This window comes from Vibrio sp. 1641, assembly GCF_033339995.1.
Taxonomy (GTDB): domain Bacteria; phylum Pseudomonadota; class Gammaproteobacteria; order Enterobacterales; family Vibrionaceae; genus Vibrio; species Vibrio alginolyticus.
Genome location: NZ_JAWOVP010000002.1, coordinates 287,020 through 344,690, shown reverse-complemented (window position 1 = coordinate 344,690; position 57,671 = coordinate 287,020). Strand labels below are relative to the sequence as shown.

Here is a 57,671-nt window from a genome sequence, read left to right as displayed (position 1 = left end):
TCCGAAAAGAAGTGTTGAAACATAGTCTTACTCCTATATTCGGAAAAAACAACGCCGCCCAAATCTAGGGGCGGCGAGAATCGGACAAATTACGCTGGAGTAACAGTCTTTAGATTTTCCGAAGTCATTTTCTCAACGTCTTCTTTGAACTCTTTTGCAATCGCTTGAAGCTTGTTGCTGTCATCCATCATTTGTTGAGAAAGTTTAGTAAGTACGCTTAGTTGCTGACTGTTGAAAGCAGTCAATGACGTTACGTCTTTGATTTCTGTCGCTGCTTTCATCTGGTTTAGACCCACTTCACTGTATGTGCGAATGGCGTTCAATTGAAGCTCGGTCAACACTTCTACGTTTTTTGTCACTAGCTTGTTGAACTTCAAGTAAGGTTCTAGATTTTTTTCAGTTTGATCGCTAAATGTTTTGAAGAAATCTGTGTACATGGTTTGTCTCCTAGAGAAAGAATTAAAAATGTCCGTTTAAATAATTACTTAACTGTCTTTACAACCACAGCCGTGCCCATGCCGCCGCCCACACAAAGTGAAGCAACGCCATATTGACCATTTTGCTTATGAAGCTCGTGAACCAGCGTGACTAAGATTCGGTTGCCAGAAGCACCAAGCGGGTGTCCTAGCGCGATAGCACCACCGTTAAAGTTCGCTTTGTCTTGAATCGCGTTAACTGGAACTTGGTTTGTTTCCGCCAACTGATGAATCACGCCAAGTGCTTGCGCTGCAAATGCTTCGTTTAACTCGTAAACGTCGATGTCGTGTACACTGAGTTCCGCTTTTGCGAGTGCTTTATTGACCGACTCAACAGGACCTAGGCCCATGATCTTCGGATCAAGACCCGATTGCGCGTAGCTTACGATCTCAGCAAGCGGCGTTAATCCATGCGCTTTAACTGCGCTTTCAGACGCCACGATAATCGCACTCGCGCCATCGTTAATACCTGATGCATTACCCGCAGTCACAGTGCCTTCGCGGTCAAAAGCAGGACGTAGCTTGCTTAAGGCTTCCATTGTCGCGTTCGCTTTTGGGTATTCATCCGTATCAAACATCACGGTTTCACGGCGTTGCTTTACTTCCACTGGCACAATTTCGTCTTGAAATTTGCCAGCTTCGATAGCGGCTACCGCTTTCTGTTGGCTAGACAGCGCGTATTCGTCTTGCTGCTGGCGAGTTAAGCCGATTTGTTTTGCTACGTTTTCTGCCGTCACACCCATGTGATATTGGTTGTAAACATCGGTTAAACCGTCCGCTACGAGCAGATCTTTTAGCTCCAGATTGCCCATTTTGTTGCCATCACGAATGCTGCTTGGTGCGGCAAACGGAATCTGAGACATGACTTCAACACCCGCTGCAACAACGATCTCAGCATCGCCACTACGGATATGGGACACGGCATCCATGACCGTTTTCATGCCACTACCGCAAACCATGTTTACGCCATATGCAGGAACAGATTCAGGAATCCCCGCAAACAGTGCCGCTTGGCGGCCAACACCCATTCCTTGACCTGCACCAACAACGTTGCCAACAATCACTTCGTCAACCTTGTCGCCAGGCAACTTTGCCGCTTCCAACGCGCCTTTAATCGCTACTGCTGCCAGATCGCCAGCAGAAGTATTTTTCAGGCTGCCACCAAAAGCACCAATTGGAGTACGCTTCGCCGCTACGATAAATACTTTTTCCATCATCTTCTCTCCTTAGTGCATGTATAGGCCGCCGTTCACCGACAAAGTCTCTCCGGTGATGTAGGCGCCCGCATCGCTGACCAAGAAGCTCACTGATGCTGCAATTTCTTCTGGTGTCGCAAGACGTTTCATTGGAATTTGGCTCGTGATGGATTCCAGCACTTCTGGCTTCATTTGCTCAACCATTGGCGTACCCGTGTAACCCGGAGCGATAACATTAACTGTCACACCCGAGCGAGCACCTTCGTATGCTAAGGCTTTAGAGAAACCGATCATCCCAGCTTTCGCCGCCGAGTAGTTTGCTTGACCAAACTGCCCTTTAAGACCATTGACTGAAGAGATATTGATGACACGACCACCGCCTTTTTCGCACATTGCAGCAAAGAGGGGTTGCGTAACGTTGAATAAACTATTGAGGTTGGTATTGATGACATCATTCCAAGCTTGCGCAGTCATCTTTTTAAACACGCCATCACGTGTGATTCCTGCGTTGTTGACAACAACATCAATGGTTCCTTCCTCCCCAAGCAATTGCGCCAATTTCTCTGCACACTCTGTCGTGTTTGTTACATCCAACTCAAAAAGGCGAACCTGATCTTTGGTAAACCCTTTGCTGTTGAACCACTCCAGCGCACATTCGTAGTTACCTGTGAAATATGTAGCAATTACACGGTAACCGTCATTAACTAATTGAGAGGAAATAGCAGAACCAATTCCGCCTTTTGATCCAGTGATCAAAGCGACTTTCTTCATTGAAGACTCCATTCTTAACGGCATTTAAAAAGCAAACTTAATACACTGATGAAATAGTTCACCAACTGACGTGTTTATTTATTCTTTTGACAACCAATCCCGTGCTGCCTTTATTTTAAGTTAACCTAGAAATATTACATTTCAAATAAAAAACTCACCCAATTGCATAAGATTGATTTAGATCTCATTACCCGTGAAATGTTATAAAATGGTTAATTTTACATAAGTCATTGTTTTAAATCACACTTCCACAAAAGCCACACCAACAGAAATAGAAGCATAATTATTAAATATCATGCACTTACATACAGAATGGTAGACGTTACATTATGTCATGATTTAAGATCTGAATTTTAAGCCTATATGATTACAACAAACTTGAGATTAGAATAATAATTCAATTATCAGTAAAAATAATTATCAAACATATCATTTAATTACTGCATTTAATGATAATTTAGTTATCAATTCGATTATTTTAATACAGTGATGATTAATACCGATAAAATATAATAAATTAAATATATTTAATCTAAAAATGATATAAGAGCTTGTCTCATACTGGTGCAATACGCACTATTATGACGCATAGATTAAAATATAATTTCATTTTAAATTTATATATTCGAAGAACATCAACTAGCTACTAGTGAAAGTAATCGTTCGCTTTGTAGTAGCATCCTTTTCCACTTTGCACTATCTTTGTGGCTTCTCTTTAATCACTAAATCATCAACAGATATGAATCTTGCATTGCTCAGTATGTTCATCCCTACTTTCTTTTTTGTCTCAATCACGCCTGGTATGTGCATGACTCTCGCCCTAACGTTAGGTATGAGTATCGGTTATCGTCGCACGTTATGGATGATGATAGGAGAGCTTCTCGGTGTTGCGCTGGTGTCAGTCTCTGCGGTGTTAGGCATCGCTGCGATTATGCTCAATTATCCTTGGATGTTTATCGCGTTAAAGTTCATTGGTGGCGGTTATTTACTCTATCTTGGTGTTGAAATGTGGCGATCGCGAGGGAAACTTGCGATTAATGTCGACAACTTAGAAACACCAAAGAGTGACAATATCGCACTGATCATGCAAGGCTTCGTTACCGCAATCGCAAACCCAAAAGGCTGGGCATTTATGATTTCTCTTTTACCGCCTTTTATAGACCAAAACGCAGCGCTTGCACCGCAACTGATCATACTTGTCTCCATTATTTTACTGTTTGAGTTCATTTGCATGTCTCTGTACGCTACTGGTGGTAAAGGATTGAAACACGTATTAGGTCAGTCTAAGAATGTACGTCTAATGAACCGTATCGCAGGCACTTTAATGATGGGAGTTGGTGTCTGGTTGCTACTAAGCTAAGGCAAACTGGAAACAATGAAAAATATTCTGAATAAAATCGCTAAAGTCATGGGTGAAGTATTGGACTTTCAAGCCCGAGTTTGGGTTGTGAACGTCTATACCGGTGAGCATAAAGGCGAGTCTTATGTCGTTAATGAAGATGCTTTCTCTGTACCTCTTCAGTGGATGAAGAAGAAAGGCTACCAAGAGTCAATGTTGAATAAAGTCGAAGCAATGAAGCGCTCACAAGTCTTAGAGTTCGATTTGGGACTTGTGAAACATCGCTTGATGCGCGTGAAATAAGCACAAAAAAGCGCCACTCAAGATGAGTGGCGCAAGCACTTTTACCTTAAAAATAATGCTACGGCGCAGCGTCGATCTCAACTGGAAGATAATGTTTCGGCTCCAGTTTCAACCACTCAGGCAGCACAGTACCAATCGAAATCGAAGACCATGTACCCGACAGAACGCCAATAAACATGGCGGTTGAGAAACCAGCCAAAGGCGCTCCTCCCATAATCCATAATGCACCAACAGTGATCAATGTCGTACCAGATGTCACCATAGTGCGTGAAAACGTCGCGATAACAGCTTGGTCATTGATGTCTTCTGTTTTCCAACTCTGCTTCGCAATCAACAGCTCACGGATTCGGTCTGCAATGATGATCGAGTCATTCAATGAGTAACCTAAAATCGCCAGCACAGCAGCAAAAACGGTTAAGTTGAACTCCATTTGAGTAATTGCAAAGAAGCCAAGCACTAAGATCACATCATGGGCCAAAGCAAACAGTGAACCACTCGCTAAACGCCACTCAAAACGGAAACACAAGTAACCGAGAATACTCAACACACAAATCAACAATGCTAAGCCACCTTGCTCAAACAAGTCTTGGCCAACTTGAGCGCCAACTATACTGTTGCTGACAACATCAACTTGGTGAGAGATTGGCTTCAACACCTCTTCTACACTTGGCAACGTTTGCCCATCTTCCGGCGCAGAGTAACGAATCACCCAACGGCCATCTTCACCAGAGCGTGTCACTGACGCAGATTCACCAAGCTTTGGTTGCAGAACGTCAAGCAGATCATGGTTAGTTAGCTGCTTATCTACCTTTACTTCTGTCACCATACCGCCAGTGAAATCCAAACCTAGGTTCAACCCTTTAAAGCCTAGAGCGACGATGGCGATCACCGTTAAAATGATGGAAACTAGCGTAGTAAAGTAGCGAATTTTACGAATATTTTGTTTTAGCATTTCGACCATGATTAAACCCTCACATCACGACGGGCATCGCGGCCCCAAATTAAATTGATCATTGCTCGAGAGGCAAATACGCCTGTAAACATACTGGTTAACAAACCTAATCCGAGTGTTAAGGCAAAGCCTTGGATTGGGCCATTACCGATGGCGTACAAAATCACGGCGGTGATCATGGTAGTAATGTTGGCATCAAGGATGGTCGAGAATGCGCTGTCAAAGCCAAGATCAATCGCTTGAGCGAAGCTGCGGCCTTCACGCATTTTGTCCTTAATACGTTCGAAAATAATAACGTTGGTGTCCACTGCCATACCGACGGTTAACACTAAACCGGCAATACCCGGAAGCGTTAGAACCGCTCCTGGCAACAAGGCGATTAAGCCAAGCAAACAAAGCATGTTGGCACAAAGCGCCACGTTTGCTACCCAACCTAAGCGGCGGTACCAAAGTGCCATAAAGGTCAGTGTTAAACCCATACCTAAAGCCAGTGCTGCAAAACCGTTTTCAATGTTTTCTGAACCCAGAGAAGCACCGATTGTTCGCTCTTCCACAATAGTAACCGGCGCAGTTAGTGAACCCGCTCGAAGTAATAGCGCTAACTGCTGTGCATCGTCCATGCTACCTGCCCCAGTAATACGGAACTGGCTACCAAGTTGAGATTGAATAGTTGCGACGCTGATAACGCGCTCACTACGCTCAGTTACACCGCGATCGTTTGTTTTGTACTCTCGGTAAACGGTCGCCATTGGCTTGCCGATGTGAGTTGCTGAGAAGTCACTCATTTTCTTACCACCAGCGTGGTCAAGAGAAATATTTACCTCTGACATGCCCATTTTGTCGACACCAGCACGAGCGTTCACGATGTGCTCGCCCGTTAGAACTGGTCGTTTTGCCAAAATCACAGTACGACCGTCATTATCTTGAAGAACAAGATCTTGGCTGCTGTGTGCTTGGCTCGCATCTTTCACTTCATAAAACGCCAAGCTTGCTGTTGCACCAATAACGTTTTTCGCTTGAGCAGGATCTTGTACACCAGGGAGCTCAATTCGAATGCTCTCTTTACCTTGGCGTTGCACTAGTGCCTCTGTGATACCAAGTTCTTCAATACGACCACGCATGATCTTCAGGTTTTGTTGAAGAGTCGACGATTGAAATTCTTGGATATTTTGTTCACTCGGTTCAAGCACAAAGCCACGAGATGAACTTTTTGAAATCCAGCCCGGGTAGTTTTGACGCAAGAACTTGTTTACTTCCGACAATGCTTGCTCGCTGTCACTGTTTACCGTAATTCGGTTGCCGCTTTCTGCTCGAACTTGCACACCACGAACACGTTGATCACGCAGATTCGCTTTGATTTCATCAATCAACGCATCACGTTGCTCTTCAAACGCTTTATTCACATCAACATTCAACAAGAACTGAACGCCACCACGAAGATCAAGACCGAGTTTAATTGGGCTAAAGCCCATCTCATTCAACCATTCTGGCGCAACCGATACGTATGAGAAAGTGATGCTGTCGTCTTTATTTAGCTCTTTGTTTAACAACGCACGAGCTTTACTTTGCGCATCTTCACCATCGAATACAATGGTTGTTTTGCCGTCTTTTTCGATGATTTTGTCGGCTGAAATATGGTTGGTTTTTAGCAGTTGATTCAGATGAACAACCGATATTTCACTGTTGTTTTGATCCGCAAACGTCAACTGGATAGAAGGCTGTTCGCCAAACCAAGTTGGTATAGCACTTAGGGTTAAAATAATGACCGTCGTGATTAATACGACATATTTCCAAGCTGAGTAGTGATTCATCAGCTTTCTGTTCTTTTGCTGCTTTGGTGTTTTTTTCATGTAAACATCATCCCTTCACAATGAAGTGAAGCTTTTAATAACAAGGCTTAACACACGACAGATGCTCCCAGAATAAATTCAGGGTATGAAATGCTCAGAACGCTCACGTCCTGTCGAATACAATCGTCGTGTTAAGAGTGCACAATGGTGCAAATAAATGGTGTTTAGGCAGAAAACTGACTATTGAGTGCGACGTACATGGCATTGGTCTCTTTCCAACCAGAAATGCGATGATCGCTTGTGAAATGATAAAATGTGGACTGGTTGTGACGCCAGTTAATGTCCATCAAGCTGTATGCGTAACCCGCATCAGCGTAAAACGGAGTAGTGAGATCGCCGACAAAATCTACGTGCTCGTCATCAAGCCCTTCCCGTAAGTAAGACGTCCAGCGCTGAGAGTTAAACAAAGCAACGGAATCGAGACTTGCATGGCCTTCAGATACTGGAGATTGAGAGCTTTCTTCTGAAACTTCAGAAAAATCGACGGAAGAGTTTGGCGATACACTTACGGCTACAAAAGGTTGTAGCTTAGAAAAGTGCGGTACGTGAGCCTTGTGGTCGATTTGCGCAGCAGATACATGCACTGGTAGCAATACCATTGCAAATAGCAGCAAAATCAACTTTCTAAGGTAAATCCAAGGCATAGGAACTCACTAAAAACACAAAGAGCCAAGTTAGGTCACTTGACTCGTTGATAGTATTCCTATTGATTATGGTTCACAACTAAAAAGTTATAAATCTCTGATTTCAGGTTTGCATCGTTATTGCATTTATCAAAACGTCTTTAGAAAACTAGTGTAATTGGTGGTGAGTTATCGATAAAAAATATCGCCCTTATCAACATCTAAGTAGATCTTGTTCTCTTGCTCCAAACCGCCACAATAGATGAAGTAAACGTTGCGCTTTTTGAACGTCACAGAACGAACCCAGCCTCCGAGCTCCTCAAAATCACTCGGATCACAGGTTTCATCGTCTAACAATTGCTGTGTTTTCTTACGGAAAATATCCAAGTGAACTTTTAAATCATCCGACTTCTGTAGGTATTCATCCAATATCTCTAAGCGCTCTTGCTCTTTAATAACTGGCTCTGCATCCGATAACCCTTCAGCATTCAACCATTCGGCTTTTTCTTCTCCACCCTCTTCATAGACAAGATAGCCGGAGATTCGGTACCACCCATCTACTTTTTCTAACACCGATACTTTTTCTCCCTTATAGAGCGTATCGACAACTAAAGCATTAGGGTTAGGCTTGTTGTAAACATTGACACGACGCTCAATAACGTAGTACTCGGTAACTTCCGGGGGAACGGCTTCTAAATCCAGAATCGGTTTGGATGTTTCTTTTTGCAGTGACGATTGCTCGACTTGTGTAGCCTTTGGTGCTTCAGGTTCATCTTTCTGCATAAAGAAGAAATAGTATCCAGCCCCCGCTCCGCCGAGCAACAGCATGACAATCAATGCGACGAGAATTTTCTTCATGCCCTTTTCCTTTTCATTCTTTATTCTTATCCCACCAGCAGCACGCATGTCGTAGAAATTTGGGTATATACTCAAAAGAGCAAGTCAACTAACGCGAGCAATAATGATCAACAGACTCAATTGGATACTACTATTTCTTCTGTTCCCGATAACGGGGCACGCCAATATTCAATGTAACCCATCGTCGTGGAATGACAATCTTACCCAATTCAATCGTTTAGAGTCCAATTACAATCAGCATGTTGAGGTATTCAATACACTTTTGACCGAACATAAACAGCGTCAGTTATTGTCCGAAACCTTTTCACTGCATGAGCTCGTGCTACTTTGGCGTGCCAAGTCGAACCAAAATGTGTTCAAAGCGCAATTAAAAGCATCGATTCAATACAAAGAAGAGCTCACAACTAAAGCGAATCAGCTGCTTAAATTGAGCACACAATCCCAATGGTCAGCAAATGGGTGGGAGATACTGGCCCAGAAGTGCCGCGAGTCAAACAAAACAGCCAATCAAATAACTGCGGAATGGTATAACACCAACGCTTTGGAACTTGCTGAAGATTACAAGCGCCTCTCTTCACAATATCAAACTCTGTCACAAGTCTATGATAAAGAAGCCCGAGCGCTTCAATACGCTCAAGATGTTTCGAAGTAAAAACAGAGCCAGTTTTGAATAGACGATGTTGGTTTTTCACTCCAATATTGGACGTTATTCGTGCTTTTTATCTTTCCTTAGTCGTGAACGATATCAAATGTAAATAATGGGATTGTTCCCTTTGACAAACTTGACTAAACCATGACCAAGACAATCAATTTATAGAGACATACGTCACATTAATGCTTTACTTATGGACATTTTTTGGTTAGTTTAGCCATTAATAAAATTTAATAAAAAGTCACATTTGGCTGGAGATGATGCTACAAACATGGTTATCAATCGATTAAGTAACAGGGAATGTCCTAATGCTACCAAAGCCAAGTTTTTGTCAGTAGTTAGGCACGTAAAAGAGTTCGGTTCAATCAGTGATTTGGATCTTTGTAAAATCTTCGGAGAAACAATATGGAGTGATGGGAGGGAATACCATTCAGCCGCGTTCTCATTCAAGGTTGATAGATACACAGGTAACTGTGAAATCTCACAATACAAAAACCAATAAGGCTTAAGAATTTATTAAGCGGAGTCAGGAAACGGACTCCGCTTTTTTGATCATGGCAATCGTAAAGTCGTGCTCGGAGTATCCCTCAATCAATCGTGTATTCGGACACAGCAACCGACAATAGCGAAAGACACCTTCTTTATTGTGCGACGCTAACATTTTCATGCTGGGTAGTTTGGATTCATCCAACAAGTTAAACACACAACCTTTCTCTGTCGCTCGGTACATTTTATCAATCATTTCAATGGTATGATTTGGGTTGGTGGATTGATAGTTCAATGATCCGGAAGCAAAAACAAAGTCGCAACGAGGCAATACCAACGTTGAAAAGTCGCCACATATAAACTTACTTTGCGTACGAAAATCTCGTTTTCTGGCTTCAGAGATAAACTGTTTTTGCTGATCAATGCCAATATAGCTTTGAGGAAGCCCCCCCGTAAGTTCGATAAACGCTAACAAGTCTCCGTAGCCGCACCCAATATCTAAAATACTTGAACCGTCTAACGTTAACCCTCGGCACAACGCCTCAAAACGGCTGATCTGACTATACTTATCTGCCCATCCCAGAGTTCGGGCTCTGTCTTTACCAAACTGTCTATATCGCTTTCGATGATAGTGGGCAATCTTAAGTCTATCGAAAAATTTCATCTTTCTTATGCATAAATCGGCAAACTGCCATTTCCTTTCACTTGTCTAATCGCCAGGTGGGTATGAATATCTTTCACATTTTCTAATCGCTGTAACTTTCTAGTAAATGTTTCATAACCAGCGAGATCTTTACTGACCACCTCTAACAGGTAATCATAGGCCCCTGATACGACATGGCATGAGATCACTTCATCCATCTCAACAACGGCATGTTCAAACTCATCAATCGAAGAAGCTTGGTGGTTATTTAAACTCACTTCAACAAATACAGTCATCGCGATGCCTACAGTGTCTCTGGACACAATAGCTCGATAACCACTTATTACACCTTCCTGCTCCAAACGCTTAATGCGTCTTGCACAAGGTGATGCCGATAGCCCTACTTGGTCAGCAAGTTCTGCCGTTGTCAGAGTGGCATCCTTCTGCATTAGGTTGATAAGTTGCCTGTCAATTTTATCCATTTATTCTTCCATGCCTTTAATCACCAACAATTAACACTTATACGCAATTTATCACCAACATCAAGCCTAATTACGTCAAACTTTGCCTCCCTTTTGCAAGAGTTTTATTCAACAATTAACACATCATTTACAAATGGACATGTCGATAATGATCTTGGGATACGCAGCTATATTAACGACCTTACTGCTTTGGTCTGGTTTCTTTATTTCTTTAAAAGGGGGCGCAATTTCTGCCTTGCAGCCAGCCGATATCGCGTTAGTTCGCTTTCTAATCCCAAGTATAATTTTATTACCATTTGTGATTAAGCATAAACAGTCGCTGCGCGTAGTGCCTAAACGCTACCTGGTTGGTGTTGTGGTTGGAAGCGGCCTTCCCTATCTTCTGGTCGTCGGAACGGCTATGCATTTCGCTCCCGTGGCGCACGGCAGTGCATTAGTACCTGGCACTTTGCCATTGTTTGTTTCTGCTATCGCGGTACTTTGTTATCAACAGTCGCTGAGTGCTCACCGCTTAATCGGGCTTTCTACGGTGTTGTTAGGGATTTTCGTATTCCTTCTTTCTAATAGCGGCGCAGAGTACAACTGGTCTCAGTTGCAAGGGCATATCCTGTTTCTAACTGGCAGCATCATGTGGGCTGCTTTCACCATCAGCGCTCGTGTCGCTAATCTTAATGCACACGTCTGTGCAGGATTCGTTGCAATCGCGTCTTTGGCTCTACTCATCATCGCCGTTGGTTTCGGGTGGGTAGACAGTTATTTGGTGGTAACACCGTTCAGCCAGTGGCCATGGGAGGAGTTATTTGGCCACGCGATGCTACAAGGTGTTGGCGCAGGTTTAATCGCTTCTTTCACTTTCATTTATGCAATTAGGATCATCGGTGCCGAAGCCAGCGCTGCTTTTGGTTCATTAACTCCAGTCGTCGCGACACTTCTTGCCGTTCCAATTTTTGGTGAACAACCAGATTCTCTCACTTGGTTAGCGCTGATGTTGGTCACATGCGGCAGTATTGTGGCAAGCCAAATCTTTATGAAAGGTGGAATGAGCCAAACTTATCGCCCACCACTTCACAGATAGCGATGATTTTACAAAAACTTATGCCTTACTATCTTGAATAACAAAATGGCGTTTTGATAGCCTCAGCTTAACTAAAAATTAAAACGCCAATGTGATGCCAGCCACTCATACTAAAGATGAACTGCATAGGTTTCTCAAACCGGGAATGAAACTTTCTACTAATTTCGAATTTGGGCCTAAGGATCAATATACGTATTCCACCACTTATCTTGGGATGAAAGAAAATGCTTATTTGATTCTTGATATACCAATGCGTTTGCTTGAAGAGCAAGTGATGAGAAAACTCCCCAACGCCGATATCATCGTGCGTGGAGTATCAGATACGGAGTTAGGCCATGTCATTGCGTTTAAGTCCAGCGTGCTGACGACGACCGTTCGACCATCTCCCCTTTTGTTTATCCGCATTCCAGGAACATTTGCAACCAAACCAGTTCGGGAACATGAGCGTTACAAGTTGCAAATGGACTGTAACGTTATTCATGCAGGGAATGTCTACGACGGTAGCCTTATCGATTTTTCTCTAGCAGGTGTTGGTATATCAACCTTGATTGAGCCCGAATTCAACGTGGGTGAGAGTGTTACCATCGAATGCCCGTTAAGCCACTATATCGGAGAAGAAAATCGATGTGTCATTGCCAACATCAAGAAATTGGTGAAGGGATGGGTAGTTGGAATTAAGTTTGCTAGTTCCATTGAGATGACTCACGAACTAAAAACAGAGTTACTGGAGCAATCCTTTCTAACCAGTAACGTCTGAACTTACTGCTCGCTAAAGCGCGTCGCCTCAACGCTGTTGAGTATTCTGTGAACCGTATAGGTCACAAGCAGCGTCGCAACAATAGCAAACAAAATACTGCTCACGCGATACAGCGCACTGAACATTAAGTCACCATCTGGAGTAAGATATTGGCCGAACAAAATGCCTAATGTGGTTAAGCCGCCAAATCCGGCTCCCGAACCGCTAGACTCTTTCACGTGCATATAGCTGAACATCATCGCACCAATCCAAAGCAATGGGACGATAAACAATAAGGTATCCGACCAATCGTATAATACAAGTTGTCCGACAATACCAAAGGTCACCCCCATCAAGGTCCCCATTGCTCTTTTTCGCGCATACCCTAAAGCACCGTTCCAATGCATAGGAAACAATAAAAGTAAGGTTGTCGCCTGAGCAGACATAGAGTCACTGAGGTCAAATAGCTGGAATACAAGGAAAGACATTGTAGCGATACTCGCCCCCATAAGGGCTTCATGACGCATTCGATGACTCTGTTTAGGCTGCGACGGTTTCGCTGGTGGCTGACGAGGTTCCGCATCGGGAATCAAAAATGTCACCACATAAGCAACGATCACTGAAATAACATTCGCTTGCAGATTGCTAAATATTAGGTCATTTAAGTCAGTGGTTGGATAACTCGCAAAATGCAGCATGATGCTTAAGCTCAGTACGCTGTTCGCTCCAAATAAGAACAAGCTCCCTTTTGACATACAGGCGAATTTATACAGAAACAACCCGAATGCAATGATTGTCATCATGCCAGGGTGCCCACCAAATAACCCACCAAGAACACCAACTTCTAATCCACACACAACCGCTGAAAAAATCAGTTGTCGTGCGGCATGTAGACTCATGACTGGCACCATTCCAAGTAACAGCATCGGGGTTACAGTAAAGAATACGCCATAGTTCCAACCAAATACTTTACATAAAGTGAAACCAATGGTCGCACCAGTTGCAATGCGCAAACACTGACGGAAGTCGTTTTCCGACATGGGGTGGTCCCATAACTTCATATCGCCTCCTCGTTAATAAATATAATGAAGAAGACTCAAGAATTGGATCTGGCACCTCGCTAACCAGCCAGATAATGCGTTTTCTGGCAACAACTGCACGGTTGCTCGTGCCCCTGCTGGAAATGCGCGCTGCTGAGGTTCATCGATAGCTAAATGTAAACGTAAGCGCTGCGCGTCTCTCACCCAACGGTTTGAGTCAGTTGGTGTTGCTAAGCGACCATCCGCATCGAATTGACCCGAGCTGACCCCGGCATCCACACTCGTAATACGAGCTTCAAATACATCACCAGGCAAGCTATCAAAAGCCACTAACGCACGGCTGTTCTGATTAAAGTGTCGTAAACTCTTTTCACGAAAGTCGGCAATGATATCCACGTCATCGGAGACTAAAGCGACAAGAGGTGTACCAGCTGCCGCATAGGCCCCCGTCTCCAGCTGCAAGTTAGCGACAACGCCATCATGTTCCGCCGAGACTTGAGTGTAAGACAGATTAAGTTCCGCTTGTTTTAGCTGGTTTTGCGCTACGCGGATATTCACATTCGTCGCGCCTAAATCACCGCGGTTTACTTCCAACTCTTTTAAACGAGCACGTGCGGCCAGTAAGTTCGCTTTAGCTGCCGTTGCACTGCTCTGTGCGTCATCACGCTGTTGTTGCGAAGTACCATTACGGTGAAACAGGGTATTAAGACGTTTTGCTTCGCGAACTTTTTGTTCCGCCACGATTTTGCTCGCTTCAACGTCTGCTTTTGCCGCAGCAATAGAAGCATCAAGTTGTTCGTTGTTTTGAATCACACGCTCGAGGTTAAGTTGAGCCTTTTCTACGGCGAGCTGATAAGGCTGGGAATCAATCTGAAATAGTAGATCGCCTTGGCTTATTTCTTGGTTGTTGGCAACATAAAGATGTGTAATCTGCCCACTCACACGGGGGGCCACTTTAGTTACCACACGCGTTGCCATTGCCTGAGGCGTCAACGGCATGGCGAGATCTGCAACTAGAAAATAGGCAAAGACAAGGACAAACGCGACGCAAGAATATTTGATCCAACGTGCGAATTTTTGATCTGGAGTCATAGGCGTTTACTTCTCTTTTTATTCGGTTTTCTGACTTATTCGCTAAGTGAATCAAGCGCATTGTGAGCAATCTGATCAAGAATCAATGAAAGCTGCTGAAGTTCCTGGTCGTTGATGTCCGTTAGGAGCTTGCTTCGAACTTGAAGAATTCGAGCCTCCATTTGCTTTAGTAGGGTTTTCCCCTCTTCTGTGAGGCTAACAATACGTGCTCGCTTATCGTGTTCACAGCAATGGCGAGTGATCAGAGATTGCTCTTCTAATAATTTTAATGTTCGCATCAACGACGCTAACTCGATCTCAAGTGCTTCAGCCAAATGCTTCTGACTGATGTTGTCACCCATTCGATAAAGCTTCCATAACGCAGTCCAACGCGGATACGTTAGGTTTAAAGGCTCTAACTCACGATCTGCAACCATTTTCCACAAACGAGCAACACGAGATAATTTTTCAGCCAGAGAAAGGTCTCGCAAACTGTTGATGTCTTGAATCATAAGATCTACTCAATTACTTAGCGTGCTAAGCAATATAAAATAGTTAGCACGCTAAGTAAATATCTTTTTGTGATTGAAATCACGTTGGGTGTGTCAGTGAAGGGGCAGAAATCTAAGTAACACAACACTATGTTTGAACTTGAAATGCAGCGATGTACACAACAAACGTCGAGACCAATAAAGTCTGATTTGTATAAGAGTAAAAGGGTCAGATACAAAAAAGCACAACCCACTGTCATGGTGTTGTGCTTTTCAGATAATGAATAATTGGGTTATCTCGTAGTGAGCCAATTATTCATGTTCGCTCGACTAAGAACCGCTGCTTAAAATCCACAAATGCTTCATGGAGCGCATTTTCTTTAATCGGCTTGAGAAGCACGTAATTCGCACCCGATTCCATAAAGGCGTCACTGGTTTCTTTCGCGGTGTCAGCAGTACACGCATAAATTGGCGTGCCTAGTTTTAGCTTTTGTCGGATCTCTTTGGTCGTTTCAATTCCACCAAGATGCGGAAGTTGGTTGTCCATCAGTATCAAATCGTAAGTATGATCTTTTAAGAATTCCATTGCTTCTAACCCATCTTTCGCCCAATCAACCTGCATTTTGTACTTGTTACAAAACGCTTTTAGAATGAATGCGTTAGTATGGTTATCCTCTACCAACAGCACTTTGAGACTCTCTGCAAATAGTTCACCTGGCTTAACTCGCAAACTCGAATCAAGAGGGGTGAGTACTCGCTCACGATCTTTCACTGGCATTGTAATGACAAAAGTCGTTCCTAAGCCTTTCTGACTGCGGACTTGAACATCACCTTCCAGCATGTCGACAAGGCTCTTCACAATGGTCAGCCCTAAGCCACTGCCACCGTATTCTCGAGTCGTTGTTGCTTCTTCTTGAACAAAAGGTTCGAACATTTGGTCGAGTTTGTCAGACTCGATGCCGATACCTGTATCCGTAATTTCCACGACCAGTACACTATTGTCAGCGCCATAGAACTGCTCAAGTTCCGCATGCAAGCGCACGCTACCCGAGGGCGTAAACTTTACTGAGTTACTGACTAGGTTGAATAAAATTTGGTTCAGACGAACTTGGTCAGTAAAGATTTCAACATTGGAATCTATTTTGTTTTCAATGACAAGGTTGACGCCTTTACTTTCACAAATAGGACGATAAATGTTTTCTAACGTTCGAATTGTATCAGTGAAAGAAAACGGGTGCTTTTGGATATTAAACTTACCCTGCTCAATCTTCGAAAAGTCCAAAATATCATTCAAAACAGCAAGTAAGTGCTCACCACTATGTCGAAGTACGTCAATTTGGTTATTCTGCTCTTCTGTTTCCACAGAGTCTTTTAGCAATTGAGCAACCCCTAAAATTCCATTGATTGGCGTTCGGATCTCATGGCTCATTTTAGCCAGAAAGTCGGCACGGGCTTGAGCAGATTTCTCTGCTTCTTTGCGCGCCAAGTTACTCTGTTTTTCCGCCTCAATTAGCGTGGTTATATCCTGACCTTGAACAATAATACCGCTAATATCTCCATCAACTCGAATCGGCGATAAGTTCCAGCGATATACTTTGTCTCCAATTGGCACATTAACGCCTGTCAACGTAGCTCCCTGAGCCGCCATGCGAAGGTGTGGCATCAACTTTTCTTTGAAACCTTTGAACACTGGGTGCATGGTTTCAATATCGTTTTCCATGACTAACTCTTTGCGTGCTGCCGGATTGATTTGGACAAGCACACCCGATTCAGACCACACCATAATAGGAGATAACGCAAAGTTAAACAGGTCGCGGAAAGAGCGCTTTTGTGCTTCAAGCTCTTCAAAAGTGTTTTCTAGTGTCGAACCAATATGATCGAATTCCTCAATATCTGACCCCTCAAAACGCTCAAATCCTTTTTCTTCACGAGCCGAGCGGGTATATGCCATCAGGGATCCTAACTCTTCAACTACTCGATTCTCGATCCATTCTTTAGTCATTAGCGCAATCATGACCATACCGATAACTGAGGCTAGCATTGCTAGCAGGTGTTGGATTTGCAATGTCACCACGCTCTGATTGTCTTGCACAGTAAGCAAGCACAAGTCAGTCTCGGCGGCATTTACCTCAATAGGGGTTTTGATGATCAATAATTGGTCAAGCTTGTGCTGGGACTCTCGTCGTTTGAGTACGTCAAATATTTGATAAGCCTCATCTCCTACTAATGAGCTTGCCAACGGTGTGTTGTTAGCGACCAACACAACATTGTCGACGTTGCCTTCATTTTTTAACCTTTCCATCAACCCAAAGTTATTATCTAAAACAACAACATTGTAAGAGTACCCCATCACTTCACCGGTTTTAGGTTGTAAAACGGGTACACGACGAAGTAAAAGATGGCGAGTTCCCATCGGGGTCTGTGAGGGTAGATAATACCAGTTGTTGCTAAAGGTCACTTGACTGGCAAGTCGGCTAAGTATCAGGTTGTTGATGCCATAGAAATGCGCGTTGCCATCGTCCCAAATAATACCTTGATGATCGGTTAGGAAACGAAACTCTGGTGTATGGGAAGGATCACTCTGGTCAATACTCATGAAAAAGTAATTGAGTGCCTCTTCATCACGTTCTGTATAAAAATCCAATACAACATCACTTTTCGAATTGCTGTTGTGATGAATCTGAATCGCTGCAAAATGGCTATCAAAAATGTTCAGGATCAGGGCAGAGGTCTGCTGCTTGGTTCGGTCGACTTCCTGCCAAATAATCTGCTTCGAGAAGTAATAACTCTGAACAAAGATGCCTAGAATGATCGGAGCAAGTACGAGAATAATTATTTTGGTAATAAGCGTCGACAGTGAGCGACGCTTTCTTGTTTTTGATGTAGTTGTCATCAATTATCTGAGTATCTAAATGCACGTTTTCTTAATGCTTCAATTCTTTCTGGAGAGTCCGATTTGGTAACGACTTCAAAATCACCAGAGTAAACGGTGGGAACTGGCTTTCCTTCTAAATCCCACTTAATGGCCTCAGCCATTGCAATACCTGTATCATCGTTCATACGCATAACGGTAACGTCTAACTCCCCTTTAGAAAGCGCCTCTAACTCTGCTGAACCGCCGCCCCAACCATTGATCATGACATCATCACGACCTAACTCTTTAAGAGCGTCAACAGCACCTAATGCTACATCGGTAGAACACGCGTAAATGAAGTCAACGTCCGGATACTTCTCCAAACTGGCTTTTGCAGCTTCATACCCAGATTGCTTTGTTGCTTTGGTGTAGTAAGCAGATTGTAGTTCAAATTGATTATCGCGGTTCACTTGGTTGATAAAAGTGTTGCCTCTGATGTCACTAATGTAGCCCTCTGAGAAGTAGAGAACACTATAGTGGCTATGTTTAGGGAAACGCTTGCCAAACTCAACGGCCAATTCACGACTTCCTTCTGCGTGGTCGAAACCAACATAAAGAAACGGCTGATGATGTTCCCAATCCCTAACAGGTGTGGTGATATTTTGTAAAATTAACTTGGTTTTCTTTGAATCTAAGACATGCTCAACAAACTTACGATGTCTTGTGGTATCTAGAGTAAAGATCAAGTAATCGGAGTTGCTTTTCAGCGCCTCCATTAAAGACAAACTTTGCTGCTTTATATCTGCATTAGGACGAGTAAACACTTGATTTAGTTGATAGTCGATATCAAGCTTATCTAGGCGTTTTTCAAACGCATCGATGTTTCGAATCCAATAATCAGAGATCTGCTGCCCTGGATAAACAACAGAAATTTTCAGTGGACGCTTTTTGTCTTTTGCTACGGGTACAGGGGTTTCTCTTACCACTTCAGCCAACGCACTAGTTAACTGCTTCTGTTGTGGAAACTGGTCTAAAAACTCTTGATATGCCCAATACCCATTAAGAACTTGGGTGGCCTGCACATTCGGCGCAAAAGCGGCCATTGAAATCAGGGAGAATACTAACGCTTTTTTCATCTACTGCTCTTTTAGCTTTTTTATGAGCCTAATTCAGCTCTATTCATTACCTAGCCGAGTCATCCTATACTCTTGTAATCTACCTTCCTCTTAGTGCCTGTTTCAATAGTAAATTGGTTCTTGGTCTGAGTGGATGCAAATAAAGTACATTGAGTCGCTTCCTTTGTCTCGATAACGTAGAGACATTTCGCGCTTTTCATATTCAGGACCTTTAAACAGAACACCAGCCCATTATGCGTCAGTTTATTCCTACATGGTACTCCAAAAACAAAAAGAAACCGCCAATGTGACATAGGCGGTTTCCGTGTATCTTTGCGTAGCAAGGGCTTATCAGAGTGCCACTATCTCTAACATCATTTGTTGATGTTCGTCGACGACAATATTTGCTTTTGACATAACGAGCAGCTCTTTTTTCGCTTTAGTTAGTTGCTTAATATAGTACTCTGCTCGCATGGCAAGCGTCTTTGAGTCAAAATCCGATGACCATTCCAATACCAAAGGGCCTTTTCCCTTCAAAGCTTTCGCTCCTTTTCCGGTTTGGTGCTGATTGAATCTTCGTTCAACATCATTGGTAACACCACAATACAACGCGTTGCGGTTATTTCGTATCAGATAGACACTCCAACGCTGCGTTGTATTTTCCATCATGAAAGCAGTGACTCAACCTTAGCTTTTAATTCATCCAGCTCTTCTTTCAGCTGAGCGACTTCGAGCTCTAGCTGACTTACTCGATCGGAGCTCGAGCTTGCAGCAGACACAGGCGCTGCAAGTTCGGACGCATCAACATCACCACAGAACAAATGCATATAACGCGACTCCCGCTTACCAGCCTCACGTGGTAATTTGACCACTAATGGTCCTTTCTCTTCGCTTGCTAAATGCTCAAGGACCGTTTCCACTTCTTTTACATCATGAAATGTCGCGAGACGATTAGTACGAGTACGAATTTCCCCAGGTGTTTGAGCACCGCGCAAAAGCATACAGCATACAATGCCCTTTTCCTGCTCAGTCAGCTTTAAATCACCAAACTCCGTATTACAGAAACGGTGTTGATACTTGCTGACGCGGCTGTTGAACGCACTTTCGTCACTGACGAGCCTGCGCTCAATAAGAGCATCAACGGCATCGAGTACGTCTGACTCAGAGAGTGACATCACGGGATCACGGTTGCTTTTTTGATTACACGCGTTGGTTAATGCGTTCAGGCTGAGGGGGTAAAGATCTGGGGTAGTGACTTCTTTTTCGATCAAGCAACCAATAACTCGTGCTTCAATTGCCGTTAGCTCAACTTTCATAATGCATTTCCTTATTATTTTTGCATTTGACTTTGTACCTAAATCGCTTCGAAATCATACGCCATAAATTCACACAGCAGTGCAAGAAGCGTTAGCGGTTCAGGTGTTGGTGTCAGGCTAAAGCATAGCGTAAGACCTGACACCCCTTACGAATAGGGTCAGGTATCAATGCTCCGAGAGAATCGGCACTCTCGTCAAATTGCCATCTTGGTCGACCATCATTATTTTTGAACGATTAAGCTCAACTTCGATGATTTCGAGTTGCTCGCGAGCGTTGATATACGCCGTTTTTAACTTTTCAGCCACAGAGCGAGTGACTTGCTCATTATCTTGACTATTTACTTGCTCCGCAGTGTTACCAGAGTCCATATCAAGTTCATCATTTTGCATTCAATGGTGTTGATAATATAGTGAAGGCCACGTTATGACAATGAATCGATGGATTCTACAATGTTGGCCAAAACTCGAAGAAAGCAGCACGATTATATGGACACAACGCAATTGGTTGAGAAATGTTCAACTCTGCATTGCTATTGATCTAAAGACTGTTATGCCACTGGATGTTGTGCTTTAATCGAGGAAGATATTCATAAAATTAGGAAAGAGAACTATGAGTAGCGTATTTGAAATCGTTAACCAAGCTCGTCGTAAAAACAAACTAAAACGTGAGCTTCTTGATAACGAGAAGAAAGTTCGTGATAACCGTAAACGTGTTGATCTTCTAGAAAACCTTCTAGACTACATCAAACCAGAAATGACTCACGATGAAATCGTCGCAATCATCAAAAATATGAAAGCAGACTATGAAGATCGTGTTGATGACCACATCATTAAAAGCGCTGAGATCTCTAAAGCACGTCGTGACATCAGCCGTCGCATTCGTGAGCTGACTGAAGAAGACAAGCAAACTAGCGGCAAAAAATAAACGCGTGAGCTAGATTTTCGAACCCCGAGCAAGAATATCTTCCTCGGGGTTTATTTTTGTCTCTAAACTAACCGCCGTGTACAATCAATCTAACTCTTATTCCTAACGCATTCAGCTTTCTATGTCTTCAACTTCGACAAGTACACAACCAACGCTTGCAAAACAATTATTTACGATGACCTGGCCAATGCTTTTTGGCGTTCTGTCTTTAATGAGCTTTCAGCTTGTGGATAGCGCGTTTATCGGTCAGCTCGGCGTTTTACCGTTAGCCGCTCAAGGTTTCACTCTGCCTTTGCAAATGGTCATTATCGGCATTCAAGTCGGTCTAGGGATCGCAACGACAGCGGTCATTTCTAAAGCTCTTGGGGCGAATGAAAGTCGGTATGCCAAACAACTTGGCGGATTGGTATTGATGATCGGCTCAATTGGTGTCGCTATTTTTGGCGGGCTAATTTGGCTTTTGCGCTACCCCATTTTAGCTCTATTAAGCGCTCCAGAATCTGTTATGCCGATAATCGACAGTTACTGGCCTTGGTGGTTATTAAGCTCATGGACTGGTGCGGTTTTGTATTTTTACTACAGTATCTGCCGAGCTAATGGCAATACAATGTTACCTGGCACAATGATGATGATAACCAGCGGCGTGAACCTTGTACTCGATCCGCTATTTATTTTCACGTTTGACTTGGGTATTAACGGAGCGGCAATAGCAACCATCGTCGCTTTTGGGTTTGGTATTTTAGTCGTAGCTCCTCGCGTGAAGAAGAATCACTGGGCAACGACACAATGGCAAGATCTTAACGTAGCCAAAAGTGTTGCATCTATCGGTAACATTATGGGCCCTGCGATGATTAGCCAACTGCTGCCACCGTTGTCTTCCATGCTAGCAACAAAATTATTGGCAAGCTTTGGAACCGCAGCAGTCGCCGCTTGGGCGCTTGGTTCACGCTATGAGTTCTTTGCTATCGTTTCGGTCTTGGCGCTGACAATGTCTATGCCTCCAATGGTTGGACGCTTACTTGGAGCAAAGAACTATGAAGATATCCAAAGGCTCGTCAGTATTGCCGTAAAATTCATTCTAGGTTTCCAACTTTTGATTGCTGCCATTACATTTGCCGTCGCAAACCCACTCGCACTATTGATGACAAGTGATGTGCAAGTGGAGCAAGTCTTGGAAATGCATTTACTGATAGTGCCGATCAGTTTGGGTTCATTAGGGGTTTGTATGCTAATGGTTTCTCTTTGTAATGCATTAGGCAAATCTTACACCGCGCTCACCATTTCAGCGCTGCGCTTGTTTGTCTTTTTCCTACCGTGCTTGTGGGTTGGCGCTCAAATGGATGGAATCCGAGGTTTACTCTTAGGCGCTTGTATCGGCAACCTGTTAGCTGGTGTTTCCGCATACCTAACCTATCGCCAAACCATACGCAAACTCGCAGGCGCTCAAGCCAACGCACAACAATGAATAATCAGAACTAAGCCCCTGAAGTGGGGCTTTATCGTTTTGACACCTTGTCTAAGTTGAAATGTTAGCTAGGCGAGTTTTAATTCACTAAAGAGCTCAAATAACTGGTTCGATTTATACGGCTTAGGTAAATAAGCATCCATGCCTGCCGCAAAACAGTTGTGGATGTCTTCTTCCAAAACACTCGCAGTGAGTGCGATAATCATCGTTTTTTCGCGTCCTGCTTTCTTTTCCCAACGACGAATTTCTTTCGTCGCGGTCAGTCCATCCATCACGGGCATCATGCAGTCCATTAAAATTGCATCGAATTCTTCTCCCTTTGTGATGGCTTCTAACGCTTCTTGACCGTTGCTTGTTATCAAATAGTCATAACCTGCTTTATCCAGAAAAAAACTCGCTATTTTCTGGTTCATCAAATTATCCTCCGCAATTAAGATCCTCCGATGAGAGCGCGACGCTCGATATTCAGAGCTGACAACATTATTGGTGACATTGTCACTTGATATAGTCTTTTCAACCTTAGCTAAATCATCAATGACATGCTTAAATCGATTGCCAAGGAAAGGTAATGTGAGTACGGCATGTACTTTTTCTGCATTTTCGTAGGGAGTGGATAAATGATGCTGGCAAATAATCACACGGCGAAGATCGTAATTAAATGATAGATTATCCAAGATTTCATCGGTATTAGCGTCGTTACTGTGGCACAGAAATATGACATCAAAGTCATCATTTATCGCTTGCACTTCATTCACATTATTAACACCAAAGAGATTGATTTTCGCTAAGCGACACTCTTTTAATACTTGGTCGGCGTAGTCGTAATTTGAGCAGATCAAAAGCCCTTTATTAATCACCTCCGAACGCCAGCCAAACACCGGAATTGCTTCAACCTCAATCGAGAATTCAAAGCATGTGCCCACTCCTTTTGTAGATGTTGCTACGAGCTTGCCCCCCATCATCGACACAAGCTGACAACAAATTGCCAAACCCAACCCTGTGCCGCCAAATTGCCTCGACACTCCTTCATCTTCCTGAGTAAAGGGTTCAAAAATCGTGGTTAACTTATCTTGATCAATGCCTATTCCGGTATCTTCTACTTTAAACGTCAGCACTCCACGTTCTTTCTCAAGTAACTCTTCATAACTAACATCAACGCATACATGCCCACTTTCGGTAAACTTAACCGCATTCGATACCAGATTCGTAACTACCTGTTTGACACGATGATCATCGACCATCACGCGAATGGGGATATTTTCAGCTAAATTAATACCTAACTTTAGCTGTTTAGATGTTGCTTTGGATTGGAATAAAATCATCGACTGATACACGACTTCTCGGATATCCGCTTCTACTAATGACAGCTCCAATCGTCCAGACTCGATTTTAGAGAGATCCAATATATCGTTAAGTAAAGTAAGCAGTGTTTGAGATGAGGAGTCAATGTCATCAACAACTTCTTGTTGATGCGAAGACAACTCACTTTGAGAGAGTATTTCTGTCATGCCCATGATCCCGTTAAGGGGCGTGCGTATTTCATGTGACATGTTGGCAAGAAACACAGACTTTGCACGATTAGCCGATACTGCTGACTCTTTTGCATGCAGTATTTCTTCAGTTTGTCTCTGCATTTCTTCAACCACTCGATTCACTTGCTGAGCAAAAATGGTCAGTTCATCACTTCCATCAACTTTGACTTTTGTTTGCTTCTCTTCGGAGTTGATCAACGCGTTTAAAGTATGAATGATCGCATCGAGTTTGCTGTTAACTCGGAACCAAGTACTAAATCCGAGCCAACAAAGCAGGATAACCACTAAGGCGACGCCAAAACTGATCATCGCTATATTGGCCTTTTGTTCATGAACCTGCGTGAGAAGCGACTGCTCAGTTTGTTTGGTGAACCCATCAATGAGCACTTGTAAGCGCTGCACACGAAAATCGAGTTCTTTTAAATACGCGGCGTAGTCACTTTGTGACATGTCTCCTGAGATTAATTGTCCGCGAGACGCCAAGTTTCTCTGATATCTCGGCGAAGTAAACAAGCCAAGCAATTTATCCACTTGCTCGTATGACCCACCTAAGTTTAAAAACGCATCCAAATTTTGCTGCTGTCGGTCTATCGCCTGATAAAACATACTTTGACTTAGCCGACTCTTAGGGTCTTGGACTAAACGGTTCGTCAGCCAAGCTTCTTTCTGTGTCCAAAAAGAGAGCTGAGCAAGGTAGGCAATAAAATTTTGCATGCGAATGCCATCGTCACTGCCATACCATTGATGATTTTGCAACAAAGAGCGCGACATATTTTGGAGCTGTTGAAATGCCCAATCACCCAGGTCGTCCATCTCACTCAATCTACCTGACAATACCCCCAGCATGGCTTCTTTCAGTTCATCAGCATACTCAGCAGTATTAGGGTTACTCACAAACTTTTGATGCAAAGAAGAAATAACTTCACCTTGTTCTTCAATATTAATGGCTGCAGAGACTTGAAGATCAGGCTGTCGGCGTACTTTCTCTATGGAGTAAATAAAGTGGGAGGCCTTGGATATCAATTGGAAACCTTGAATATTGCTAACCGTTTGATTGAGACGGCTCACGCGCAACGCATTATCAGAAAACTGCTGAACTGCAAATACCACTATTACCACAGCGGGTAATAGTGCGAGGAGTGCTAAGCGTGTTTTTATTGATAATCTCAACATCCATCAGCCTAATGGTTGATTTCATCCGTTTATTTAATATTAGACTAGTTTCTTGCATTGAAAGGCATATACGACATTGTTACTTTCAAACAACATTCACCTACCTAGATTATGGTTATTGTGAGTGTTTTATCATCGGCTAATGAAGTGGCAATTGTGATTCAAGTCATATTTTTTGATCTTAAAGTTGGATGCAAACAATAAAGTTTCACTCACAACTAAGAGTCGCATCACTTTTCAGGAAATCATCTATTGTATGTTTACCTATTGAGTTGCCTTATCGAGTTAAATCACACAAAAATGCAAAATATCCATTTTTGTCAACAAAACTAATTTGAAAGCAAACGTTATCATCGCAAAAAAAGTAAGTTACTTTCTAAATGTCAATACGTGAAAACCACTGCTTTAGTCACATTAATCCACCACTAACGTCCCCTTAAGTAGTGTTTTACACTGGATTTAATTTTCCTAGCAGAATAAGGACTCCGACCTTAGAATCCGCACACATAACTATTACAACCCGATTACATAACCCACCACACTCTTGCACGCTGCCGAAGAGGCAACAGCAGAGAGTATGGTTAGCCCCCAAAACGTGAAAGGTCTAATACAACAATGAGTCCAGAGAAATATCTCCAAGACTGGCAAACTAGCCAAACGATTGCTGAATCTATTTCCCCTCTAATTGGTAAGCTATATCGTCAAAAAGGAATCGAAGTGGTTCTGTTTGGTAAAACGCTTATTAATGCTACTACTATAGACATTCTCAAAACTCATCGCGTTGCAAGACGTTATACCGGTAACCCACTTTCGCTTGAGCACACGATGCCTATTATTCAAGCGCTTTGTGAAATGAGCATTTCTTCATGCCGTGTCGATGTTGGCCAATTGGCAACTATGTACTGGAATGAACATGACGATACAAGCTCTCTAAACGATTTCCTTATCACTGCACTTGATGGCGCTCGCGACGCAGATTCTTCATTGAAAGCGCGTGATGTGGTTCTTTACGGGTTCGGTCGCATTGGTCGACTACTTACTCGCCTTCTCATTGAGAAAAGTGGTCCAGGTTACCCACTAAGACTACGTGCGATTGTGGTTCGTGGCGGTAAAAAAGGCGATTTGGAGAAGCGTGCTAGCTTGTTGCGTCGTGACTCAGTTCACGGTCAGTTCAACGGTAGCATTGTTATCGATGAAGAGCGTAAAGCACTGATCGTTAACGGCAACTACATCCAAATCATCTACGCAAATAACCCAAGCGAAGTGGATTACTCAGCTTTCGGTATCAATAACGCGCTAGTTGTTGATAACACAGGTGTTTGGCGTGATTCTGAAGGCCTGAGCCAACACTTAGCGTGTAAAGGCGCAGAGAAAGTACTGCTAACAGCACCAGGTAAAGGTGACATCAAAAACGTTGTATTCGGTGTAAATGAGTCGGTAATTAAAGAAGATGACACCATCATCTCTGCGGCAAGCTGTACAACAAATGCAATCACGCCAGTCCTTAAGACTCTGAACGATAAATATGGTGTTCTTTCTGGCCATATTGAAACCGTGCACTCATACACAAACGACCAAAATTTGATCGACAACTTCCACTCTGGTGACCGTCGCGGACGTAGTGCTTCACTAAACATGGTTCTGACTTCAACAGGTGCGGCAAAAGCAGTTGCTAAAGCATTGCCAGAGCTTGCAGGCAAGCTAACAGGCAACGCGATTCGCGTACCGACACCAAACGTATCTATGGCAGTCGCTAATCTAAACTTAGGTGAAGACGTAGACCGTGATTCACTGAACGATTACTTGCGTGAAATGGCGTTGAACTCTGAGCTTTCGGCACAGATTGACTACACCGATTCAACAGAAATTGTATCAACTGACTTAGTTGGTTCTCGTCATGCAGGCGTCGTAGATGGTCAAGCGACTATCGCACAAGACAAGCGTTGTGTACTTTACATCTGGTACGACAACGAATTCGGTTACAGCTGCCAAGTTGTGCACTGTATGGAACAAATGATGGGTGTTCGTTACCAAACATTCCCTCGATAGGTGAACTTTGCTCCACAACGTTAACCACATAGCGTAGCGGACAATATCTCATATTTGTTCTAAATAATAAGCGCCATGCGCATTACTAATATTTTTCCCCGTTTATACGCCTGATCACCCTCAGGCGTTTTTTCGTTTCATTCATTTGACACTCTCCGGACAAAGTGAACGTCAGCATTCATGTTTTGTTCATGTTCACAGCATTAATCTGAGCACATAAATTACAGAGAGGTCATGATTATGAATCGGATTATTGTAACTGCACTAGCACTGATTACCGGCTTTTTTACGTTAGTATTTAGCTTGATCATTGCGATTCCGTTGACCATCGCAGCATTAATTACCGGTAAACGTATTGAAAAGCGCGTAAAGAAAATGCAGAGAGAAATACACGAAGAGTATGAGTTTAATACGGGTAAAGCAGATGCGATTGAAGGTGAATTTGAAGAGGTTCGCCGGTAAGTAAATAAGATTTAGATGAGTTTCTCTCCCCCGACAGCTCCTGAGAAACTTCTTGCTTTCACCCTGTCCTTAAAATGGCAGGGTGCTTTTTTGAAAAGCACAATATTGAATAAGCACCTAGCGGTTTATTGCTTTATCTTTTTGTTGTAGGAGGCTGTGTAACCAGCCTCCCATAAATCACCATCGACACCAGAGTATGGGTTGGATTCTTTCGGAGCGCCGCTTAGGCAAGCATCTTTGCCTTCCTTCTTAATTTCATCGATGTGATTTAAAACAAAGTTAAAGTGTTTAGGATCAGCCTTTTGTAGTAACCCGTACAAAAGGCCAAAGCCAAGCATCGTAAATACAAACAGTTCAAAAAACACCCAAATGCTCTTTGTTGAAAAGAATATCCAAGCAACGCTGCAAACACTGGTCAAAATTACTACTGGAGCTAAATCTACTATTCTTTGCATATTGCTCTCACCTTCTAAACGGTCATGAAGTCTCTACCCCTTTCATAGGGTAAGTAAGAGGAAAGTCCGTTTTTATCCAATAAAGCACTCTCGACTTAATATGCGACACTGTTAGTATTAACGTTAAGTGGCTATCGTTCTCATTATAACAATGCGTTGGAAAGTAGCTTTCACAGCAAATGAGAATATGAACCAAAGTAACACTATTGATAATATTAATTTTAGCAACGTTTAGCGTCAGAATTACGTAAATTGTGTAAGGGTTACTGAGAGTAGACAAAAAAGCAGCCACACGGGCTGCTTTTAGTATTTCTGTCTTGCGAGCTTGTCTATACCGTTACGACCACTCTAAGAGCCAGCAGCATGAGTACTACTCCTGACAAACGATCAATCAACACTGCCTTAGAGCGAATTCTGTCAACGACTTTAGAGCTCGATAGCACTAGGGTAATAAAGGTGTACCAAAGCCCATCCACAACAAACGGCGTGGCAACAATGATCATCTGATTACTCAAATCATTACCGAGCGCGACAAACTGACTGAATAATGCGATAAAAAACAAAGCAATTTTGGGACTTAAAATCGAGATAAAAAAGCCTTCTCGCGCAGACTGGATTACCGTTGTTTCCTCACCTGACTCCAACTTCGCAGCCACACCACCTTTTGAACGCAAAGCATTAAACCCTAAATACGCAAGATATGCCGCACCCACAAGGCTAATCGTCTTGAACAGCATCGGGCTTTGCTGCAAAACAACAGCGAGCCCAATCAAGGTAATAAACGCATATATACCAATGCCAAACGCATGAGCCCAAGCCGTAGCTAATCCATTGATACGTCCACCAGCCAACGAGTGCTTAGCGACAATAGCTAAGCTGGGACCTGGTGACATAGCCCCTAATAAACACACGGTAAAAAGTGATAACCAAACTGTTAGTGTCATAAGAATCTCCCCTCTTTGAAGCTCACTCTATCAACGGAAGAGGTATAATTAGAAATCAAAGTTATTCATACTAATCATGACTTCAAGTCATAGCTAAACGGTGTACGTATTAGCGAATGGAATATTCAGAGATTTGCATTACTGAGCGAATCTCTTCTCGCACCCATTTATGCGCAGGATCCGTGTCGTATTTGGGGTGCCACATTAACCAATATTGATGAATAGGTGTTTCGAGTGGTAATGCTTTATGGGTTAAGTCCCAATGCTTAGCGAGGTTAACGGCAATATGTTCAGGAGCCACCATCAGGTGCTCACTTGCAACTAAGCGATTGATCGCAGCAGAGAAGAATGGAACCTTAAAGGTAACGTGGCGGGTGTGCCCTAGCTCTTTCAATGCTAAATCAGTGTAGGAATCTTTGTCTCCGCCGCCAGTCACTTTGATGTGTGAATATGAAATCAAGTCTTCAATACTGATCTGGTCCTGCTTTGCTAAAGGATGAGAAGATTTCATCAAACAAACTGATGAGTCCTCACCAATTTTAACGCTCGACACACTCTGTGGTTTTTCTGGATACATAGAAGACGCGATATGGATGCCCGTCTCATGAAGTTTATCAAGAAAGTTGGGTTGCCACAGTCGATACGCCATATCCAACTGTGGCGCTTGTTGACCCAAGTGAGAGGCAATATCGGGCAATACGTATTGCGCCACGTAGTCACTAGAAGCAATAACAAGCTCACCTTGCCACTGCCGCGGCTCAAAAGGTTGGTCATCGAGTAAATGGTCAAACTCAGCCAGTAATGCATCAAGCTTTGATTTTAACGCTATTGCTCGTGGCGTTGGTATCAGTTGATTACCTTGACGAATAAGCAGTGGGTCACCACACAGATCGCGCAATTGTGCAAGCTGTCGACTGACGGCAGACTGCGTAATGTGCAAACGGTCTGCGGTCCGGCTGACATGACACTCCTCTAAAAGTACATGCAAGGATCTAAGTAGATTCAAATTAATGTTGTTTAACATATTCGCTCAGAAGGGTTTTCAACATGGCATCCATTCATGGTCACTTCACAAACAGGTTCCCAGTCGTGTTAAAGAATTCAGCTAAGACGGTATGAGTCATCAGGTTTCGAAGCTCTGGATATCGTTGAATTTGATCTCTGATTTCGTTCAAGCGAGCCATCGTAGGCACTTCGACAAAAACCATCATGTCCGTCTCACCGCTGATCGCATGACACCATTTTACGCCATCAATTTTGTATAATTCGTCCGCGTATGATTCGCAATAATACGTAGAGGTTGATTTATCGAACTTTAAGGCAAAATAGGCGCAAATCGAATCCCCACCCGAAGGCGCAATTTCAGCGTGATACCCTAGAATCACTTTGTCATGCTCTAGCTTACGAATACGGGCCGTTACCGCAGAACGAGAAAGGTTTACTTTATCCGCAATTTCAGTCACCGACAGCCGAGCGTTGTGCCTGAGCAGATCCACAATCTTATGATCAAACTTGTCCATACCGTTACCAAGCTTTCCTTATTTTTCTCATTCTATACCGATTCTAACTGCATAAGAAACCAACATTTTGTTGGAATTATTTAAAACAACCGTCATATTGACGGTTTAGTAAATCATTTTGTTATTAACATTTTGGATATGCTATTTGGCGGGCATGAGATGAGTGCTGTTATCCATTTCAACAGAAAATAGATAACACATTGAAATCAAATTCCCAACTTAAGTACTCAGCACATAAATAGCATCGCTTAAACACATAAAACGAAATAACCAGAAGCCACAAGCTTTTTCGTAATAAGCCTCATAACATTGGATGAATCAATTCGCATGGAAGAGCTCAAAAAAGACATTTCACTCACATCAGGTATCGCACAGTTATCCACCACATTAATGGGAACTGGGCTGTTTATGATCCCGGCTATCGCAGCAGGTATAGCTGGCCATTTTTCACTATGGGCTTGGATTTTATTGTTCATCGCGATTTGTCCTATTGCGCTGACTTTTGCTCAACTGGGTAAACGATACCCCAACGCGGGCGGAACAGCCTTTTTTGTACGCAAAGCCTTTAACGCCAAGCTGGAAAGTAGTGTCGCTTGGCTATTTGTTAGTGTCATTCCGGTAGGGGTTCCGGCCGCGATTGCACTCGCCGCAGGCTTTCTACAACAAATATTGCCAGAGCCTATTAGCAACAATCTGTTTGCACAAGTTCTCACGGTAGTACTTCTTGTGTTCGTCAACTTGATGGGCACAAAATCATCAGGTCATTTACAAACTCTTATTGCTTTGAGTGTCTTCGCACTTGTTGGCGCATTTTTATGGAAAGGCGACGTTAATAGCGCCGATCTTGTGATGCCCGCCATCACACAAGAGTCAATTTGGCCTATTACCGCAGCGTTAGGCGTGATGTTCTGGTGTTTTGTTGGCATAGAGGCTTTTGCCCATATGGGGGAAGAGTTCAAAAACCCTCAAAGAGATTTCCCTATTGCCATTGTGGTCGGTTGTTTTGTAGCAGGGGCTACCTATTGGGCATGCTCTGTCGTTATTTTAAAATTTGGCGCGTATGGTAACGCTCAATTTGATAACGCATCCATCCCCTGGCTTAGTGCCCAACTACTAGGCGATGGAGCCAAATGGATAATCAGCTTGATAGGTTTCTCCGCTTGTTTCGCGAGCGTTAACTTATACACACAGAGCCTAGCGCGAATGGTCTGGGCTCAAGCTCGGGAACATCGTCCTTCTAGTCCACTAGCCAAGATTTCGCGTCGTGGTGTCCCTTTCTCAGCCACCATATTAGTTGGCGGTATATTATTGATATCTTGTGTGATAGGAACCCTATCACAGCTCGATCTGGAGTTTTTCCTAAAACTCGCAAACAGTGTATTCGTTCTGGTTTACATGTTGGCGATGTTAGCCGCTTTTAAATTGCTTCGAGGATTTGGTAAAACACTTGCGGGACTGTCCCTACTGCTTTGTACCGGTGTTTTTATATGTTTAGGCTGGTCAATGTTTTATGCACTTGGCATTTTTACTCTACTTTTACTGCCTTGGAAACAGTGGCGACATAAGCGACAAACACGTGTAGTTGAATAGTCATCGCTTCCCATTTCGAAATATGTGAGCTAAACGTTGGATACCAGCGTCTATGTTCTCTAACGCGATATTGCCGTAACCAAGCACGGCACCATGCCAGTGACGTGCTTGAAAATCTGGGTGTTCATAATAGCTCAAAGGTCGCAAGATGATCCCTTCATGCTCTGCTAGTTTTATAAAACGCTGCTCATCCATACCGTCTTGCCATTTCAACGTAACATGAAGCCCCGCCGCTTGGCTAACGACGCAAACACGGTCGCCAAAATGCTGTTGAATGGATACATGCATCTGTTCATGCTTAGTTTTGTACAGTCGACGCATTTTTCGAATATGACGTAATAACCCACCTTCAGTAATAAAGTCTGCCAATGCTTCTTGTGTATGCGTCGGCGAATCACCACTTAACGCATCCTTAACCACTAAGCATTGCTCTACTGAACGTTCAGGAACTACAAGGTAGCCAAGCCGCAATCCGTTAAACATCACTTTACTGAAGGAACCCACATACAACACACGATCATCTCGACCCATTTGAGCTGCTAGCCCCTGTAAGCTGGTATAGGGACGATGAGCAAACTGAAATTCGCTGTCATAATCATCCTCGATGATCCAGCTTGATTGTTCGACCGCCCAGTTGATGATCTTTCCTCTTTGCTCGGTATTGAGTGTGGTACCCATCGGATATTGATTACTTGGTGTAATATACAGCGCATCGGCATCGCTTGAGGTCACCGCTTCCACATCAAAACCTAATTTCTCTGTTACGAACAAAGGCTCAAATTGATAGTTTTGGAACTGAATCAACTTCCGCATTTGCGCGTAACCTGGTTGCTCCATCAGAACCTTATCACCTTGTTTGAGCACTACCATCGTCGCAATCGACAACGCTTGCTGCGCCCCAGAGGTAATAATAATGCGCTCTGGAGAACAATTCACTGAACGGCTTGATGCGAGGTAGCCAGCTAAAGCACAGCGCAATGCCCAACTACCCTGAATATCTTGATTCCCCAACAAGCAAGTACGAGACATATGGCGAGTGAGTAACTTTTGCCATTGCGCCATCGGAAATGCGTCCAAATCCGGCACACCCGGTGCAAATGCGCGGTTGATATCAAAGTGAGCTTTCGGTGATGAGTCTCTCTGAACTGAACTAGGTTCAGGCAAGTACTGCTCTGGCAGTTCTACGGCAACATAAAAGCCAGAACCTTTTTGGCTGTTCAAGTACCCTTCCGCCACTAACTGTTCGTAGGCAGAAATCACGGTATTCCTACTTAGATTAAGCTCTTGTGAAAGCTTCCGCGTAGAAGGCAGCTTCCCATTCTTCACCCACAGTCCTTGAACAATTTTCTTGCGAATAGCCAAAAACAACGCTTGCTGACGCGTTCCTTCACTGTCTTTTAAATGTAGGTCACCGATATCAATCAAAGACAAACTGGATCCATCCATTAGTTAAAACTGGCTCTCTTTAAGCTACCAGTTAAACGCTACATTGCAATCAAAGAATGAGGATAAATCGCTCGTAATCGTGAGCAAGCAAGGAGAGAAAATGCTATCCAACACCAATAGAACGGAAATTAAGAAAGGCGCACATAAAGCCGTCTCTGATGTTAGCAAACTGCACGCCATCATAGATGAAAGCCTAATCGCTCATATTGCGATAACCAACGAGTCAGGCCCTGTGGTCATCCCTATGCTGGCATGGCGTGTCGATGATTACGTGTATATCCATGGTGCCAACAACAGTCGACTATTACGCTCACTCAAACAAGGAGTGCAAACGTGCTTAACCTTTACTTTGTTTGATGGTTGGGTATTGGCTCGAAGTGCGTTTCACCACAGTGCGCATTATCGCAGTGTTGTGGTCTTTGGCCAGTTTGAGATGGTGGAAGATAACCAAGAGAAAGACAGGTTGCTGAATCACTTTATTGAACAGATCGCTCCGGGGAGAACAGAACAAGTCCGTTTGAGTAATGAAAAAGAACTCAAAGCCACCATGCTGCTGCGTATTCCACTCCTAGAAGCATCAGTGAAAATCAGCAATTTTGGCGTCAACGACGATGCGGAAGACATGGACATCCCTGTTTGGGCAGGTGTCCTACCCTACCGAACCGTCGTAGGTCCGCTGCAAGCTTGTGACGATTTGTATGAAGGTATCGCAGAGCCAGACTACCGCAGTGCCTACTCTAACCGTTGGCAGGAATAAGCACCGTAAAACGTGCGCCGCCTAAGTGACTCTCGCCGACAGAAAGCTCCCACCCCAGTTGCCGCGCTGCACTGGTAGCGATGGCAAGCCCTAAACCAAAGCCTTTCATGTCGGCGTTGCGGCTTTTGTCTAAGCGCGAAAATGGCATAAATACTTCTTCTCGCATCGCCTCAGGGATGCCCGGACCATCGTCCTCAATATCGATGCTCCAGCAATCCGCTACCGTTCGAATCGTCACCTCAACGCAGGACTCACCATAACGCTTGGCGTTTTGCAGTAAATTATCGAGGACAAGGTTACCCAAAGTAGGCTGAAAGTGAATCAATTGGTTCGCGAGTTTATTTTCTGCTCTCAACATGGCGGACTCTAAGCCTAGGTAATTCATGCGGCTTTTACACCAAAGTGGCAGTTCCATGGTTTCAACAGAATCGATCCATGAGTGGTTTTTCACACTCAAGCGAGACAGCATGACAATGTCGGACGTTAAATCCGTCACGACATCAACGTATCGTTCAATATCGTCATGTAACTCTGCCTGCATTTCACCACTCGTGCGTCGAGCTAAATCCGTCGCTAGCTGAATACGACTCAGCGGAGTGCGCACTTCATGAGGAATAGCTTGAGTAAAGATGTGTGTTTGGCGCACTCGTCTCTCAATCTCTTCAGACATGCAGTTGAAGCCTTGGGCGAGCTCTTTCACGGGTTGCGAAAATTGCTTTAGCTCGACTCGCGTATTCAACTCACCAGAACCAAATTGTTGTTGCGCAGCCGTTAGTTGCCGAATTTGGCGGTCAAGACGTCGTACAGGTATGTAAACCATAATGCCTAAACTGCATACAACAACCAAAAGTAGAGTAAGTATAAATACAATCTCAGAATCTTCATTCCAATCAACGTGTGGGCTAAAGAAATCCGTTTTTTCTTTGAAAACTAAACTCTTCGAAGTGTTAGGCAAAGGGAATACCGCAGCATAGGTACTGCCATCAATAAGATAAACAGGTATCCCTTGCATACGGTACAGCAGATTACAATCTCGACAAGGCGGTGATCCGTCCCAGTTTTCAACCAATGTTAAATCAAAGATAAAGAAATCTTGCTTGCCGTTTTCGGTTAACTTCTTGTAGAGAGAATCCGGAGTGCCTCGTTGCTCAATGTATTGATCGACAAAATAAGCACCGTCACTCAAAAAAACACCGACTTCTGTTTTGCGCATGTACTCTTCCCCCATAAAGAGAAACAAAGCAACAGTCAGCGCAAGGCCAGTTACTAACCCCACATATAGACGAGTAAACAGGGAAAACATGCGTCATTTACCTGTCAGCATGTAGCCGTGGTGACGTATGGTTTTAATGGTAGCCGTATGGATATGAGCCTTAGAGAATTTCTTCCTTAGTGAGGATATACGCATATCAATCGAACGATCAGTAATACAGTATTCAATGCCTCGGGCAAGACGGCAACATGATTCACGAGATACTGGCTTATCGACATTCAGCATCAGGAGCTCTAAAATTTCAAACTCAGAACTCGTTAAACCAATATCTTTTTGCAAATAAAATGCTTGGGAGCGACGAAGACAAAGACTAATGCCATATCGGCTCAGCTTTTCTTCTTCAACGATATCAACTTGACGACAATAGCGACGCAACGCTGCTTTAATACGGGCGAGAAGGATATTGCCTTTTATCGGTTTGGTAAGGTAATCATCAGCACCAAACTTAAATAAGCTCACCTCGCTCATTTCATCATCGGTCGCAGTCAAAACAATGATAATACCATGATAAAACTTACGCGCCTCTTGACATATTTCTGCGCCATTTTTTCCTGGTAACATCAAATCTAACAGCACTAGGTCCGGCTTGAGCCCCTTAATCGTTTCTAATGCATTTTGACCGTTATCGATGACAGTTACCGTATATCCTTCGGCTTCGAGGTACATTTTGGTTAATCGAGCAATCTCTGAGTCGTCTTCTACCAGTAAGATTGTATTACCCACCATGAATCATTTACTCCACCAATATGATGGAGGGAGTATATCGCTCGTCCTATACTGCGCAACCTACTTAAATGATAATTTTAATAAAACGCAGGCTTACATACGCTTACAAACCATACATATACGATAATCCTAATCATTCTATACCCCTAAAGCCATGCAATAACCTGAGGTTTTATTCATTATCAGAATATAGCTTCACATAGAAAATAAAATTCAGAATAAAAATCCACTATATTTTTAAATATATCGAATAATAGGTCTTACCAAAAAATAATATCAACATATATGACTTAGTTTGCTTATATAGACAGGACTTTATGTTGCTTCTAAGTTTCCTGCTCTAATAAAGTCTACGAGTAACATGAAATGAGATATTCCAAATTAACACCTTTAGCCATATTTTGCGCGATAAGTCTAACTGCTTGTGGCGGCAGTGAATCTAATTCGAAACCATCGACAACGACACCTCCAACACCACCAATGCCAACATTGAGCACTGTCACAATCCCAACTGTCGTTTCTACAAAGTTTCCAGCCAAGTTAAAAGTGGCTGCTGATTCGGGCTTCACCCACTATGTGAAAATCTCCCTTTCCGAAGCAAACAACAACGATACATTTCACATTGTGGCTGTTGATGACGGTGCGAATAATGAAAAAATCTTTCGTGCAGCCAAAATCATCCAACACCTTCTCACAAACCAACCAGACTCTAAGTACGGTGCTGACAAGTCTCGTATCGCTAAGACATTAGCCGAGCGTGATGCCACACTAATGCTGACCGAAAACGACGAACAGAATGATGAGATGTTAACCAAAATCTTTATCAACGAACTGATTCGCCAAGACAAACTGAACGACGCAGTTACAAACTCGGGCTTAGCACACTCTTTTGATACGAGTTCTCTAGAAAAGTTTGTTGTAAGCATGATGGTACTTAACGAAGATGATATGGATACACTTGTCACATCTATCGCGTCAACATTAGTAACTAGTAAAGAAACACCAAACTGGCTAAGGAATAGCCAATCTTTAATGTATCGAGAACTGACAGTTGAAGGCGATTGCCATTACATGAGTAATTTTGCCGATTACTGCGCCAATCTTGGTAAAAAAGCCGAACGAGACGCCGCTTTTGAAGAAATTTTACACTTGGTCCAAGCGCAAGGTATTGCACCTAACACGGCGACTGCGGCACTGCAAAATGACATTCAAGCTCATGCGTTAAGCATCTATAACGATATTCAATCGGGCAAACCGACGGTGTGGCGCCCTACTCAGTATGACTGGGACGATTGGAAATCGGACGACTTCGATCCTGAAAGTGTGAAACAAACGGGCCCTTCATATTCTCACGAATATTTTGCTGCCGCTTTTGAAGCGTACATGGGCGTAGCAAAAGCAAACGGACATGGTTTAGATGGCTACCAAGCGTTAACGCGTGAAGAAATGCAAACCCAAGATCCACAAGCCGTTGATTGGATCAGTGGCTTATTCCACGGATACTTGCAATATACCGCGAATATCGACTCTGCGGGCGTCAAGCTCTACACAGAAAAGACAAGTCCAGGCACAGTACCTACCTTCCGTATGGCTCCCAACAAAGATGGTTTGATAGAAGCGTACACCTACAAATCTCAGTGGCTAACAAAAGTGAAGATCATTGGCGACGACGCGATGAATGTGATCGGTAATGATCAAAACAATACTTTTGAAGGCAACAGCAAAGACAACAGCATTTATGGTGAAGGCGGTATCAACACCTATATCGTGCCACACAAACTGGCGGAATGTACTGTTATCAAAGCAAAGAGTGTTTCTGTTGAGTGCCCAAATACAGGCACTGACGAGTTGTACGACATTCAGAACATCCAATTCACCGACCAAACCCTAGATGTAACCAAGCTATAAACAATGAAAAACATGAAGAAACTTATTCTATTCGCTCCCTTGCTCCTTGTTGGTTGTGGTGGCCTAGCCGTCATGGATCGTACTGATGCCGTAAAAGCACAACCAGAAATGCTGATCAAAACCGACGGTGATTTTTGGGGATTCGGTGCAGATGGCCATTTTGATTTTGCTGGTAAGTACAAAGGCAAGTATTCACGCAGTGCTTCTAACTCAAGTTGGTTTAACCGTATCTCTTTCAAAGAAGGTTCAATGGGCGCAGAAGTGACTCGTATCGACAGCGGGGAAACTTGGCTTTTGAACTGCACCGGAGGCGGTATGTCGGTTAACTACATGGGCGTCGATTTTGGTGGGAATGATCCTTACACCTGTGACATTACTCAAGATGGTAAAAAAGTCGGTGAGTTTGCGATGGAGCCAAAATCCGCTCTCATCGACATCAGCTTTGAGAAAAAAGAGACAGGCGTAGTGCGTATTGGTAGCACCCACTTTAATGTAGAAACTGTACATACTAGTCCTGACGCCATGATGGCGGTAGACATTCCATTGGGTTATAGCTTTAAGGAAGGCACACAAGAAATTGCCGCAGTGCAGACGAACGGTACCATTGTGGTACAGATGCTCCCTGAACTTAGCGAACAAAAAAAGGATGTAATTGCCATCGGCGCTGTTGCAAGTGCACTAAGTTGGCGTCCTAAGAAATAGCCACCACATAAAACGACACAAAAAAATAACAAAGCCCTCAACTTTGAGGGCTTTTACTGCTTGTACTCATAGAGATAAGTGGAGCACTACTTCTCTAATCTTCCCGTATACTGCTTGGGCGTTAATCCACGATGTTTCTTAAACATACGATTGAAGCTCGCCACATTGGTGTAACCAAGGCGCGTGGCAATGTCATCAATACTCACGCGCTTACTCAACAAACCAGCTGCAATATTACTCAATACATAGCCAGAAACCGTCGAAAAATTGAGCCCTAATTTATGCAAACGACGTTGAAACTGCTGTTCAGATAAATCAAGCAGAGAAGACACGCGCTCTAACGTTGGCAATCCATAATGGCTGCTGTAATTCACCACTTCATAAATCACTTTCAACTCATCTTCTGGGTCGGGCATATTAAGCAAATCATCCAAATCGGAAAAACTCATCGCTAGACGGTTGTCTTCTCGATGGCTCACTTGGCGAGAAGCTAGTCGGTCATCTCCCGGGAGCCATATCTCTGTTTTTGGCTGACTCCATTCCACCTCGCAGCCGAAATATTCCCGGTATCGCTCAGTATTTTTTCTCGAGCCTGAAACCTTGACACGTAAAGGCTGGTAATCTTTGCCAAGAAATTCGCGTAACACCTTAATCATAAATACCGCACAGCGGATACTATCGTGCACCTTTACTGACGTTTCTATAAACGGGTTGTGGTAAGTCCATTTGATGATTTTACCCGACTGTTCGCCAGCAAAAAACGCCCCTGATTGTAGGTTGCTCACACCATAATTCACTCGCCGAATGGTACTGGCTAAATCATTGCCGGAGAATAACCAGCGTCCCACTGGCCCTAGCGTTTGCAGTTCAATACCTCGGCTGAGACTCAACACCACATCCGGGTCACCACTAGCTTGTTCAACACAACGATACCATTCCGCAACGGCTTTTAGCGGGATCAGTGTCATTGGGTTACGAAACACCGATGCTGGGATCCCTAACTCATCCGAGTCCAAATTGTATTTAGATAACGCGAGGTTATGCATGTTTAGAATGCCCATCGCGCGAATAAACCGAACCGTTTTCATAACCAATTACATCAAATTTAATCCTATAGTGATTGAATCTGTCACAAAGAAAGCCGCAAATCAAATTCAGATCACAATACGCCAACAGTTTGATAGAGGAGTATTTAATGAGTTTACTGAGTGTCCCATTTGTCGGTACAGGCGCAGATACGGCGTTACATGTTGTCGCTGCTGTCGTTTTAATCGCGAGTGTCGCGGGCGCGTGTTACGGCTTTTGGAAAATCCATGAATTACCTATCAATAAAGCACACAGCAAAGACCATCATCAGATAGGGCTCATCACTGCGCTTACCTGGATAGGGTTTGTCTGGCACTGGGTTTGGGTGCTAGCCGTGATCTTTGCATTCGTTGATATGGAAAAAGCCATCATCAATCTGCGTGATACATGGAAAAGTAAACCGCAAACAGAAACACAGCCAAAAGAGGAAGCATAATGTTAGAAGGTTTAGCGGTATGGGCACTCTTCATCTATCTGTTGCGTTTGGTTGGCATGCCTTGGAACAAAGCAACCAAATCGTTCGCTTATCTTGGCGGCTTGGGTTGGCTAATGTTCGTCTGGGTAGGTTTGATTAACTTCACCCCGATGGATTTATCCGGCGGTTCTGTCGTGCAGTCACCACACATCCAATTGCGTCCAGATTCAACCAATGTAAAAGGTAAAGTTGACCACATTTACATTGAGCCGAATCAGAAAGTTAAAGAAGGTCAGATCATTTATGAACTTGACCCAACGCAATACAAAATCGCATTAAATCAAGCGAACGTATCCGCTGATTCTGCTCGCGTTGCATTAGCTACGGCAAAAGGCGACATCGAGATTGAAGAAGCTAACCACGAGGCGCTAGTGCAAGATCTAGAAACATCTAAGAGCCAGTTGGAAGCGGCGAAAGTTGACTACAAATTGCAGAAAAAAATGCTAGATCGTTATGTTGAGCAAAACCGAGTGGTGCAAAACACCATCACGGAAAGCGATATCGACAAACAATCGAGCACGGTAGATATGGCACGTCACAACGTGTTAACCCTTGAGTCTCAAATCAAGAAGAAACAAGTCGATATTTCCCGTGCAAAACTGGCGATTCATAAAGCGGAACTTGCAGTTGAAACCAAACAAGCCGAACTGCGCCAAGCTGAAGAGCAAATTGCAAAAGCGCAATGGGATTTGAATAGCACAAAAGTTCATGCCCCAACAGATGGCTTTGTCACCAACTTTATCCTGCGTGAAGGTCAGCGTGTATCGATGATGCCGCGTATCAACATGTACACTAACGAGAAGTATGTGCTGATGCGGGTCAACCATCAGGCGATTCGTAACATCAAACCGGGTCAGCCAGCGGAATTCTCTTCGTCCGTTTACCCAGGTAAGATCTTCTCAGCGACCGTCGAAGGCATTGTTGAAGCAACAGGTGAGTCACAAGGTAATCTACTGGGTTTCGATGATTCCGTACGTGTCACCACTGGAAAGAACTTACAGAACAAACACCACTTTGTTCGTCTTAAGATTGATGAGCCAGAAGGCTACGACATCCCTGTTGGCTCTGTTGGCCTCGCATGGGTCAGCGGTGAAAAACCGATAGGCTTCATGGCCTTCTTAGATGTGATTCGCGGGATCATCATCCGAATGAAGTCTCAACTGTACTTCTTCTACTCTATCTAAACTCGCAAACCGCCAGTTACGCTGGCGGTTTTCTTTTCATTTGTATCCAAACATATCCTTTTCCCGTATAACAATTAGTTAGTAAATAGCGGAGAAGATTCATGTCGGCAAAGGAAAGAAGCCTACCTACCCATCGCATCTCAAGATTCAGCAAGTTCGCTTCACTTGCTACCCGTGTCGCAGGCAATGTGATTGCAGAAGGCACGAAACAGATAGCCAAAGGCAACAAACCAAAAGCGAAAGACCTCTTGCTGACGCCACAGAACATCGCGCGCTTAACTGACCAACTTGCTCACCTGCGTGGCGCTGCAATGAAGCTTGGTCAAATGCTATCAATGGATGCTGGTGATGTTTTAGAACCTGAACTTGCCGATATTCTTTCCCGTCTTCGTTCCAACGCAGACCCAATGCCTGCAAAACAACTCAACGCAGTAATGGAAAGTTCGCTAGGAACGAATTGGAAAGCTGAGTTTCTGTCATTTAACTTCAAACCAATCGCCAGTGCATCAATAGGACAAGTGCACCAAGCCTACAGCGATGCGGGCGATAACCTAGCCGTCAAAGTGCAATATCCGGGCATACGGAAAAGTATCGATAGCGACGTCGACAATGTCGGTACACTGCTCAAGGTCGTTGGGTTGATTCCCGAGTCTGTCGACTACAAAGGATTGCTCGAAGAAGCGAAAAAACAGCTACATGATGAAGCCGATTACGCACGAGAGGCGCAATTTGCCATTCGTTATCATGACGCTTTGAAGGAGCACCCTCATTTTGTCGTACCGAAGATTCATACTGAAAGTTGCTCAGACTCCGTTCTCGCGATGGAATTCATTGATGGCAGTCCGATTGAGCAAATCGAACATTATGATCAGAGTACACGGGATTTTGTCATGCACAGCCTACTCGAATTACTGTTTCGAGAGCTGTTCGAATTTAAGATGGTGCAAACCGATCCCAACTTCGCCAACTACTTATATATCGAAAACACTCGTCAAATCGGCTTGCTAGACTTTGGTGCGACCCGCGAATACAGCGAACGGTTCAGTACCGGCTATCGCCAAGCTTTCGCATCTGTCGTTAACAATGACGAACAAGGCTTGAATGATGCGCTTGAACAAATAGGCTTCTTCAGCCAAACCATCCTTCCAGACCAACGCCAAGCGATTCTCGATCTAGTGAAAATGGCATGTGAACCTATGTTGGTCGATGAGCCTTATGACTTTAAAGCCAGCGGCTTAGCACAAAAGCTTCGCGAGGCTGGCACCATTCTAAGCATGGAGCAAGAATACTGGCATACTCCACCAGCAGATGCCCTATTTTTGCACAGAAAAATCGGCGGAATGTACTTGCTGGCAGCCCGTATTGGCGCAAAAGTGAACATTCGCCAATTGGTACAGCCATATCTCACCATCAACAGCGAATAGCCTATTGTTTTTCTGTTACTTTCAAGTACCTTGAGCAAGGTTAAGATGCATAGTTGTGCATCTCAATAACATGCCATACTTCCATAAAACGAATTAACTATCGGGGTACTCGGTGAGCAAGTTTCAAGATCTCTCCACTCTAATCCAGCAAATTGGCCAAGCCGAAGAAGCGGATCAAGTCGCAACGCTCAATGAATCTATTGAAGCGGGCCTCGAGCCCGGCGCGGTTGCCCTGATTCTAGAAGCCTTTCCAATCGACGATCGTGTTCGCTTATGGCGAGCTTTACCACTAGAGCTACATATCGACGTGTTAACGGAAATGCGTGCGGACGTACGTTTCTCTATCATCAATGCGTTATCTGAAGTCGAGCTAAAGCTCACTCTCGCTAAACTCGACAACTTGTCGCTCATCGAATGGGCCGATTCGTTGCCAGAGTCGATCATCAACGAAGCGCTCTCGTTGATAGAAAAAGATGAATTGGAACTTTACGATCAAGCAAACGAGTATGCTGATGAAGAACTCGGCCACTGGGCTGAACGTAAGATCATCACCCTGCCCTTCAACATTACGATTGGGACAGCTAAGCAGTTAATGGAGCGCTATAGCTACGACACGCCTCAACAGGTGTATCTGATTAATCGTAATAAACAGTATCGTGGAACGGTCAACTACTTCGATATCTTACGTGGTGACCCCGATACTCGCTTAAAAACACTCGTTATTGAGGCTGTGACGGTTCTAGACAGTAAAATGATGCTTCCTGAAGCGGTAGAGGCATTAGAACACAGCACACTGCCCGCTCTCCCTGTAACTGATGCAGACCAAACACTGATCGGTGAAGTCGATTGGCAGTTTGCATTGAGTACACAGCGTGAAATCTACGAAGCACGTTTGATGGCCGGTACAGGTATGGATGAAGGCGATGACTTGTTTGCGCCAGTATTAAAAAGCTCGCAAAAGCGCGGTGTTTGGTTAGGCATCAATTTGCTTACTGCGATTTTGGCGTCTGTCACTATCGGACTATTTGAAGATGTAATTGCGCAGGTGGTGGCTTTGGCGGTGCTCATGCCAATTGTTGCATCCATGGGGGGCATTGCTGGCAGCCAAACGCTCACTCTAATGATTCGTGCGATGGCGCTTAATCAGATCACCCCAGGTAACCGTTTCAAGCTATTGAAAAATGAGTTGGGTATTGGCTCTCTGAACGGCATTGCTTGGGCGTTAATCATCGGCGGGCTCGCCGGATTGTGGTTTCAATCTCCGGTTCTAGGTGGGACCATCGCGCTGGCCATTATCGTCAATATTATTACCGCAGCTTTATTTGGTGTGCTGATTCCCATCATTCTGGATAAGTTTAAATTGGACCCCGCTTTGGCTGGCTCGGTGATTCTAACAACAGTGACAGATGTAGTTGGTTTTTTCGCCTTTTTAGGAACGGCGAGTTTAGTCATGCTTTAAAAGGTTCATTGTTTATTAATCAATCATTAGCATAATAGAGTCAAATTGCATAACGCAGTTGCAAATTGCAAACACACTCAAACTTTAAGCAACGCATGTCACAGAAACTACGTATTTTAGGGCATATTAAAGTTGGCACAGTAACTGCATTATATAAATCGACCCTTCTTAAGCCGAGGGTCACCTAGCCAACTGACGTTGTTAGTGAACTTGATTTTGTTCACATGTATATAAGCCAATCGCACTCTTTGCGGTTGGCTATTTTTTTATGTGGCTATTGCCCTCTTATCCTCTGACCGAGCTCGGTTGTACTTTTCTTACCCACAACAGATTGTTTACTGTTTATAAAATTCAAATATTCGCTCACTAAACCATTAGAAATGCCAGCTTCAACAAAAATAAATCACCTACATAAAATAAAACCAAGAAAACACACCCAAGAAAAGAACAAATAACGTCCAAACCAAAAACCTCATCATGAAATCGTTTTCTTTTCATAGAAATCGACTGAACAATCCAGAGTTATAGATAAATTTAATCCATAAAAACAAATAGCAATTCAAAACATTCATTTCACATGGAAAACCTGTCTATAAATCATAGAAAATACGTAAAATCAAAATTTCCACCTTTAGAATTTAAAAATCAAACCATTGTTATTAAAAGAAAAAATACACATCAAAAACAAAGCAAACGTTTAAATTGCAATTTTATCATTGACTATTAAATTTACATCACGATAATACGCGCCGTTTGCCTGAAAATCAGGTGCTATAATTTAATATTTCAATGTGCGGAGGTAATAATGGCTGGAGACAATAACTACAGTCTTGGACCAGTTCCTAACACGGCCAGAAAAGGCGTGGCGTCACTTACAATGGTGATGTTAGGACTCACTTTTTTCTCCGCAAGTATGTGGACTGGGGGTTCTCTCGGTACTGGGCTCTCCTTTAATGATTTTTTCCTCGCTGTTCTCATCGGTAACCTAATCCTCGGTATTTACACTTCTTTCCTCGGTTACATCGGCGCTTCTACTGGTCTCTCTACTCACCTTCTTGCTCGTTTCTCTTTTGGTTCTAAAGGCTCTTGGCTTCCTTCTGCTCTTCTTGGCGGTACTCAAGTTGGGTGGTTTGGAGTTGGTGTCGCGATGTTTGCGATTCCGGTGCACAAAGCAACGGGCATCGATACCAATACTTTGATCCTCGTCTCCGGTTTGCTCATGACCGCGACCGTTTACTTTGGCATCTCCGCACTGATGGTGTTGTCAGCAATTGCCGTTCCTGCCATTGCGCTACTTGGCGGCTACTCTGTCATCGAGGCAGTAAATAGTGTTGGCGGTATAAGCGAACTACAACAGGTTCAACCAACCGAGCCACTCGATTTTTCAATAGCTCTCGCGATGGTTGTCGGCTCTTTTGTCAGTGCTGGTACATTAACGGCGGATTTCGTACGCTTTGGTAAAAAGCCGCGCAGCGCCGTGATGATCACCATGGTGGCATTTTTCATCGGTAACTCGTTAATGTTTATCTTTGGCGCGGCAGGTGCGTCGGTGACGGGTCAATCAGACATCTCTGAAGTGATGATCGCGCAAGGTCTTCTTATTCCAGCTATCATCGTTCTTGGCTTGAACATCTGGACGACCAACGACAACGCGCTCTACGCATCGGGTCTTGGATTTTCCAACATCACAGGCTTACCAAGTAAATACATCTCAATGGCGAACGGTCTTGTTGGCACACTTTGCGCTCTCTGGCTCTACAATAACTTTGTTGGCTGGCTGACCTTCTTATCTTTGGCAATTCCACCGATTGGCGGTGTGATCATCGCTGACTTCTTCACGAACCGTAAACGCTACGCAAACTTTGAAGCCACCCAATTCCAAAACGTTAACTGGGCTGGCATTATCGCTGTCGTGATTGGCGTTGGTGCAGGACACTTCCTGCCTGGCGTAGTGCCGATTAACGCTGTACTTGGCGGCGCAATTAGCTTCCTGATTCTTAATCCTATTCTTAACAAAAAAGCACTGGCTACACAGCCAGCGTAAGGAACCATCATGACAACACTACTGATCAAAAACGTAATGCTAAAAGGACAAGAAGGTCTGCAGCAAATTTTGATTGAAGATGGTCAATTCAAGCGCATTGAAAGCAACGATGTGGAGCTTAGTCATAACGGTGACATCATCGATGCTGAAGGCGGTATGGCGGTTGCGCCTTTCTGCGAGCCACACATTCACTTAGATACAACTCAAACCGCAGGCGAGCCAAACTGGAACATCTCTGGCACATTGTTTGAGGGTATTGAACGTTGGGCTGAGCGCAAAGAAATGCTGTCGATTGAAGACGTGAAAGCGCGCGCAAAACAAACCTTAAAATGGCAGATAGCAAACGGCGTACAACACGTTCGTACCCACGTCGATGTTTCAGACCCTACCCTAATTGCCCTAAAAGCGATGATAGAAGTGCGTGAAGAGATGAAAGAATGGGTAGATATCCAAATCGTCGCCTTCCCGCAGGAAGGAATTCTCTCTTACCCAAATGGCAAAGAGCTGCTAGAAGAAGCCGTCAAATTAGGTGCGGACGTGATTGGCGCGATTCCACACTTTGAATTCACACGCGAATATGGCATTGAATCGCTGCACTACGTATTCGAGTTAGCGCAAAAATACGACCGCCTGATCGACGTGCATTGTGATGAAATCGATGACGAACAATCTCGCTTCGTTGAAACACTGGCAGCATTAGCGCACAAGTCTGATATGGGGAATAAAGTCACGGCCAGTCACACAACAGCGATGGGTTCCTACAACGGTGCATACGCATCTCGCCTGTTCCGTTTATTACGCATGTCCGGTATCAACTTCGTGGCAAATCCATTGGTGAACATTCACTTACAAGGCCGTTTTGATGATTACCCAAAACGTCGCGGCGTAACACGAGTGAAAGAGATGCTGAATGCCAACATCAACGTCTGCTTTGGACACGATGATGTATTTGACCCTTGGTACCCACTAGGCACTGCAAACATGCTGCAAGTGCTGCATATGGGTCTGCACGTGTGCCAGGTGATGGGTTACGACCAAATCAACAACTCACTGGATCTGATCAGCACCAATTCAGCACGTACACTGAACATTCAAGATAAGCACGGCATTGAAGAAGACAAACCTGGTAGTTTACTGATTCTTCCCGCAGAAAATGGTTTTGACGCAGTACGTCGCCAAGTGCCGGTTCGTTACTCTGTTCGTCACGGTAAAGTGATTGCAGAAACACAGCCTGCGACAACTCATATTCATCTTGAACAAGCAGAGCAAGTAACGTTCAAACGCTAAAAAGATCGGCGAAAAGAGCAAGGCCTGACGACATCGTCAGGCCTTTTTTCTACTGGTAAACATCACTGCTCGCTCTGTCTATTCTTGTCTCATAAACCACTGAACACATTGAAAGGCCATATAAAACGGCTCAGTACCAAACGTTGCACAAGGTTCTGGTGGCTGAATCTCAATTACACCATCGCACTTGGAAATTATTCTAAGCGTTGGGCATACTTCTGACTTCATTTTAGTTGTAGATATGAACCATGACGTCATTAAGCCAGATAGAACCGCAATTTTTGGAATTTATGCAGCAAGAGATGCAAGTAGATGCAGCTCATGATCTTAAACACGTAAAACGCGTGGTCAAAACAGCGAAACAGCTCTGCAAAGAAGAAAATGCAGACATCGCGATTGTATTACCGGCTGCCTATTTGCATGATTGCTTTACTTACCCGAAAGATCACCCAAATCGCAAAGAGAGCTCAATCATCGCAGCCAAAAAAGCGGTCGCATTTTTAGAGAGTATCGATTATCCGCAGCAATATCATGATGCCATTGCTCATGCGATAGAGGCACACAGCTTTAGCGCAAACATCAGGCCAAATACGTTGGAAGCCAAAATCGTCCAAGATGCCGACCGTCTGGACGCTTTAGGCGCAATTGGCGTGACGCGATGCATTCAAGTCAGCACTCAATTTAACGCGCAACTTTACAACGACAGCGATATATTTGCCGAAGAACGTGAACTTAACGATAAACAATTCACTCTGGATCACTTTCAGACCAAGTTATTCAAAATCGCTGAAACCATGAACACAGAGTCAGCAAGACGCGAAGCGCAAAAACGCAAAACCTTTATGCAAACGTACCTAGAGCAGTTACACGACGAGGTAACAGCGTAAATGTCAGAAAGCTATACGTTAATTAAAGAGCTTAAACGCCAACTAAAGTTAGCTGGGCTGCATTATGCCGATGTTGCACAACACCTTGATTTAAGTGAAGGAAGCGTCAAACGTTTACTCGCTGAAGGTCAGCACATTAGCCTTGAGCGCTTAGAACGAATTTGCCAATTGATTGGTTTAGAAATGGCGGAACTATTTAAGCTCGCGGCTGCGCACAATAAAGGTTTAGAGTCGCTAACGTTAGAGCAAGAAAAGCAGCTGGTTGACGATAAAGCCCTGCTGCTCGTGGCGATCTGTGTTGTAAATGGCTATCAGTTTGAACAAATCGTTCAGCAATATACCTTCAATGAGTTGGAACTGGTGCAAAAGCTTGCTCATTTGGATCGGCTGAACATCATCGACTTGCAGCCAAATAACAAAATTCGTTTGCGTATATCTCCGACATTTAAGTGGCAGATGGGCGGCCCTATTCAACGGTTCTTCCAACAGCAAGTTCAAGACGCCTTTTTCCAAAGCTACTTTTCTGGTGAAGATGAAAAGTTCTCCATGGCAACAGGATTGATGAGTGTACCAACCAACAAGAAGCTACAACAGAAACTGCAAAAGGTCATCGATGAGTTTTATCAGGCTTGCCAAAGTGATAGCTCTCTCGATATGGACGAAAAGCACGGCACCTCTGTGATTATTGCGATGCGTCGTTGGACGTTCCCTCTGTTTGAACCATGGGAAAGAAAACCTACGCAGAAGTCTCGCAATTAGTAACTCAATAAACAAATGGAAATAAAAGTAACGAATTTCGTTACTTTTGGTGGCATACAACGTCACTTGAAAGAGAAAGCTGGTTTAATCGTTCATTGAGCATAAAGTGCTCCCATCTCATTCGACTTTGTTTAATCGGGGCCCGTATGTTTTTCTCAAAACGCTTTTTTCCTTACTTTGTGACACAATGCCTTGGCGCACTCAATGACAACATCTACAAAAACGTTCTGTTATTGATGGTGACATACAGCCAAATTGATAACCTACCAATATCCGTCAATCTATTCGTTAATTTGGCGGCCGGCTTATTCATCCTACCTTTCTTTCTATTCTCAGCGCATGCTGGTGCCGTCGCTGACAGCATGGACAAAGCCAAATTAATCCGACATCTAAAGCTCATCGAGCTGGCTATCATGTCTTGCGCAGCAACCGCTATTGCCACCCAAAGTGCCATGCTGATGCTGGTTCTGCTGTTTATGACAGGCACTCAATCGGCCTATTTTGGCCCCGTGAAATACGCCTTACTACCACAAGCGCTCAAACCAAATGAGCTTGTTAAAGGAAATGCTTGGGTTGAAATGGGCACGTTTCTTTCGATTCTTATAGGTACGCTTAGCGCAGGCCTGCTGCTAGCCATTCCTAATGGTACCTTGATTGCTTCTTGTACCGTGATTGCCTTGTCTTTGCTTGGGTTCATGAGCAGCGTGAATATTCCAGCGATGCCTAGCCAATCAAATGACAAAGCGAAATTTGAACCGATTTCTGGTTTAAAGAACACGTTAAAAGTGGCAAAAAAGCAGAGAGGCATCTGGATGTCTATTCTTGCCATCAGTTGGTTCTGGTTCATGGGTGCGACTTACCTAACTCAATTCCCTAACTTCGCACGCGAACATTTGTTCGCAGATAGCACTGTCGTTTCTTTACTGTTGGCATTGTTTTCCATTGGTATCGCGACAGGCTCTTGGTTGTGTGAAAAGCTCTCTTTCAACCACGTTGAGCTTGGTATTTTGCCATTCGGTATCCTTGGTCTGACAGTCTTTGGCGTCGACTTGCTATGGGCAGTCCCAAGTTATCCATCACTTCCGGTGCACTTTTATGATGTTCAAAGCTTCGTTGCTGAATCAAAACATCTACGCGTCATGATTGACCTGTTCCTTGTTGGTGTAAGCGGCGGTGTCTTTATTGTTCCTCTTTATGCGTTCATCCAATCGCGTTCAAACAAAGGGGAGTGTGCACGTGCCATTGCTGCTAACAACATCATGAATGCGTTGTTTATGGTGGTGTCTGCTTTGGTTTCGATCGTTGTACTCAGCGTACTAGAGCTTTCTATTGTGGAACTGTTTGTCATGATGGCAATAGGTAACTTCTTCGTGGCAATCTATGTCTATCGTCAAGTACCGGAATTCACACAACGCTTTATCAGTTATTTACTCAGCCATTGTATGTATCGTGTGTCCGTAAAGGGGCGCCAACATATTCCTGAACAAGGTGCTGCGTTAATCGTGGCTAACCATGTTAGCTATGTCGATGCATTGATTTTGATGGGAACCTCTACTCGCCCGGTTCGTTTTGTGATGGACAAATCCATCAGCGAGCTACCTGTTCTTAAATATGTATTCCGTCATGCCGGTGTTATCCCGATCTGTTCTCCACGTAAGTGTGCCGACACTTACCGACGAGCATTTGAACAGATTGAACAAGCACTTAACGACGGTGAGGTTGTCTGTATCTTCCCTGAGGGTCGTTTAACGTCTAACGGTCAATTGGGTGAGTTTCGCCCTGGTGTAGAGAAAATCCTTGAACGTAACCCTGTTCCTGTCATCCCTATGGCGTTAAAAGGGCTTTGGGGTTCTTTTTTCAGCCACAAAGGCGGACATGCTCTCACAAAACGACCGACTCGTTTTTGGTCAAAAGTGGATGTTGTTATCGGTGAAGTGTTAAGTCCTGCGTCTTTAAATCGTCATCAATTGCAACAACAAGTACAGGATTTACTGGGCTGAGTCGCTTGCTACAGCAGTCAAACTTTGCAGCAAAACGTAAATATGCACCACAAAGCACAAGTAGTTTCTTGTCAATTAGAGTAGGATATCTACGACGTCATAAATCTAGGAGGTATTATGAAAATCATCATCTTACATGGTCTTTATATGCATGGGCTGGTCATGCAGCCTCTTAGCCAAAAGCTGAGAAAACTCGGATACGAAACGCAAGTACTCAGCTATAACACCGTTGCTATCGATGAGTCTTCACTGTTTGATTCTATTGATCATTCGCTTAATCCACTGACCACAAACGTGCTCGTGGGACACAGCTTGGGAGGCTTGATGATTAAGCGCTATCTCGCCAACAGAAAACCGAGCACTAACTTAATCTCTCATGTTGTCGCTATCGGTTCGCCTCTGAAAGGCGCGTCCATTGTAGGTCGAATTCAAGATCTCGGATTGGGTGCAATTTTAGGCAATTCGCCACACCACGGATTAAACAAACATGATGACGCTTGGGATTTCCCTCAAAAACTCGGCAGTATCGCAGGAACGATGCCGATTGGCGCTCGCCCATTGTTGATCCGTAATGACAACACCATGTCGGACGGTACCGTTACCGTAGAAGAGACAAGACTGGACGGTATGCAAGATCATATCGAAGTGAAGCAAACGCATACGAGCCTGATTTACAACACCTTCGTGCCGCAGCAGATTGATCACTTTATTCGCACAGATTATTTCCGTCGATAGCACACTTTTCCATCATACAGATGGAATCGACTTTCCAAGCTATTCAGTTCGCAGTACTATCCTAGCTCCACTTCTTCACAACTTAGATGAAGTGGTACATTTTTAATTGTTCTCAGGGCGGGGCGAAATTCCCCACCGGCGGTATACTTTTTCAAGTGAGCCCGCGAGCGCTCGATTCGTCGAGGTCAGCAGATCTGGTGAGATGCCAGAGCCGACGGTTATAGTCCGGATGAAAGAGAATAAGAATACACCAGCATAGCGAGTCAGATCGCTAAGAATGCTGGTGCACTTCTTTTTGATCGTATTTTACGGCGATCTCTCATACCGCCCTGATTCTGGTGAAATTTAGGAGTTAACCATGAATCAGTCATCACTACTTGCCGAATTCGGCGACCCAATTACTCGCGTTGAAAACGCACTTATCGCTTTAAAAGAAGGCCGTGGCGTACTGCTTCTTGATGATGAAGATCGCGAAAACGAAGGCGATATCATTTATTCAGTCGAGCACCTCACTAACGAGCAAATGGCATTGATGATCCGCGAATGTAGCGGCATCGTTTGTTTGTGCTTAACAGATGCTCAAGCAGACAAACTGGAACTGCCTCCTATGGTGGTAAACAACAACAGCGCAAACCAAACCGCATTTACGGTTTCTATTGAAGCGAAAGTTGGTGTAACAACGGGTGTTTCAGCAGCAGACCGCGTAACGACCATTAAAACGGCGGCAAACCCGCACGCAAAACCGGAAGATCTTGCTCGCCCGGGTCACGTATTCCCTCTGCGCGCACGTCCAGGTGGTGTAATGACTCGCCGTGGTCACACAGAAGGTACGATTGATCTGATGCAAATGGCAGGGCTTCAGCCCGCTGGCGTACTGTGTGAAGTGACCAATCCAGATGGCACGATGGCAAAGGCACCGGAGATCGTAGCATTCGGTCGCCTGCACAACATGCCGGTACTGACGATTGAAGATATGGTAATGTACCTGAACCAGTTCGAGTTGAAACTGGCATAGTCAGATCTCAGCTCTTGAAAAAGCCGCGCATTTGTGCGGCTTTTTTGATCGATCCTCTTTGCACTTAAGTAGTTATACTTATTGAAAACAAGGGGAACAACACCATGAAAGGATTACTGAACTTCGCCGCTCTCGTTAGCTTTCTCTCCATGAATTCGCTTGCTCTTGCATCTGAGTGCCCTGATATTCTCCAAGGTAAGCAAAGGTTGTTAAACTCAACGGAAGAAGTCGATCTATGCGAAAGCTTTAAGGGAAAGACGCTTCTGGTCGTCAATACAGCAAGCCAGTGCGGCTTCACTCCTCAGTTCGAACAGTTAGAAACCCTCTATCAAACTTACAAAGACCAAAACTTCACCGTTATCGGTTTCCCGAGCAATGACTTTCGACAAGATAGAGGAAGCGAAACAAACACAGCGAAAGTCTGTTATCTCGATTACGGGGTCACCTTTCCAATGATGGCTCGCTCTTCAGTATTAGGTGTAGATGCGAACCCAGTCTTCAACCAAATTACCAACCAAGCAGGCATAAAACCAAAATGGAACTTCTACAAGTTTCTAATTAGCTCTGAAGGTAAAGTTATTGCTACTTTTCCAAGCTCCACATCACCGACAAGTACTACGCTTACCAATATGATAGAGCAACAATTATAAGGTGACGACCATGACAACACGCTCAACCATGCTACAACTCGGTTACTTAGGCCTGGTTCCATTTGTGTTTAGTTTAGGGCTGATTTTCACTGACATCTCACTCTTCAATTTAAGTGGTCAGCAATTTTTCATCGCATATAGCGCCGTTATATTAAGTTTTTTATCCGGCATCCTTTGGGGTAATGGCATTGAGCATTACTACCATCGCCTTAGCCGAAATATATTAATTCTCAGCAACCTTTTTGTCTTACTGGCTTGGGGCGCATTACTGCAGGGCCACAAACATTACGCAGTCGCAACCCTACTCTTAGCAATTGGGTACCTTGCTGTTTGGTATGCAGAAAAGCTCGTGAGGAAAGTCGAACAAGACGCCGAGCCCAAGGGATATCAAGGAATGAGGAGCAAACTGACCTTCGGCGTAATCGTAATGCACGGATTGGCTTTAGTTTCATAACCTGGTCTGTCCAGTACTAAGATCACAAAAAAACGTCTTTTTATAAAACAATGTTCATTTCGTGAATGCACACATATTTTGAACACTGTTTCGTTTCATTTATGAATCAATCCACATATAAGTAATTCAAAGCATTCACAAAGGATATGAATATGTTTTTTCGCAAACTTTTGTTTAGCACTGCGATGATCAATGCAACGACAGGTTGCGTGTCTTACCAGGCACAACAAGCCGCCGCTCAAACAGTAAATAATACAGGTGCCGTGCTTACCAATGTGATTAAAACCACGATTGCTCAGCCATGTAATGTTGCAATCACTGCTGCTAGCTTGTTTTATCCGCATGCCATATTTATGACTAGTGTTCCGACTCAAGCATGTACAAGCGTTCTTAGATAATACGAGTGTGATAAGCATAAAAAATGGCGACTCTACCGTCGCCATTTTTAAGCCTCAATGCTATTTACAGTTACAGCGTCAATAAGTAATTAACTAATTGATTGTACTCGTCGTAAGTACGAATTTCGTTGGCCAAAACAATGTATTTATTGTTCACAACCACACCCGGAACCCCTCTTAACGTGCTGGCAGAAAATTGCTTATCAAAACCTTTCTGCATTGAGTTTACGGCGAAACTGTTGTAAGCCGCATCAAACTTCTTACCTTCTACGCCATTATCAACGAAGAGTTGTTTCAGCTCAGCTTCGTCTTTTGGCGCTTGTCGCTTTTGATGAATTTGGGCAAACATGGCAGGAATCATTGTATCTTCAACCCCGAGCGACACCATCGTCGCGTAGGACTTGGCCATCGGAATCGCCATATCTCCGCCCATGAACCCCACATGTACCTTTTCAAACTTTGCCTCTTTTGGCAGAGCAGGTTTTAAACGCTCAATAAGCGACTCAAACTTGTAGCAATGTGGGCAATAAAAAGAAAAGAATTCCGTCACAACAGGTTTCGATGCTTTCTTAACATCCAGAACTTTGTAGTGCTTCCCTTCTTCAAATTGCGCTGCATGAGCGGTAAAAGTCAGTAAAAGTGCACTACATAAGGCAAGTAGTTTTTTCATTGTTTATTTCCTTGTGGCATTCAAATGCCAAATCATTTCATTTGGTAAAAAGGGGTAAACCCCAAGTAATTTGAGATGAGGAATTAAACAATCGGAGGACGATAAAGCTTGGTGATCACTGTCACTACTTTTTCGACTAGAGGCCTATCAATCAAAGCAAGGCTATAAGGAAGAAGCAGTAAGTCGTTTTGAGATAAGTTGGCGGGAATTTTGACCATGCAGGAAGAGCTACAACTCGTGTGAGATTGTTGTGCCTTATTGATGGCTGACTCATCGTGATGTGATTCTACGCAGTCGTCATTGACGCCAAGTTGTTTGTGTAGAGCAGCCTGTTGAACAATAAGATCGCGTACTTCAATTGTTTTCATCGGAGCGGAAGCCTGCGCCACAGGAGCGACACTACTCAAAAGCATAGCAACTAAGCAAACTATCGCAGTCAACAATGTACGGTTAAACTTCAACATAGCTACATCAAGGAAAATGGTGATTTAAGATAATACATGATAACGGTTTGACTTCAAGATACGGACTCTCGGCTCGCTAACAAACTCTGTTCTTTGACTATTTTAGGCTAGTGAATTTTCTCTCTAACGCTCCCTCAGTACACGAAACCAGCACAACGAGCTATTCACCGTTCGGATACTCCCCTCATCAGATACCAGCAACAATTCTATAAAACTTGAAATCATTATGAAACACGAGTAATAGTTAGAACAGTTTTTGTACGAACAAGGAAAGATCAATGCTTAAAAAAAGATTCTTTAAGACAAAAGATGAAGTCGAAGTCACGTTCGAGCTAGATAAAGATCAGTGGGACTCTGTCCAAATTGCTGGAGACTTCAACAACTGGCAGCCAGAACCGATGAAATTAGTGAAGAAAAGTCGTCAGTTTAAATTTAAAACCCGCTTACCTAAAGCGCAGAATGTTCAGTTCCGTTACTTGCTCGATGATGCGAAGTGGGAAAATGACCCACAAGCTGATGCTTACGTTCCAAATGTTTTTGGCAGCGACAACAGCGTCGTGTGTACCACCGAATAAGCGGTAATTTCGCTTTAAGATTCCATACCTAGGCGCAAACGTTGCGCCTTTTTACATCTCCCGAAATGTGATTGGTGATTAGATTTAAATCATTAATTGGCAATTTTATCCAATTAACTCATCCGATAACCTTATTCTGAGAAAGCTTTATTTGAAATAATTCGTAAATTTGTTTAAGTTCCATTGATATTAAATATTGTATACATCACTTAAATGAACGCACAACAAATCAAACCATCTCTAATCATTGTGGAAGACGATCCCAAATTACAAACTATGTTGGGTGAGTATTTTGTTGAACAAGGTTTTCAGGTCAAATGTATCGACAATGGGACGGACGCACCCAATGCGATTATTGACACACAACCAGACGTGGTGCTGTTAGATTTGATGCTACCCGGGCAAGATGGTCTGAGTGTATGTCGTCAAATCCGAGAATGCTACAAAGGCAAAGTGTTGATGCTGACAGCAAGTGATGATGACTTCGATCATGTCGCCGCATTAGAAATAGGCGCAGATGACTTTGTTACTAAACCCATCAAACCTCGCGTATTGCTGGCTCGTATTCGCATGCTATTAAGAAGAAAAGAGGCGGCGCCTACCGAGTCCGAAAACGGCCTACAAATTGGTGTTCTGTGTTTAAACCGATTGCGTAAATCGTGCGTAATGAACCAAGAAGAAATTGCGCTGACAGACGGCGAGTTCGATTTGTTGTGGGTTCTTGCAACGCATGCTGAAAAAACACTATCACGCGAGTGGCTGACCAAAACACTGCGTGGTATTGAATACGATGGAACAGACCGCACCATTGATAATCGCATAGTGACACTGAGAAAGAAGCTAGGCGAT

The 57,671-nt window shown here is 43.8% G+C and carries 58 protein-coding genes and 1 riboswitch (2 of these 59 only partly in view); of the genes, 29 read left to right on the top strand and 29 right to left on the bottom strand.

Annotation, left to right across the window (positions count from 1 at the left end; all coding sequences use genetic code 11):
* The 4 genes from phaC to R7Z47_RS05615 form a co-directional block, all read right to left on the bottom strand.
* A protein-coding gene (gene phaC / locus R7Z47_RS05630) for a class I poly(R)-hydroxyalkanoic acid synthase (RefSeq protein WP_017819891.1) crosses the window boundary here: on the bottom strand, positions 1-23 show its 5' end (the start). 1,753 nt of this gene lie to the left of the window's left edge; 23 of the gene's 1,776 nt are visible here — the first part of the coding sequence; it begins with the start codon at positions 21-23; its stop codon lies beyond the left edge, outside the window.
* A 66-nt stretch (positions 24-89) separates the two neighbouring features.
* The gene (locus tag R7Z47_RS05625; protein ID WP_005373550.1) at positions 90-437 is read right to left on the bottom strand and encodes a phasin family protein; all 348 of its coding nucleotides are present in this window, start codon (positions 435-437) and stop codon (positions 90-92) included.
* 44 nt (positions 438-481) lie between these two features.
* Complete coding sequence (locus R7Z47_RS05620; protein ID WP_170897050.1) at positions 482-1,690, bottom strand: acetyl-CoA C-acetyltransferase; 1,209 nt, start codon at positions 1,688-1,690, stop codon at positions 482-484.
* A 12-nt stretch (positions 1,691-1,702) separates the two neighbouring features.
* On the bottom strand, positions 1,703-2,443 hold the full coding sequence (locus R7Z47_RS05615; protein WP_262606683.1) for an SDR family oxidoreductase: 741 nt from the start codon (positions 2,441-2,443) through the stop codon (positions 1,703-1,705).
* A 739-nt stretch (positions 2,444-3,182) separates the two neighbouring features.
* On the opposite strand from R7Z47_RS05615, the gene R7Z47_RS05610 reads away from it, so the two are divergent.
* Together R7Z47_RS05610 and R7Z47_RS05605 are read left to right on the top strand one after the other, a co-directional pair.
* Positions 3,183-3,803, top strand: coding sequence for a LysE family translocator (locus R7Z47_RS05610; RefSeq protein WP_021035942.1), 621 nt, complete (start codon positions 3,183-3,185; stop codon positions 3,801-3,803).
* A gap of 15 nt (positions 3,804-3,818) precedes the next feature.
* Positions 3,819-4,085, top strand: coding sequence for a hypothetical protein (locus tag R7Z47_RS05605; protein ID WP_005389279.1), 267 nt, complete (start codon positions 3,819-3,821; stop codon positions 4,083-4,085).
* A gap of 58 nt (positions 4,086-4,143) precedes the next feature.
* Here R7Z47_RS05605 and secF read toward each other — a convergent pair whose 3' ends face one another.
* The 4 genes from secF to R7Z47_RS05585 all read right to left on the bottom strand — a co-directional run bounded on the left by secF (position 4,144) and on the right by R7Z47_RS05585 (position 8,368).
* Positions 4,144-5,046 (bottom strand): protein translocase subunit SecF, encoded by a 903-nt coding sequence (secF, locus tag R7Z47_RS05600; RefSeq protein ID WP_005373567.1) that lies wholly within the window; start codon positions 5,044-5,046, stop codon positions 4,144-4,146.
* Between the two features lie 2 nt (positions 5,047-5,048).
* Positions 5,049-6,887, bottom strand: a complete 1,839-nt coding sequence (gene secD, locus R7Z47_RS05595; protein ID WP_262606684.1) for a protein translocase subunit SecD — start codon at positions 6,885-6,887, stop codon at positions 5,049-5,051.
* Between the two features lie 164 nt (positions 6,888-7,051).
* Entirely contained in the window at positions 7,052-7,531 is a 480-nt protein-coding gene (locus tag R7Z47_RS05590) for a hypothetical protein (protein WP_005373572.1), read from the bottom strand.
* A gap of 168 nt (positions 7,532-7,699) precedes the next feature.
* A complete protein-coding gene (locus tag R7Z47_RS05585) occupies positions 7,700-8,368 on the bottom strand; it encodes an SH3 domain-containing protein (RefSeq protein ID WP_005385650.1) in 669 nt (222 codons plus the stop codon).
* 103 nt (positions 8,369-8,471) lie between these two features.
* Here R7Z47_RS05585 and R7Z47_RS05580 point away from each other — a divergent pair, with 103 nt between their 5' ends.
* Positions 8,472-9,020, top strand: a complete 549-nt coding sequence (locus R7Z47_RS05580; RefSeq protein WP_017635183.1) for a hypothetical protein — start codon at positions 8,472-8,474, stop codon at positions 9,018-9,020.
* Positions 9,021-9,546: 526 nt separating this feature from the next.
* Here the strand turns inward: R7Z47_RS05580 and R7Z47_RS05570 are convergent.
* On the bottom strand, positions 9,547-10,170 hold the full coding sequence (locus R7Z47_RS05570; RefSeq protein WP_005373579.1) for a class I SAM-dependent methyltransferase: 624 nt from the start codon (positions 10,168-10,170) through the stop codon (positions 9,547-9,549).
* A gap of 5 nt (positions 10,171-10,175) precedes the next feature.
* Positions 10,176-10,631: an Lrp/AsnC family transcriptional regulator gene (locus R7Z47_RS05565; RefSeq protein WP_005373581.1), complete on the bottom strand. Its 456-nt coding sequence runs from the start codon at positions 10,629-10,631 to the stop codon at positions 10,176-10,178.
* A gap of 148 nt (positions 10,632-10,779) precedes the next feature.
* Here R7Z47_RS05565 and R7Z47_RS05560 point away from each other — a divergent pair, with 148 nt between their 5' ends.
* Positions 10,780-11,706 (top strand): DMT family transporter, encoded by a 927-nt coding sequence (locus R7Z47_RS05560; protein ID WP_017635181.1) that lies wholly within the window; start codon positions 10,780-10,782, stop codon positions 11,704-11,706.
* A 94-nt stretch (positions 11,707-11,800) separates the two neighbouring features.
* Complete coding sequence (locus R7Z47_RS05555) at positions 11,801-12,463, top strand: flagellar brake protein (RefSeq protein ID WP_262606685.1); 663 nt, start codon at positions 11,801-11,803, stop codon at positions 12,461-12,463.
* 2 nt (positions 12,464-12,465) lie between these two features.
* On the opposite strand, the gene R7Z47_RS05550 is transcribed toward R7Z47_RS05555, so the two are convergent.
* From R7Z47_RS05550 to R7Z47_RS05515, 8 genes are all read right to left on the bottom strand, one after another.
* Positions 12,466-13,503: a DUF2955 domain-containing protein gene (locus R7Z47_RS05550; RefSeq protein ID WP_262606686.1), complete on the bottom strand. Its 1,038-nt coding sequence runs from the start codon at positions 13,501-13,503 to the stop codon at positions 12,466-12,468.
* A gap of 12 nt (positions 13,504-13,515) precedes the next feature.
* Positions 13,516-14,574 (bottom strand): HlyD family secretion protein, encoded by a 1,059-nt coding sequence (locus tag R7Z47_RS05545; RefSeq protein WP_054574591.1) that lies wholly within the window; start codon positions 14,572-14,574, stop codon positions 13,516-13,518.
* A gap of 35 nt (positions 14,575-14,609) precedes the next feature.
* Entirely contained in the window at positions 14,610-15,065 is a 456-nt protein-coding gene (gene slyA / locus R7Z47_RS05540; RefSeq protein ID WP_005373589.1) for a transcriptional regulator SlyA, read from the bottom strand.
* Between the two features lie 295 nt (positions 15,066-15,360).
* Positions 15,361-17,937 carry a quorum-sensing autoinducer 2 sensor kinase/phosphatase LuxQ gene (gene luxQ / locus R7Z47_RS05535; RefSeq protein WP_318129881.1) on the bottom strand — a complete coding sequence of 859 codons (2,577 nt, stop codon included), beginning with the start codon at positions 17,935-17,937 and terminating at the stop codon, positions 15,361-15,363.
* Positions 17,937-19,034 (bottom strand): autoinducer 2-binding periplasmic protein LuxP, encoded by a 1,098-nt coding sequence (locus tag R7Z47_RS05530; RefSeq protein WP_005385634.1) that lies wholly within the window; start codon positions 19,032-19,034, stop codon positions 17,937-17,939. The genes luxQ and R7Z47_RS05530 overlap by 1 nt, the downstream gene beginning before the upstream one ends.
* Positions 19,035-19,364: 330 nt before the next feature.
* A complete protein-coding gene (locus R7Z47_RS05525) occupies positions 19,365-19,682 on the bottom strand; it encodes a GIY-YIG nuclease family protein (protein WP_005373593.1) in 318 nt (105 codons plus the stop codon).
* Positions 19,679-20,329: a YceH family protein gene (locus tag R7Z47_RS05520; RefSeq protein ID WP_005373594.1), complete on the bottom strand. Its 651-nt coding sequence runs from the start codon at positions 20,327-20,329 to the stop codon at positions 19,679-19,681. The genes R7Z47_RS05525 and R7Z47_RS05520 overlap by 4 nt, the downstream gene beginning before the upstream one ends.
* A 165-nt stretch (positions 20,330-20,494) precedes the next feature.
* The gene (locus R7Z47_RS05515; protein ID WP_031777159.1) at positions 20,495-20,698 is read right to left on the bottom strand and encodes a hypothetical protein; all 204 of its coding nucleotides are present in this window, start codon (positions 20,696-20,698) and stop codon (positions 20,495-20,497) included.
* 241 nt (positions 20,699-20,939) lie between these two features.
* On the opposite strand from R7Z47_RS05515, the gene R7Z47_RS05510 reads away from it, so the two are divergent.
* On the top strand, positions 20,940-21,254 hold the full coding sequence (locus R7Z47_RS05510; protein WP_005373603.1) for a DUF496 family protein: 315 nt from the start codon (positions 20,940-20,942) through the stop codon (positions 21,252-21,254).
* 121 nt (positions 21,255-21,375) lie between these two features.
* The gene (locus tag R7Z47_RS05505; RefSeq protein ID WP_213911874.1) at positions 21,376-22,719 is read left to right on the top strand and encodes an MATE family efflux transporter; all 1,344 of its coding nucleotides are present in this window, start codon (positions 21,376-21,378) and stop codon (positions 22,717-22,719) included.
* Between the two features lie 68 nt (positions 22,720-22,787).
* On the opposite strand, the gene R7Z47_RS05500 is transcribed toward R7Z47_RS05505, so the two are convergent.
* Entirely contained in the window at positions 22,788-25,424 is a 2,637-nt protein-coding gene (locus R7Z47_RS05500) for an ATP-binding protein (RefSeq protein WP_262606687.1), read from the bottom strand.
* A gap of 615 nt (positions 25,425-26,039) precedes the next feature.
* Between R7Z47_RS05500 and R7Z47_RS05495 the strand changes: the two genes are divergently transcribed.
* A complete protein-coding gene (locus R7Z47_RS05495) occupies positions 26,040-27,473 on the top strand; it encodes a glyceraldehyde-3-phosphate dehydrogenase (RefSeq protein ID WP_262606688.1) in 1,434 nt (477 codons plus the stop codon).
* A gap of 240 nt (positions 27,474-27,713) precedes the next feature.
* Positions 27,714-27,935, top strand: a complete 222-nt coding sequence (locus tag R7Z47_RS05490) for a hypothetical protein (protein WP_104976599.1) — start codon at positions 27,714-27,716, stop codon at positions 27,933-27,935.
* Positions 27,936-28,060: 125 nt separating this feature from the next.
* Here R7Z47_RS05490 and R7Z47_RS05485 read toward each other — a convergent pair whose 3' ends face one another.
* From R7Z47_RS05485 to R7Z47_RS05470, 4 genes are all read right to left on the bottom strand, one after another.
* A complete protein-coding gene (locus R7Z47_RS05485; RefSeq protein WP_213886158.1) occupies positions 28,061-28,390 on the bottom strand; it encodes a hypothetical protein in 330 nt (109 codons plus the stop codon).
* Positions 28,391-28,719: 329 nt separating this feature from the next.
* A complete protein-coding gene (locus R7Z47_RS05480) occupies positions 28,720-29,334 on the bottom strand; it encodes a LysE family translocator (RefSeq protein WP_005373611.1) in 615 nt (204 codons plus the stop codon).
* A gap of 109 nt (positions 29,335-29,443) precedes the next feature.
* Complete coding sequence (locus tag R7Z47_RS05475; protein WP_262606689.1) at positions 29,444-30,358, bottom strand: LysR family transcriptional regulator; 915 nt, start codon at positions 30,356-30,358, stop codon at positions 29,444-29,446.
* A gap of 40 nt (positions 30,359-30,398) precedes the next feature.
* A complete protein-coding gene (locus tag R7Z47_RS05470; RefSeq protein WP_005373615.1) occupies positions 30,399-30,854 on the bottom strand; it encodes an Lrp/AsnC family transcriptional regulator in 456 nt (151 codons plus the stop codon).
* 327 nt (positions 30,855-31,181) lie between these two features.
* On the opposite strand from R7Z47_RS05470, the gene yjeH reads away from it, so the two are divergent.
* Positions 31,182-32,444, top strand: coding sequence for an L-methionine/branched-chain amino acid transporter (gene yjeH / locus R7Z47_RS05465; RefSeq protein WP_017635168.1), 1,263 nt, complete (start codon positions 31,182-31,184; stop codon positions 32,442-32,444).
* Here yjeH and R7Z47_RS05460 read toward each other — a convergent pair whose 3' ends face one another.
* Positions 32,445-33,890, bottom strand: coding sequence for a PLP-dependent aminotransferase family protein (locus R7Z47_RS05460; RefSeq protein WP_054574585.1), 1,446 nt, complete (start codon positions 33,888-33,890; stop codon positions 32,445-32,447).
* 100 nt (positions 33,891-33,990) lie between these two features.
* On the opposite strand from R7Z47_RS05460, the gene R7Z47_RS05455 reads away from it, so the two are divergent.
* Complete coding sequence (locus R7Z47_RS05455; protein ID WP_005373620.1) at positions 33,991-34,647, top strand: pyridoxamine 5'-phosphate oxidase family protein; 657 nt, start codon at positions 33,991-33,993, stop codon at positions 34,645-34,647.
* Here R7Z47_RS05455 and R7Z47_RS05450 read toward each other — a convergent pair.
* Both R7Z47_RS05450 and R7Z47_RS05445 read right to left on the bottom strand, forming a co-directional pair.
* On the bottom strand, positions 34,628-35,950 hold the full coding sequence (locus tag R7Z47_RS05450; protein WP_005373622.1) for an ATP-binding protein: 1,323 nt from the start codon (positions 35,948-35,950) through the stop codon (positions 34,628-34,630). The two genes, R7Z47_RS05455 and R7Z47_RS05450, sit on opposite strands and share 20 nt — an antisense overlap.
* Before the next feature lie 3 nt (positions 35,951-35,953).
* Positions 35,954-36,646 carry a response regulator transcription factor gene (locus R7Z47_RS05445; RefSeq protein ID WP_262606690.1) on the bottom strand — a complete coding sequence of 231 codons (693 nt, stop codon included), beginning with the start codon at positions 36,644-36,646 and terminating at the stop codon, positions 35,954-35,956.
* 366 nt (positions 36,647-37,012) lie between these two features.
* On the opposite strand from R7Z47_RS05445, the gene R7Z47_RS05440 reads away from it, so the two are divergent.
* Together R7Z47_RS05440 and R7Z47_RS05435 are read left to right on the top strand one after the other, a co-directional pair.
* Positions 37,013-38,554, top strand: a complete 1,542-nt coding sequence (locus R7Z47_RS05440) for a hypothetical protein (protein ID WP_213866822.1) — start codon at positions 37,013-37,015, stop codon at positions 38,552-38,554.
* Positions 38,555-38,566: 12 nt separating this feature from the next.
* Positions 38,567-39,256 carry a hypothetical protein gene (locus tag R7Z47_RS05435; protein ID WP_213874318.1) on the top strand — a complete coding sequence of 230 codons (690 nt, stop codon included), beginning with the start codon at positions 38,567-38,569 and terminating at the stop codon, positions 39,254-39,256.
* Positions 39,257-39,342: 86 nt separating this feature from the next.
* On the opposite strand, the gene R7Z47_RS05430 is transcribed toward R7Z47_RS05435, so the two are convergent.
* Positions 39,343-40,344: an AraC family transcriptional regulator gene (locus tag R7Z47_RS05430; protein ID WP_213874319.1), complete on the bottom strand. Its 1,002-nt coding sequence runs from the start codon at positions 40,342-40,344 to the stop codon at positions 39,343-39,345.
* 107 nt (positions 40,345-40,451) lie between these two features.
* On the opposite strand from R7Z47_RS05430, the gene R7Z47_RS05425 reads away from it, so the two are divergent.
* The 14 genes from R7Z47_RS05425 (at position 40,452) to R7Z47_RS05360 (ending at position 55,113) form a co-directional block, all read left to right on the top strand.
* Positions 40,452-40,778 (top strand): MFS transporter, encoded by a 327-nt coding sequence (locus tag R7Z47_RS05425; protein ID WP_017635162.1) that lies wholly within the window; start codon positions 40,452-40,454, stop codon positions 40,776-40,778.
* Positions 40,778-42,001: an HlyD family secretion protein gene (locus tag R7Z47_RS05420; protein ID WP_262606691.1), complete on the top strand. Its 1,224-nt coding sequence runs from the start codon at positions 40,778-40,780 to the stop codon at positions 41,999-42,001. Before R7Z47_RS05425 ends, R7Z47_RS05420 begins: the two co-directional genes overlap by 1 nt.
* Positions 42,002-42,102: 101 nt before the next feature.
* Entirely contained in the window at positions 42,103-43,425 is a 1,323-nt protein-coding gene (locus R7Z47_RS05415) for an ABC1 kinase family protein (RefSeq protein ID WP_005385593.1), read from the top strand.
* Positions 43,426-43,537: 112 nt separating this feature from the next.
* Positions 43,538-44,884 carry a magnesium transporter gene (locus R7Z47_RS05410; RefSeq protein ID WP_005373641.1) on the top strand — a complete coding sequence of 449 codons (1,347 nt, stop codon included), beginning with the start codon at positions 43,538-43,540 and terminating at the stop codon, positions 44,882-44,884.
* An 805-nt stretch (positions 44,885-45,689) separates the two neighbouring features.
* The gene (gene codB / locus R7Z47_RS05405; protein WP_258631836.1) at positions 45,690-46,928 is read left to right on the top strand and encodes a cytosine permease; all 1,239 of its coding nucleotides are present in this window, start codon (positions 45,690-45,692) and stop codon (positions 46,926-46,928) included.
* 9 nt (positions 46,929-46,937) lie between these two features.
* Positions 46,938-48,215, top strand: a complete 1,278-nt coding sequence (locus R7Z47_RS05400) for a cytosine deaminase (RefSeq protein WP_258631834.1) — start codon at positions 46,938-46,940, stop codon at positions 48,213-48,215.
* A gap of 248 nt (positions 48,216-48,463) precedes the next feature.
* Entirely contained in the window at positions 48,464-49,102 is a 639-nt protein-coding gene (locus R7Z47_RS05395) for an HD domain-containing protein (RefSeq protein ID WP_017819864.1), read from the top strand.
* Positions 49,103-49,861: a helix-turn-helix domain-containing protein gene (locus tag R7Z47_RS05390; RefSeq protein WP_225496424.1), complete on the top strand. Its 759-nt coding sequence runs from the start codon at positions 49,103-49,105 to the stop codon at positions 49,859-49,861. It begins immediately after the preceding gene.
* A gap of 146 nt (positions 49,862-50,007) precedes the next feature.
* Positions 50,008-51,861 carry an MFS transporter gene (locus R7Z47_RS05385; RefSeq protein ID WP_262606692.1) on the top strand — a complete coding sequence of 618 codons (1,854 nt, stop codon included), beginning with the start codon at positions 50,008-50,010 and terminating at the stop codon, positions 51,859-51,861.
* A gap of 117 nt (positions 51,862-51,978) precedes the next feature.
* Positions 51,979-52,596 carry a hypothetical protein gene (locus R7Z47_RS05380; RefSeq protein WP_005373653.1) on the top strand — a complete coding sequence of 206 codons (618 nt, stop codon included), beginning with the start codon at positions 51,979-51,981 and terminating at the stop codon, positions 52,594-52,596.
* A gap of 104 nt (positions 52,597-52,700) precedes the next feature.
* A riboswitch (FMN riboswitch) is annotated at positions 52,701-52,841 on the top strand.
* Between the two features lie 113 nt (positions 52,842-52,954).
* Positions 52,955-53,611, top strand: coding sequence for a 3,4-dihydroxy-2-butanone-4-phosphate synthase (ribB, locus tag R7Z47_RS05375; protein WP_005373655.1), 657 nt, complete (start codon positions 52,955-52,957; stop codon positions 53,609-53,611).
* 104 nt (positions 53,612-53,715) lie between these two features.
* The gene (locus R7Z47_RS05370) at positions 53,716-54,261 is read left to right on the top strand and encodes a glutathione peroxidase (RefSeq protein ID WP_025767949.1); all 546 of its coding nucleotides are present in this window, start codon (positions 53,716-53,718) and stop codon (positions 54,259-54,261) included.
* Positions 54,262-54,271: 10 nt separating this feature from the next.
* A complete protein-coding gene (locus tag R7Z47_RS05365; RefSeq protein WP_005396352.1) occupies positions 54,272-54,715 on the top strand; it encodes a DUF3429 domain-containing protein in 444 nt (147 codons plus the stop codon).
* Between the two features lie 152 nt (positions 54,716-54,867).
* Positions 54,868-55,113, top strand: coding sequence for a hypothetical protein (locus R7Z47_RS05360; RefSeq protein ID WP_005373664.1), 246 nt, complete (start codon positions 54,868-54,870; stop codon positions 55,111-55,113).
* Positions 55,114-55,183: 70 nt separating this feature from the next.
* On the opposite strand, the gene R7Z47_RS05355 is transcribed toward R7Z47_RS05360, so the two are convergent.
* A complete protein-coding gene (locus R7Z47_RS05355) occupies positions 55,184-55,783 on the bottom strand; it encodes a thiol:disulfide interchange protein DsbA/DsbL (RefSeq protein WP_005373667.1) in 600 nt (199 codons plus the stop codon).
* A gap of 83 nt (positions 55,784-55,866) precedes the next feature.
* Positions 55,867-56,247 (bottom strand): hypothetical protein, encoded by a 381-nt coding sequence (locus R7Z47_RS05350; protein WP_005373669.1) that lies wholly within the window; start codon positions 56,245-56,247, stop codon positions 55,867-55,869.
* 278 nt (positions 56,248-56,525) lie between these two features.
* On the opposite strand from R7Z47_RS05350, the gene R7Z47_RS05345 reads away from it, so the two are divergent.
* Together R7Z47_RS05345 and R7Z47_RS05340 are read left to right on the top strand one after the other, a co-directional pair.
* Positions 56,526-56,822: an isoamylase early set domain-containing protein gene (locus R7Z47_RS05345; protein ID WP_017635151.1), complete on the top strand. Its 297-nt coding sequence runs from the start codon at positions 56,526-56,528 to the stop codon at positions 56,820-56,822.
* Positions 56,823-57,035: 213 nt separating this feature from the next.
* Positions 57,036-57,671, top strand: the 5' portion of a protein-coding gene (locus R7Z47_RS05340) for a response regulator (protein WP_005373673.1). The gene runs 78 nt beyond the window's last position; only the first 636 of its 714 coding nucleotides appear in the window; it begins with the start codon at positions 57,036-57,038; its stop codon lies off the right edge, out of view.

Excerpts from the sequence above, each read along its gene's own strand:
- R7Z47_RS05625 (WP_005373550.1), bottom strand. The coding sequence starts at position 437 with ATGTACACAGATTTCTTCAAAACATTTAGCGATCAAACTGAAAAAAAT.
- R7Z47_RS05620 (WP_170897050.1), bottom strand. The coding sequence starts at position 1,690 with ATGGAAAAAGTATTTATCGTAGCGGCGAAGCGTACTCCAATTGGTGCT.
- R7Z47_RS05615 (WP_262606683.1), bottom strand. The coding sequence starts at position 2,443 with ATGAAGAAAGTCGCTTTGATCACTGGATCAAAAGGCGGAATTGGTTCT.
- R7Z47_RS05610 (WP_021035942.1), top strand. The coding sequence starts at position 3,183 with ATGAATCTTGCATTGCTCAGTATGTTCATCCCTACTTTCTTTTTTGTC.
- R7Z47_RS05605 (WP_005389279.1), top strand. The coding sequence starts at position 3,819 with ATGAAAAATATTCTGAATAAAATCGCTAAAGTCATGGGTGAAGTATTG.
- secF (WP_005373567.1), bottom strand. The coding sequence starts at position 5,046 with ATGGTCGAAATGCTAAAACAAAATATTCGTAAAATTCGCTACTTTACT.
- secD (WP_262606684.1), bottom strand. The coding sequence starts at position 6,887 with ATGAAAAAAACACCAAAGCAGCAAAAGAACAGAAAGCTGATGAATCAC.
- R7Z47_RS05590 (WP_005373572.1), bottom strand. The coding sequence starts at position 7,531 with ATGCCTTGGATTTACCTTAGAAAGTTGATTTTGCTGCTATTTGCAATG.
- R7Z47_RS05585 (WP_005385650.1), bottom strand. The coding sequence starts at position 8,368 with ATGAAGAAAATTCTCGTCGCATTGATTGTCATGCTGTTGCTCGGCGGA.
- R7Z47_RS05580 (WP_017635183.1), top strand. The coding sequence starts at position 8,472 with ATGATCAACAGACTCAATTGGATACTACTATTTCTTCTGTTCCCGATA.
- R7Z47_RS05570 (WP_005373579.1), bottom strand. The coding sequence starts at position 10,170 with ATGAAATTTTTCGATAGACTTAAGATTGCCCACTATCATCGAAAGCGA.
- R7Z47_RS05565 (WP_005373581.1), bottom strand. The coding sequence starts at position 10,631 with ATGGATAAAATTGACAGGCAACTTATCAACCTAATGCAGAAGGATGCC.
- R7Z47_RS05560 (WP_017635181.1), top strand. The coding sequence starts at position 10,780 with ATGATCTTGGGATACGCAGCTATATTAACGACCTTACTGCTTTGGTCT.
- R7Z47_RS05555 (WP_262606685.1), top strand. The coding sequence starts at position 11,801 with ATGCCAGCCACTCATACTAAAGATGAACTGCATAGGTTTCTCAAACCG.
- R7Z47_RS05550 (WP_262606686.1), bottom strand. The coding sequence starts at position 13,503 with ATGAAGTTATGGGACCACCCCATGTCGGAAAACGACTTCCGTCAGTGT.
- R7Z47_RS05545 (WP_054574591.1), bottom strand. The coding sequence starts at position 14,574 with ATGACTCCAGATCAAAAATTCGCACGTTGGATCAAATATTCTTGCGTC.
- slyA (WP_005373589.1), bottom strand. The coding sequence starts at position 15,065 with ATGATTCAAGACATCAACAGTTTGCGAGACCTTTCTCTGGCTGAAAAA.
- luxQ (WP_318129881.1), bottom strand. The coding sequence starts at position 17,937 with ATGACAACTACATCAAAAACAAGAAAGCGTCGCTCACTGTCGACGCTT.
- R7Z47_RS05530 (WP_005385634.1), bottom strand. The coding sequence starts at position 19,034 with ATGAAAAAAGCGTTAGTATTCTCCCTGATTTCAATGGCCGCTTTTGCG.
- R7Z47_RS05525 (WP_005373593.1), bottom strand. The coding sequence starts at position 19,682 with ATGATGGAAAATACAACGCAGCGTTGGAGTGTCTATCTGATACGAAAT.
- R7Z47_RS05520 (WP_005373594.1), bottom strand. The coding sequence starts at position 20,329 with ATGAAAGTTGAGCTAACGGCAATTGAAGCACGAGTTATTGGTTGCTTG.
- R7Z47_RS05515 (WP_031777159.1), bottom strand. The coding sequence starts at position 20,698 with ATGGACTCTGGTAACACTGCGGAGCAAGTAAATAGTCAAGATAATGAG.
- R7Z47_RS05510 (WP_005373603.1), top strand. The coding sequence starts at position 20,940 with ATGAGTAGCGTATTTGAAATCGTTAACCAAGCTCGTCGTAAAAACAAA.
- R7Z47_RS05505 (WP_213911874.1), top strand. The coding sequence starts at position 21,376 with ATGTCTTCAACTTCGACAAGTACACAACCAACGCTTGCAAAACAATTA.
- R7Z47_RS05500 (WP_262606687.1), bottom strand. The coding sequence starts at position 25,424 with ATGTTGAGATTATCAATAAAAACACGCTTAGCACTCCTCGCACTATTA.
- R7Z47_RS05495 (WP_262606688.1), top strand. The coding sequence starts at position 26,040 with ATGAGTCCAGAGAAATATCTCCAAGACTGGCAAACTAGCCAAACGATT.
- R7Z47_RS05490 (WP_104976599.1), top strand. The coding sequence starts at position 27,714 with ATGAATCGGATTATTGTAACTGCACTAGCACTGATTACCGGCTTTTTT.
- R7Z47_RS05485 (WP_213886158.1), bottom strand. The coding sequence starts at position 28,390 with ATGCAAAGAATAGTAGATTTAGCTCCAGTAGTAATTTTGACCAGTGTT.
- R7Z47_RS05480 (WP_005373611.1), bottom strand. The coding sequence starts at position 29,334 with ATGACACTAACAGTTTGGTTATCACTTTTTACCGTGTGTTTATTAGGG.
- R7Z47_RS05475 (WP_262606689.1), bottom strand. The coding sequence starts at position 30,358 with ATGTTAAACAACATTAATTTGAATCTACTTAGATCCTTGCATGTACTT.
- R7Z47_RS05470 (WP_005373615.1), bottom strand. The coding sequence starts at position 30,854 with ATGGACAAGTTTGATCATAAGATTGTGGATCTGCTCAGGCACAACGCT.
- yjeH (WP_017635168.1), top strand. The coding sequence starts at position 31,182 with ATGGAAGAGCTCAAAAAAGACATTTCACTCACATCAGGTATCGCACAG.
- R7Z47_RS05460 (WP_054574585.1), bottom strand. The coding sequence starts at position 33,890 with ATGGATGGATCCAGTTTGTCTTTGATTGATATCGGTGACCTACATTTA.
- R7Z47_RS05455 (WP_005373620.1), top strand. The coding sequence starts at position 33,991 with ATGCTATCCAACACCAATAGAACGGAAATTAAGAAAGGCGCACATAAA.
- R7Z47_RS05450 (WP_005373622.1), bottom strand. The coding sequence starts at position 35,950 with ATGTTTTCCCTGTTTACTCGTCTATATGTGGGGTTAGTAACTGGCCTT.
- R7Z47_RS05445 (WP_262606690.1), bottom strand. The coding sequence starts at position 36,646 with ATGGTGGGTAATACAATCTTACTGGTAGAAGACGACTCAGAGATTGCT.
- R7Z47_RS05440 (WP_213866822.1), top strand. The coding sequence starts at position 37,013 with ATGAGATATTCCAAATTAACACCTTTAGCCATATTTTGCGCGATAAGT.
- R7Z47_RS05435 (WP_213874318.1), top strand. The coding sequence starts at position 38,567 with ATGAAGAAACTTATTCTATTCGCTCCCTTGCTCCTTGTTGGTTGTGGT.
- R7Z47_RS05430 (WP_213874319.1), bottom strand. The coding sequence starts at position 40,344 with ATGAAAACGGTTCGGTTTATTCGCGCGATGGGCATTCTAAACATGCAT.
- R7Z47_RS05425 (WP_017635162.1), top strand. The coding sequence starts at position 40,452 with ATGAGTTTACTGAGTGTCCCATTTGTCGGTACAGGCGCAGATACGGCG.
- R7Z47_RS05420 (WP_262606691.1), top strand. The coding sequence starts at position 40,778 with ATGTTAGAAGGTTTAGCGGTATGGGCACTCTTCATCTATCTGTTGCGT.
- R7Z47_RS05415 (WP_005385593.1), top strand. The coding sequence starts at position 42,103 with ATGTCGGCAAAGGAAAGAAGCCTACCTACCCATCGCATCTCAAGATTC.
- codB (WP_258631836.1), top strand. The coding sequence starts at position 45,690 with ATGGCTGGAGACAATAACTACAGTCTTGGACCAGTTCCTAACACGGCC.
- R7Z47_RS05400 (WP_258631834.1), top strand. The coding sequence starts at position 46,938 with ATGACAACACTACTGATCAAAAACGTAATGCTAAAAGGACAAGAAGGT.
- R7Z47_RS05395 (WP_017819864.1), top strand. The coding sequence starts at position 48,464 with ATGACGTCATTAAGCCAGATAGAACCGCAATTTTTGGAATTTATGCAG.
- R7Z47_RS05390 (WP_225496424.1), top strand. The coding sequence starts at position 49,103 with ATGTCAGAAAGCTATACGTTAATTAAAGAGCTTAAACGCCAACTAAAG.
- R7Z47_RS05385 (WP_262606692.1), top strand. The coding sequence starts at position 50,008 with ATGTTTTTCTCAAAACGCTTTTTTCCTTACTTTGTGACACAATGCCTT.
- R7Z47_RS05380 (WP_005373653.1), top strand. The coding sequence starts at position 51,979 with ATGAAAATCATCATCTTACATGGTCTTTATATGCATGGGCTGGTCATG.
- ribB (WP_005373655.1), top strand. The coding sequence starts at position 52,955 with ATGAATCAGTCATCACTACTTGCCGAATTCGGCGACCCAATTACTCGC.
- R7Z47_RS05370 (WP_025767949.1), top strand. The coding sequence starts at position 53,716 with ATGAAAGGATTACTGAACTTCGCCGCTCTCGTTAGCTTTCTCTCCATG.
- R7Z47_RS05365 (WP_005396352.1), top strand. The coding sequence starts at position 54,272 with ATGACAACACGCTCAACCATGCTACAACTCGGTTACTTAGGCCTGGTT.
- R7Z47_RS05360 (WP_005373664.1), top strand. The coding sequence starts at position 54,868 with ATGTTTTTTCGCAAACTTTTGTTTAGCACTGCGATGATCAATGCAACG.
- R7Z47_RS05355 (WP_005373667.1), bottom strand. The coding sequence starts at position 55,783 with ATGAAAAAACTACTTGCCTTATGTAGTGCACTTTTACTGACTTTTACC.
- R7Z47_RS05350 (WP_005373669.1), bottom strand. The coding sequence starts at position 56,247 with ATGTTGAAGTTTAACCGTACATTGTTGACTGCGATAGTTTGCTTAGTT.
- R7Z47_RS05345 (WP_017635151.1), top strand. The coding sequence starts at position 56,526 with ATGCTTAAAAAAAGATTCTTTAAGACAAAAGATGAAGTCGAAGTCACG.